This window comes from Bacteroides sp. AF34-31BH, assembly GCF_003602795.1.
Taxonomy (GTDB): Bacteria; Bacteroidota; Bacteroidia; order Bacteroidales; family Bacteroidaceae; genus Bacteroides; species Bacteroides uniformis.
The window spans coordinates 229891-287561 of the sequence record NZ_QTLV01000004.1 but is presented as its reverse complement, the minus strand read 5'-3'; the positions used below and the strand labels follow the sequence as shown (position 1 = coordinate 287561).

The window sequence follows — 57671 nt, the reverse complement described above, 5'->3', positions numbered from 1 at the left end:
CTTACATAGGTTCTCCCGGTAATTCGTTGTGGATTGACAATGTAAAATTGGTATATTAGAATAAAAGCAGTTAAAGTTGGATGTCATACTTTAGCTGCTTTTTTAATGGAGTCACTGAGACTTTGGGTTACTTCTTATTTCTTATTTCAGATGAATTTTGTATGTCAGCCCTCCACTGAAATATTTCATCCTCTGCATTTCCACCTGCACATGCAGATGCTTGAACAACAGATAGGTGGCTCCCAAGGCAAAGTCCTTGGAGTCATATTCCGCTATCACCCTCAGCTGCGGATGGAAGGACGGATTGTAGGTGACACCCAGTGCAAAGCCATTCAGCTTGTACTCCTTGCGGTTGTTGTAAAGGTAGGAAAGATGGACACCAATCTCCTCTTTACCCACAACGGGTATATGCTTGGAGGCGGCAATGTAGAAACGGCTGTAATATCCGTTACCTTCCGTGGTGCCGACTTGCCCCCCTCCGGAAGAAGTGAACGGGTCGGACGTCCCCAGCACGACAGCCGGCATGTATTTCCAGAACTGCCCCTCCTTCAACACACGCAGTCGGGCGGAAAAGTAACGGTCCTGGTTCGTGAATCCGCTGTATCCGTATGGCTTCAATCCCAACGCCTCCGCCTTGAAAAGTGTACACGTGTAGGCCACTTCCAGAAAGGGAAAGACTGTGACATTCAGGAAGTAGTTGTAGGTATGATAGTACCAGGTGGGTGGTGTGAGCTCCTTGTTCAGGAAGTTACCGCCAACCATGAAAGTCTTGTCACGCTGCATCTCCGCAGAGGGCGCATGCAACAGCCCGGTCGTACCATACGTCAACTGGGAAAAGGCCGAAAGGGAAAGGCTGCAAAACAGAACGATAAAGAATAGCTTAAACTTCATCATCACATATAAATTCAGTCGCTGATAAAAAATGGATTGCTTTATGACATGCATCGGACATAGTACCAAAAAAAGGCGTCTGAGTCCCAGACGCCTTCATTTTTAGAGTCTATTTGTCACTTGGAGTTATTATTCCAGGATAACTACACGGTTCAGGAAGTTCTTGCCGAACATGTTTTCAGTACCTCCGAATCCTACGAGCTCAAGTTGGTCTTTACTTACACCTTCTGCAATCAAAGCATCGTAAACAACCTGAGCACGCTTTTCAGACAGTTTCTGGTTCCAAGAAGCGCTACCGGTAGCCTTATCGCAATAACCGGCAACTTTGTACTTCCTATCCGGATTAGCCTTCAGAATCTTAGCAGCCAACTGGATGTTAACCTTGCCATAGTCGTCCAGACGGGCGCTGCCAATCTTGAAGAAGATAGCACGCGGACCGGCAACTTCAACTTCCTTAGTCACTTCCTTAACTTCAGGTTTAGCGTTGGCCAGTGCATTCTTGCAGTTAGCCAGGTCAGCCTGAGCCTGAGCCAGTTCGCTTCTATATCTGTTGATTTCCGCATTGATAGCATCTTCGTCGATATTGGAAGCCTTCACAAATTTCTTGCCACCGAAGATGTAGCTAACACCTGCGGTCAACATGCCAGTGCCTTCAGCCTTGCGATGGCTGCTGATGTTACCGAAAATGGACGGAGCGATAGCACCGCGAGCTTCTACATCAATAGCCCACTTAGTGTTGATATTGAACTTCAAGCCCAAACCGGCGGAAGCACCGATACGTGCACGCATTTCAGCTTCACCGGCAGGAGCCATAGACTGCGAAGTACCGTCAGCACTAATTGTAATATCCACATTTTGAGATTTTGCTACAGAAATTTGAGGTCCCAAGAAACCGTAAACTTCGAAGAAACGGTTAGGATTGGCGCCGGCAAACAATGTAGAAAGATTGATCATTGCATCAATGTTACCACCTACATAAGTCTTGTTGTGTTCCCAATATGCATCATCCAAACACAGATGCTGAGTAATACCGTTTACCTGAGCACGTACACCCCAAGTCGGAGTAATCAGCTTACCAACTGACACGCTGAAATGCGGAGCAATCTTATTGAAACCGTCATTGTTGATGGCGTGGATACCACCACCTACACTGACAAAAATATTATCGCTCCATTTCGGAGTGTAGTAGTTCGTTTTTTCCTGTGCATTCAGATTTGCTGCACAAGCGCCTGCCAATAGTAAGGAGGCTATCATTAATTTACTTTTCATTTTCTCTTGAGTTTAAGATAAATAACAACTAAAACTTCTATTAATCAAGTTCACCAACACCACCACCGGCATTGCCTTCACCATGACCATGACCATGACCGTGGCTATGACCGTGACCAGGAATATCTTGATTTTCAAGAACAAACAGTGTAGAAGTTGTATAATCATCTACTTCAATAGAAGCTAAAGGCTCTGTTTCAGCTTTTGTTACAGCCTTCTTCACTACTTTATATTCAGTTGTTACAACAGTATAAGTAATAGATGCAGTTGTTCTAGAGTTAGCATAAACTTTATACTTATTCTCCGGTGTTGTTACTGTCGTTTCCTCATATGTATTCTCAAGCGTGTTAAAGAAAGATTCAATAGCTGCGCGTTCAATAAGATCAGTTGTATTGATTTTCTTTGCACCTACTTTTGCACCTTCTTTTACTACATAAGGGAATGATGGAATGTCAAACCAATAAAGCTCGTAGTTATCCCAAGTCTTAACTTTAGGATCCGTTACTGGTTCAAGTTTTGTAGATTCTGCTACAATCTTAGTCTCAGCATCTTCTTCCTGAAGAATGATAGTCGGAGTCAGAGTAGCAAATTGCCCAGCTTGCAAAGCAGGAACCTTAACTGTAACAGTTGCACTCAAACCATTATAAGAAGCTGTAACATCAACACTCTTAGCAGCCAGAGTAGGATTACCAGTAAATGTCAACTCTGCAGGTGCGATAGTGGCTTGGCCAGTTACATCTGTAGTAACACCATCCTCTATAGCAAGCACAATCGGACTAATAACAGCTTGTGCATTAGTAGGAGTTACATTAACGTTGAACTCTTCCTTCTCACAAGAAGTTAAAGTTGTAGCTAAAGCTACTACGGCTAACGCAAATACTGCACTTATGCCGTTTAAGAATTTAATCTTTTTCATCTCAATTAATTAATTAAAAATTTAACAATTCTGACTTAATAAAATATGGGTTAAAACTATTTTCTTCCATTATATTGTCACTAACTTCCGCTTTATACTGTCTATAATAGTACCTTTCATTACCTGCATTATAAACAATGCCCATATTAGCAGAGGTATTCACACGAGGTATATATCCTTTCCTTTTATATTTATAAGGAGGTAATGCCACTTGAAATCGGAAGCCTCCATTCATCTTTGCATGTTCTGCTTTCATTGCATAGAAACCAATCGAACAATAGCGAAAATGGCGAATCATTTCAAATTTAACACCTTTCTCCTTCAATAAATACTGTTCTGCTTTCAGATTAAACTGAGTGTTAAATTGCGGCCAATAAAAGCTACCGCCCAAAGACCAAGTAACAAGTGCTGTCGAAGGATCATATACATAGCGAAATCCGCTCCAATATCCCATTCCTGTATACCCAATCCGAGCCATTAAGGAAAAGCGTTCATCCTTAAAAGGGCGATAAAATTCGGCGTCCACTCCATATTGGTCAGCACTAAAACATCCCACAGTCACTTTACCAAACACATTATACGGTAATCTAAAACGCTGTGAAATTGTAATATGTCCTGGATGAACTTTATCTTCAAACCTTCCATACCCATCATTATAAACCGGTATTTTCAACTGTGCCGTTAATTTCATACCTTTCCATAACGAAACTTCTATCGCAGGACTCAAATCAAACAAGACCTGGTAAATCTGTGTAATCACCAGATTCTTGAAAGCTAATTGAGGATATACCAATACATCAATCTTGAACAAAGAACTATTTTTCAACTTTATTTTCCGTGCATTTTTCCAAGTATCACCCAATTCATAGCTTACATTCCAGTCATCACGTTCTGCTTGGAGCACCGAATCCCCCTTTATGGGATGATAATAAAGAGAAATCTGAGGTACATTATTGTCCAGAACTATTATCCGGCATGACTTTTCTTCCGGTAAACCCATCTTTTGAATAACATCCACCGCTTTGCCTATGCCTACGCCTTGCAAACGATATGTAGAGTTCTGCAGAACATACACACGTTCATTGCCATCTTCTGTCCATCCAACATTTTCAAATCCCATTTTCACTAAAGCATCTACAGTACTTTCCCCCGTTTGGCAAATCCCTTTTAAAGGGAGCAAACAGTATAAAAAGAACGTTGCACACTGTGCTATTGTTTTAGTATTTAGGCACTTTCTTATGTTAGAGTTTTTATACCTCATCTTTTTCAACCATTTTGTGTGTTCGTATAACACAAAATATGGTGCAAAAATAGGCACATTTTTAATAATACCAAAGATTTTTATATGAAAAAATGAAATAATGTTGTTTTTTCTTCAAAAGCCCCCAACAAAGACTCAGAATGTTTATATGAAGTATATTAGCTGTCTTAAAATCCTTAATATAGCTGTGCATAATTACTATACAGAACGTTGTTTTTGTGCCAAATAGTCATTTTTTAGCTGTTTTTGCTAATTCACTTTTCTCTGAAAAAGGATAAATAGAAGAAATATCTGCAAGAATTAAAGAGAATGACAAATTGCACTTCGTATTTAACCAACCCCTATGATATATTAGGAATTAAATCAATAGCTTTCTTTTTACTTTCATCTACAAGCTTTGCATAAATTTGTGTTGTCTGTATATTGGTATGTCCCAATAGTTTGGAGACTGTATATAAATCTACTCCCAATGTCAGCATCATTGTTGCATGTGTGTGGCGCGCTGTGTGAAATGTTACATGCTTTGATATCCCAGCTTGTTCAATCCATTTGTGTAAAATTACATTACTTCTTCCCAGTGAGACCAATCCAGCAAACACCTTTTCCGTTTCTGGTGCATTTCCTCTGTCTGGCAGATGTTTTATGGCTTCCGAACAGAGTGGAAGTGATATGGCTTCTTTCGTCTTCTTCTGAATAATACTCAATAGTGCATTGCCATTTTCATCATAGTGTATATCTTCCCATCTCAATGCAATAATATCACAATGCCTCAATCCACAAAAACAGCTGAATAGAAATGCTTTCCTTAATAAGATATTATAAAAAGGAGTATGAACCAATCTGGTCAATTCCTTTATGGTAAGATAATCCCTTTCTGTTCGATTACGTTTTGGTTTGTCCTCATTTTTTATTTTACTCATCGGATTAACAGTTATATAATCTTCAGAGACGGCCCTATTCAAGCAGTAGCGCAGCGTTTTCAAATAATAGAATTGGGTGTTAACATGCAATGTCTTTTCCTTCTTACAATGTTCTTGTTTTGTTTTCTTCAAGTAATCTATAAAACCCAACAAATAAGTCTTGTCCACCTTCCTTAGCAATATTCCATTCGGAGTATATCTTTCCAAATGGCATACAACGGCATGTATGGCACTTTTCCGTACTCTATTGTTCACACTTTGTTCTGCTATTAATTTCATATAGCCAGTCAGCTTCATATTGGACAATCTGTTATGATTAAATCCGTAAGTTTGATTATATATTTCCAAAATCTTCTGAGCCTTTATCGCATTTGCCAAATTTAGCGTCTCGACATTTCTTTTTTTATCAGCTTGATTATGTTCAGGGATAATATACAACTTTAAGAATTCGTATTGCCGCCTTCCATTCATATAAATATCCAGATATATGGATTGGCATCCATTAACCAATTTTTTTGTTCTCACCTTTATTGGCTCTTTTAAATTCAATTGCTTTTTCATATTCTTTAAATAAAAACATACAGTTTATTATTAGTAGTAACAAAGCAGTAACAAAAATCAATCCTACAAATTGCTTTCATGTTCTATCACTCTTGTCTTTTTTTATAATTACCTTATTAACTATCAAATATTTACAGTATAGGGCACAGCGTTACTGAAAGAACAAATATAATAATAAGCCAGTAACAATAAACTATCAAGAGTGTGGCTATTGCTATGGCGGCGGAAACTTTCTCTGGAAATTTATTTTCCATCACTTTGCTTCCACACTTCCACCCACCTTCTGCATTCCCCTATCCATCGGCATTTGCCCTGCGGTGGAAGCAAGCCGAAAAGGTGGAAGCAAATTTTGCTTCCACCTGCCTGAAACGCCGAGGTTTTGCAGTAACCACCTGTTTACTAGCATAATATTACGTAAGAGCTACATAAATCAATCAGTTCGTTTTTCCTGCATTTTCGAGCTTGCTCTTCTACGAAATCGGTGGATATCGAGTTGGGCGGTAGGACGCATCATTCCGCAGGGACTATGAAAGGTACCGGTAGAGTGAGCCATTCAAGCGGATGATTTCTAACTCATGGCTATGAATAATGCCGTCTAATGTCCTTTAAGTTGTTGTACAATACATTTGCGCCCTATCCACAATAGATGCAGGCTACGTACTTCATCCGAAAAGTCTTGGGGTTAGTGACGCCTAACAGTCATGAACAACCCTGCTTACGGCCATAAAGCAATCGCTTGACGACCATTAGCAGAGTTGTTCATGGCCGTTAGGCATCATTAATCCCCTATGCAACAGCAGACAAACAAAGAGAGAGAAGCCAAGGATTGTCTGTGTTTTAGATAGAAAGCCCATTTATTAGCAGGTGTACCGGAAGAAAAGTCATGCCGGATAATAGTTCTGGACAATAATGTACCCCAGATTTCTCTTTGTTATCATCCCATAAAGGGTGATTCGGTGCTCCAAGCAGAACGTGATGACTGGAATGTAAGCTATGAATTGGGTGATACTTGGAAAAATGCACGGAAAATAAAGTTGAAAAATAGTTCTTTGTTCAAGATTGATGTATTGGTGTATCCGGAATTCTCTTTCAAGAACGTGATTATTACGCAGATTTATCAAGTTCTATTTGATTTGAGTCCTGCAATAGAAATTTCGTTATGGAAGGGTATGAAAGCCACAGCACAAGTGAAGATACCAATTTATAATGATGGATATGGAGCTCGGGAAGGAAAGGTTCATCCGGGGTTTCTGACTCTTTCACAACGTTTTCGATTGCCTTATAACGTTTTTGGTAAATTCTCAGTAGGTTATTTTAGTGGCAATCGATATGGTGCTGATGTAGATTTTTTTCGACCCTTTAATGATGAGCGCTTTTCTTTGTTGGCAAGAATAGGATATACGGGAGCTGGACGTTGGGACGGATTTAAGTTCCAATATGATCCTTCATTATGGCGTGTGACGTGGTCTTTGGGTGGAAATTTCTACTGGCCGCGATTTAATACACAGTTCACACTGAAGGCTGAACAGTATTTGTTGAAGGAAAAGGGGATTAAATTCGATATGATTCGTCATTTCCGTTATTGCTCAATCGGCTTTTATGTCATGAAGGCAGAGCATGCTAAAGCGAATGGAGGATTCCGGTTTCAGGTGGCATTGCCTCCTTATAAGTATAAAAGGAAAGGATATGTACCGCGTGTGAATACTTCTACCAATATGGGTATTTCTTATAATGCAGGTAATGAAAGGTATTATTATAAGGAATACAAGGCAGAGGCAAGTGATAATATAATGGAAGAAAATAGTTTTAACCCATATTTTATTAAGTCAGAATTGTTAAATTTTTAATTAATTAATTGAGATGAAAAAGAAAAGTTTTTTTAGTGGCGTAAATGCTAAATTAGCATTGGCTACAGTGGCTTTGACAAGTGTGATGTTCACAAGCTGCGAAAAGGAAGAATTCAATGTTGCACCTGTGGAATTGGATCCTGCAAGTGCTACCATTGCTATTACTGTATATGATTTGGGGGATCGTTCTATCATAACAGAAGGCCTTAATATTACAGGTGACACTGAAGTGAAGGCTGGTGCTGATGGTAAAATTGCACCTGAAACAAGAAAGTTTACTGCTACAAAAAAAGATTATTTACCAGGCGAGGGACAAGCTGTGATTCCTGCTTTGAATAAAGGACAATTCGCTTTTGTTCCGGTAAACATTTTCTTGCAGAAAATAACAGATGCCGCTAAGGATGTATATCCTACTCCTGATCCTGAGACTATAAAACCTGAAATAGGTCAGGTTGTAGATGGTGGAAGTTATACCAATGATAGTCCCGAGCCTGTAGTGCAAGAATTGTCATATACAGCATATGTCGGTCAAACTGTTACTAACATTGATGAGGTAAAAACTTGGATTGATGCAAATATACCTGCTACTAAGGCTTTGTCTAATGAAGAACTGAAAGCTGTATTGAAAGCTGCTGTAGAAGGTCTTAATACCGGTTTTACTGCAGTAGTTAGAACAGAAGAAGTAACAATTGCACCTTATACAACTGTTACTTTGAAAGCTACTACAAACTATCAGACTTCTGTAAATAATGTTTCAGCAACAGTAGATGGTGTGGTATATAATATTCCTGGTGTAAATATTAAGGTTGCACTTAATACAACTGCAACACAAGATATTGTTTCAATTACTCATGATCATGGTCACGGTCATGGCAATGGAAACAATGCTGGTGGTGGTAATGGTGACGGTACAGCTTACTAAAATCGTTTTAGTTAGTATTTAATTTTAAACTAAAGGAATAATGAAAAGTAAATTAGTAATAGCCTCCTTATTATTAGCAGGCGCTTGTGCAGCAAATCTGAATGCACAAGAAAAAACGAACTACTACACTCCGAAATGGAGCGATAATATTTTCGTGAGTGTAGGTGGTGGTGTCCACGCTATCAACAATGATGGTTTCAATAAATTGGCTCCGCATTTTAGCGTATCAGTTGGTAAGTTGATTACTCCGACATGGGGTGTACGCGCTCAGTTCAATGGTGTTACTCAGCACTTGTGTCTGGATAACTCGTATTGGGAACATAATAAGACGTACTTTGGTGGTAACATTGATGCAATGATCAATCTTTCTACATTGTTCGCAGGCGTTAATCCTAACCGTTTCTTCGAAGTTTATGGATTTTTGGGTCCTCAAGTAACTGTTGCAAAGTCAGCTAATGTGCTGATTCAAAACGATGGAACAATGATTCCTGATGGGGATGAAAAGGCTAGAGCACGTGTAGGCGCTTCTGCTGGTTTGGGCTTGAAGTTCAATATCAACACTAAGTGGGCTATTGACGTAGAAGCTCGCGGTGCTATCGCTCCGTCTGTATTCGGCAATATCAGCAGCCATCGCAAGGCTGAAGGTACTGGAACTTTGACTGCAGGTGTTAGCTACATCTTCGGTGGTAAGAAGTTTATTCCGGTTTCTAAGATTGACGAAGACGCAGTCAATGCAGAAATCAACAGATATAGAAGTGAACTGGCTCAGGCTCAGGCTGACCTGGCTAACTGCAAGAATGCACTGGCCAACGCTAAACCTGAAGTTAAGGAAGTGACTAAGGAAGTTGAAGTTGCCGGTCCGCGTGCTATCTTCTTCAAGATTGGCAGCGCCCGTCTGGACGACTATGGCAAGGTTAACATCGAATTGGCTGCTAAGATTCTGAAGGCTAATCCGGACAAGAAGTACAAGGTTGCAGGTTATGCTGACAAGGCTACCGGTAGCGCTTCTTGGAACCAGAAGCTGTCTGAAAAGCGTGCTCAGGTTGTTTACGATGCCTTGATTGCTCAGGGTGTTGACAAAGACCAGCTCGAACTCGTTGGATTCGGTGGTACTGCCAATATGTTCGGCAAGAACTTCTTGAACCGCGTAGTTATCCTGGAATAATATACTCCAAGTGACAAATAGACTCTAAAAATGAAGGCGTCTGGGACTCAGACGCCTTTTTTTGGTACTATGTCCGATGCATGTCATAAAGCAATCCATTTTTTATCAGCGACTGAATTTATATGTGATGATGAAGTTTAAGCTATTCTTTATCGTTCTGTTTTGCAGCCTTTCCCTTTCGGCCTTTTCCCAGTTGACGTATGGTACGACCGGGCTGTTGCATGCGCCCTCTGCGGAGATGCAGCGTGACAAGACTTTCATGGTTGGCGGTAACTTCCTGAACAAGGAGCTCACACCGCCCACCTGGTACTATCATACCTACAACTACTTCCTAAATGTCACAGTCTTCCCCTTTCTGGAAGTGGCCTACACGTGTACGCTCTTCAAGGCGGAGGCGTTAGGATTGAAGCCATACGGGTACAGCGGATTCACGAACCAGGACCGCTACTTTTCCGCCCGTCTGCGTGTGTTGAAGGAGGGGCAGTTCTGGAAATACATGCCGGCTGTCGTGCTGGGGACGTCCGACCCGTTCACTTCCTCCGGCGGCGGCCAGGTCGGCACCACGGAAGGTAACGGCTATTACAGTCGTTTCTATATTGCCGCCTCCAAGCATATACCCGTTGCGGGTAAGGAGGAGATCGGTGTCCATCTTTCCTACCTTTACAACAACCGCAAGGAGTACAAACTGAATGGCTTTGCATTGGGTGTCACCTACAATCCCTCCTTCCATCCGCAGTTGAGGGTGATAGCGGAGTACGACTCCAAGGACTTTGCCTTGGGAGCCACTTATCTGTTGTTCAAGCATCTGCATGTGCAGGTTGAAATGCAGAGGATGAAATATTTCAGTGGAGGGTTGACATACAAAATTCATTTGAAATAATTAGTGAAAAAATCAGAGGAGGGGATGTTTGATACTATCAGACATCCCTTTTTCTGTATTATATATGTAAGATTAACGGCGGAATTCAAATTTTAATCGTAATTTTGTAGCCCATTATGAGTAGAATAATAGCCATAGACTACGGTCGGAAACGCACGGGAATAGCCGTGAGTGATACATTGCAGATGATTGCGAATGGACTGACAACTGTGCCTACACACCAATTGTTGCAGTTTCTTCTTGATTATGTGGCTAAGGAGCCGGTAGAGCGTATCTTGGTAGGCTTTCCTAAGCAGATGAACAATGAGGCTTCGGAAAATATGAAGAATATCGAACCTTTTGTCCGTTCGCTGAAGAAGAAACTGCCTGACATGCCGGTTGAATATGTAGACGAGCGTTTTACTTCTGTTCTGGCTCATCGGACGATGCTTGAGGCCGGATTGAAAAAGAAGGACCGCCAAAACAAAGCGCTGGTGGATGAAATCAGTGCAACTATTATTCTGCAAACTTATTTAGAGAACAAACGTTTCTCTTTTTTATAATGTATAGAAAGTAATTTGTAATTAGTAATTTGTAGTAAAGGAAATGATTTTACCCATTTATGTGTACGGCCAGCCCGTATTGAGAAAGGTAGCAGAGGATATTGCCCCGGACTATCCGAATTTGAAAGAACTTATTGAGAATATGTTTGAAACGATGGACAATGCTGAAGGTGTGGGACTTGCTGCACCGCAAATAGGTTTGCCTATCCGCGTAGTAACCATTAATCTGGATGTCTTGTCTGATGATTTGCCAGAATATAAAGATTTCCGCAAGGCGTATATCAATGCCCATATTCTGGAAGTGTCCGGTGAGGAAGTTTCTATGGACGAGGGTTGCTTGAGCCTTCCAGGAATTCATGAATCAGTGAAGCGTGGCAACAAAATACGCGTGCAATACCTGGACGAGAACTTGGAACCGCACGATGAGATTATCGAAGGTTACCTGGCACGCGTGATGCAGCACGAGTTCGACCATCTGGAAGGAAAGATGTTCATCGACCATTTGTCTCCGTTACGCAAGCAGATGATTAAAGGAAAACTGAATGCCATGTTGAAAGGCAAGGCACACTGCACTTATAAGGTGAAAACCGTAAAGAAATAAGTTTAACCATATAATATGGTATAAAAGGCTCAAAAAATATAAAAAGTGTTCCGCTAATCCCGACAAGTAAACGAAAAACGTTACTTTTGTTTCGTTTACAAGCATTTATAAAACAAGATGATAAAAAAAATACTGACGGCTATTTTGCTGTTACCCACATTGTTGTATGCACAAATCAATACGGAACGGGTGATGACCATTGCTCGGAATGCATTGTATTTTGAGGATTACGTGCTTTCTATCCAATATTTTAATCAAGTAATCAACGCGAAACCTTATTTATATGAGCCTTATTTCTTCCGTGGACTGGCAAAAATCAATTTGGATGACTATCAGGGAGCGGAGAGTGATTGTGATGCTGCGATTCAGCGGAACCCTTTTGTGGTAGGTGCTTACCAAATCAGAGGATTGGCACGTATCCGTCAGAACAAGTTTGACGAGGCGATTGAAGATTATAAAACTGCCATCAAATACGACCCGGAGAATGTGGTGCTTTGGCATAATCTTTCCCTTTGCCATATTCAGAAAGAAGATTATGAGGCGGCTAAGGAAGATTTGGGTACGCTTCTGACAATTGCCCCCAGATATACACGTGCCTATCTGATGCGCGGGGAAGTCTCCCTGAAACAGAATGATACGATACAAGCTTTGCGTGATTTTGACAAAGCCATCGATATGGACCGTTATGACCCGGATGGATGGGGGGCAAGAGCCATTGTACGCCTCCAGCAGGGGAAGTATAAAGAGGCTGAAGCTGATTTGGACCAGTCTATCCATCTGAGTGCAAAGAATGCCGGTAACTATATCAACCGTGCCTTGGCGCGTTTCCATCAGAATAATTTGAGAGGCGCCATGAGTGACTATGATTTGGCTTTGGATATTGATCCGAATAATTTTCTCGGGCACTACAACCGCGGTTTGCTGCGTGCCCAGGTGGGCGATGACAACCGGGCAATAGAGGATTTTGATTTTGTGTTGAAGATGGAACCGGATAACATGATGGCCACCTTCAATCGTGGTTTGTTACGTGCGCAGACGGGGGATTACCGGGGAGCTATCAGTGACTATTCCAAAGTGATTGCAGAATATCCTAACTTTATGGCCGGCTATTATCAGCGTGCCGAAGCCCGTAAAAAGATTGGCGACCATAAGGGAGCCGAGCAGGATGAGTTCAAAATCATGAAGATGCAGATAGACAAGCGTAACGGTGTTTCTTCTGGTGACAAAAAGGAAGGTGACGACAGTAAGGATGTTGCGGATAATTCCTCGGAAAACTCCAATGGAGATGGTGGGAAGACCCGTAAGAAATCCGACAAGAACATGGAAAATTATCGGAAAATTGTAATAGCGGACGATTCGGAAGCTGACCAGCGTTATAAGAGCGATTATCGCGGACGTGTACAAGACCGGAATGTGACCATCAAGCTCGAGCCGATGTATGCTTTGACTTATTATGAGAAACTGAGCGATGTGAAGCGTATCGTACATTATCATAAGTATATTGAGGAACTGAACCATTCGAAACTGTTCCCGAAGCCACTGCGCATCACCAATATGGAAGCTCCGTTGACGGAGGAACAAGTACGCTTCCACTTTGCTTTGATAGACGCTCATACGTCTGATGTGGTGGCTGACGAGAAGAACGCCAAGAAACGTTTCATGAGAGGTCTGGATTTCTATCTGGTTCAGGATTTTGCCAGTTCCATAGATGACTTTACAAAGAGTATCTTGTTGGACGACACTTTCTTCCCGGCATACTTTATGCGTGCTTTGGTGCGTTATAAGCAACTGGAATATAAAAAGGCCGAAGCCACAATGAGTGAAGGTGCCACTTCGGGTACAACGGAAATGAAGAAGCCTGAAGTGACAGCCATCGATTATGAAGTTGTGAAGAATGACCTGGATCACGTTATTCTATTGGCTCCTGATTTTGTCTATGGCTATTATAACCGTGGCAATGTGTCTTCGTTACTGAAGGATTACCGTGCCGCCTTGGCGGATTATGACAAGGCGATTGAGCTGAGTCCCGATTTTGCTGAAGCATACTTTAACCGTGGGTTGACGCACATCTTCCTGGGGAATAACAAACAAGGTATTGCCGATTTGAGTAAAGCTGGAGAGTTGGGCATTGTCTCGGCCTATAATATCATAAAGAGGTTTACAGATACACGGGAATAACATTTTTTTGCTAAAAAATAGAATATCAAAAAGAATTAGCTATTTTTGCGTTCTGAAAAATGAAATATACATATAAACTATGATAAAGATAACATTTCCAGACGGCTCTGTTCGTGAATATAACGAAGGAGTAACGGGACTGCAGATTGCAGAAAGCATCAGTTCGCGATTGGCACAAGACGTGCTGGCTTGTGGCGTGAACGGAGAAATTTATGATTTGGGGCGTCCTATCATGCAAGACGCTGAAGTGGTTCTTTATAAATGGGAGGATGAGCAGGGTAAGCATGCCTTTTGGCATACCAGTGCCCACTTGCTGGCCGAAGCTTTGCAGGAACTCTATCCGGGCATCCAGTTCGGTATAGGTCCTGCTATCGAAAACGGTTTCTACTATGATGTGGACCCGGGTGAAACGACTATCAAGGAAGCTGACCTGCCAGCCATTGAGAAAAAGATGGCTGAACTGGTGGCTAAGAAAGAAGCGGTTGTCAGACAAGACATTGCCAAGGCGGATGCTTTGAAGATGTTCGGTGACCGTGGAGAAACTTATAAATGCGAGCTGATTTCCGAATTGGAAGACGGCCACATCACAACTTATACGCAGGGTGCATTTACCGACTTGTGCCGTGGCCCTCACTTGATGACCACAGCGCCTATCAAAGCTATCAAGCTGACTTCCGTTGCCGGTGCTTATTGGCGTGGACAGGAGGACCGTAAGATGATGACCCGTATCTATGGTATCACCTTCCCGAAGAAGAAGATGCTGGATGAGTATCTTGTTCTGCTGGAAGAAGCCAAGAAGCGTGACCACCGCAAAATCGGTAAGGAGATGGACTTGTTCATGTTTTCTGACACCGTAGGTAAGGGGCTCCCGATGTGGCTACCCAAAGGTACTGCACTGCGTATCCGCTTGCAGGACTTCTTGCGCCGCATTCAGGCCCGTTACGATTATCAGGAAGTAATGTGTCCGCCCATCGGCAACAAATTGCTTTACATCACTTCCGGACACTATGCAAAATATGGTAAGGACTCCTTCCAGCCCATCCACACACCGGAAGAAGGAGAGGAATACTTCTTGAAACCGATGAACTGTCCTCACCACTGTATGATTTACAAGAACTCACCCCGTTCTTACAAAGACCTGCCTTTACGTTTGGCAGAGTTCGGTACGGTTTGCCGTTACGAGCAGAGTGGCGAGTTGCACGGTTTGACACGTGTACGTAGCTTTACGCAGGATGATGCGCATATCTTCTGCCGTCCGGACCAGGTGAAGGATGAGTTCCTCCGTGTAATGGACATTATCTCCATCGTGTTCGAATCTATGGACTTCGAGAACTTCGAGGCACAGATTTCCTTGCGCGACAAGGTGAACCGCGAAAAATATATCGGTAGCGACGAGAACTGGGAAAAAGCAGAACGAGCCATCATCGAAGCTTGTGAAGAAAAGGGTCTGAAGGCAAAAATAGAATATGGAGAAGCCGCTTTCTATGGTCCTAAATTGGACTTCATGGTGAAGGATGCCATCGGTCGCCGTTGGCAGCTGGGTACCATCCAGGTGGACTACAACCTGCCGGAACGTTTCCAGCTGGAATATACCGGTGCCGACAATCAGAAGCACCGTCCCGTAATGGTTCACCGTGCTCCCTTCGGCTCCATGGAACGCTTCGTGGCTGTGCTTATTGAGCATACGGCCGGTAAGTTCCCGTTGTGGCTGACTCCCGACCAGGTTGCCATCCTGCCTATCAGCGAGAAGTTCAACGACTATGCGCATGAAGTGAAACAATACTTGAAGCGATATGACATCCGTGCCATTGTGGATGAGCGCAATGAAAAGATTGGTCGTAAGATTCGTGACAATGAGATGAAGCGTATTCCGTACATGCTGGTTGTAGGTGAAAAGGAGGCTGAAAACAAGGAAGTTGCTGTCCGCAAGCAGGGAGAAGGTGATAAAGGAACCATGAAATTTGAAGAATTTGCCAAAAAAATGAACGAAGAAGTTCAGAATATGATAAATAAATGGTAACTTTGCGCCCAATTGTAGAAGCATAGCATATATTAGATGTTCTAAAGTTCGCTTTTACTTAACAAAAACATTAATTTGGGAATAGTAAATAAGAAACAAACTGGAAGTAAACGTTATTTAATGAAGAATGACAGCTTAAAAGGGCAACATCGGATTAACGAACAAATCCGGGCCAAAGAAGTCCGCATAGTGGGCGATGAAGTAGAACCAAAAGTGTATCCGATAGCGCAGGCTTTAAGACTTGCTGAAGAACATGAAGCGGATCTCGTGGAGATTTCTCCAAATGCACAACCCCCTGTTTGTCGTATTATTGATTATTCTAAATTTCTTTATCAGTTAAAGAAGCGTCAGAAAGAACAAAAGGCAAAGCAGGTGAAGGTGAACGTGAAGGAAATACGTTTTGGACCTCAGACTGATGACCATGATTATAACTTCAAGTTGAAGCATGCCAAAGGCTTTTTGGAAGATGGCGATAAGGTGAAAGCCTACGTATTCTTTAAAGGCCGTTCTATCTTGTTCAAAGAGCAAGGTGAAGTGTTGCTGCTCCGTTTTGCCAATGATTTGGAAGACTATGCGAAGGTAGACCAAATGCCGGTTTTGGAAGGAAAGAGAATGACAATCCAGCTCTCTCCGAAGAAAGTGGCGGCACCTAAGAAGAGCGCGGCTCCCAAGCCTGCAGAAGATGCGCCAAAGGCTGCGTCGGCTGAAACCGAAGAAGAATAAAGAAGTGAGTAACGCCATAGGTATAGTGCGTTGCCATATAATTTAATAATTAAAAAGTTTAAAAAAGATGCCAAAGATGAAGACTAACTCCGGTTCTAAAAAGAGATTTACTCTTACCGGAACAGGTAAAATCAAAAGAAAGCACGCTTTTCATAGTCACATCCTGACTAAGAAAACTAAGAAGCAGAAAAGAAACTTGTGCTACTCTACACTTGTTAGTACAACAGATGTAAGCCAGGTGAAAGAGCTCTTAGCAATGAAGTAATTGAAAAGCGTACAAAAGTATTAAAGTTATTAACCGAATGCATTAGCTTTAAGTCCGCTGCGTGAAGTAACGGCGCTAACATTCAAAAACAAGTAAAACTATGCCAAGATCAGTAAATCATGTTGCTTCTAAAGCAAGAAGAAAGAAAATTTTGAAATTGACCAGAGGTTACTTTGGTGCAAGAAAGAACGTTTGGACCGTTGCCAAGAATACTTGGGAAAAAGGTTTGACCTATGCGTTCCGTGACCGTAAGAACAAGAAGAGAAACTTCCGTGCTTTGTGGATTCAGCGTATCAACGCTGCCGCTCGTCTGGAAGGTATGTCTTACTCTAAGTTGATGGGCGCTTTGCACAAAGCTGGTATCGAAATCAACCGCAAAGTGTTGGCTGATTTAGCGATGAACCATCCGGAAGCTTTCAAGGCTATCGTTGCTAAAGCAAAGGCTGCATAAAAACAGTTAGCAGATAAATTACGAGGTGCTGATTACTCTTTTGGTAGTCAGCACTTTTTGTTTTCTGATACTCCGGGGAGGGGTTAAAACTTGAAAAGGACTTGAAACAATTTACTGCTTTTACTTGTTTCTTTCATAGAAACTCATTACCTTTGTTATAGAAAAAATAGCCGCATTGATTGGATCGGGAAACTCATCAATTTTTATGAAATACCGAGACAAGCTTCGCTTCTCAATGGCGGGCCACGCCCTTCGGGGTAACTCTTGAGTCGGTGGATTACAAAGAGGAGGAGCACTCAAATCATGTCATACGGAGTTTCATCACATCATCGGTGCGGCTTTCTATAAAAGAGGAACGGTAATCTGTTTGGATAACCGTTCCTCTTTCGTTTTATGCGGATGTGGGTGATTGTGAAACGATGATACGTGATGCTGAAACAGATGATGTGTCAAGGGAAGATAGATGATGTGTTTATACAAGACAGACCATCTGTATCGGGTGAACAGATGGTCTATTTTGAAAAGAGTTTTTTTAAGTTTATTTGTTGTCCCGTAAGTCTTTTACCCTGACGGCTTTTCCTTCGCTCTGCGGCAAGGAACCTTTCTTTACCAACCGTAACTTCGGAGTTACCAGAATCTCGTCTTTCAGCTGGCGGGTAATGGCTTTGCTAATCTTTTGCAGCTCGATATAATTGTCAGTAGAGAGGTCGCTAAGTTCAACTTCCACAATCATCTCATCCTGGTTATTGACCGTTTCGAGCGTGATGAGGTAATTGCTGCCCAATTCGGGGAATTGTACCAGCACCTTTTCCACCTGCATGGGGAAGATATTGACTCCCTTGATGATGAACATATCGTCGCTACGGCCTTTGATGCGGTCTATACGGATGTGGGTACGTCCGCAAGGGCACTTGCCGGGCAGGATGCGGGTAAGGTCGCGTGTACGGTAGCGGATGAGGGGCATCATCTCTCTGTCCAGCGTTGTCAGTACCAGTTCGCCGATTTCACCTTCCGGTACGGGTTCGCCGGTTTCCGGGTTAATGATTTCGACCAGGTAGCAATCTTCCCAGAAGTGCATGCCGTCTTGTTCGGTGCACTCGAAGGCTACGCCGGGACCGTTCATTTCAGTCATACCAAAGCTGTTATAGGCTTTGACGCCAAGCATGCGTTCAATCTTTCTGCGTTGCTCGTCTGTGTGGGGTTCGGCACCGATAACAAGCGTTTTCAGACTTGTGCCGGCGGGGTCCATCCCTTCTTCCTGGAATACCTCTGCCAAGCGGATGGCATAGCTGGGAATGGCATGCAGGGCAGTGGTCTTGAAGTCGGTGATGAACTTTATCTGACGCTTGCTGTTTCCGGCAGCGGCAGGAACAGTCAGCGCACCCAGGCGTTCGGCTCCATACTGAAAGCCCAGTCCTCCGGTGAACATGCCGTAACCGGAGCTGTTTTGGAAAACATCCGTCTTACGGATACCTACCATATAGAGGCAGCGTGCCACTAAGTTAGCCCAAGAGTCCAAATCGTGTTGGGAGTGTACGATGACCGTCGGCGTGCCCGTAGTGCCACTGGAAGAATGGATACGTACTCCGTCCTCACGCATATCGCCTGCTACTAATCCAAAAGGATAATTGGCGCGCATATCGGCCTTGGTAGTAAACGGTATCTTACGTATGTCTTCTATAGACCGGATGCTGTCGGCAGTGATGCCATGCTCTTGGAATACCTTTTTATAATAAGGAGAGTTGGCGGCAATGCTGACAGTCTTTTTTAACCGTTGCAGTTGCAGTTCGCGCAACTGCTCACGGGGCATCGTTTCAATCTCTTCTTCCCAGTATTTGTTATTCATGGTATGTTGAAATTTAGAGTCAATTATAGTTTACATCAGTTTTTCAGCAATCTCTTTGCCGGCAGCCAACGCTTTGAGGTTCAGCTCTACAATGGCGTCGCCCTTGCGTTGGAAGATTTCGCGGATGCTGTCTTGCACCTTTGCGTAGTCGATGCCGAGGAAGGGGATGGTGGCGCCCAGCAGTACGATGTTCGCTACGCGGGGAGAGCCGACTTCTTTTGCCACTTCGTTTACGTTCAGCATGATTTTATGCGGCAGCTTGTTGATTTCGGTCTTGATGTCTTCTTCTGCCGGATAGTTGGGAATGTTGATGAAGGGGGCTTCATTGGTCACCAGCCAACCTTCGGGGCTGAGGTAGGGGAGGTAGCGCAGTGCTTCCATCGGTTCCAGGGAGATGATGAGGTCGCATTTTCCTGTGGGAATGAGGTCCGAAGCGATAGGTTGGTCGCTGATGCGCAGGTTGGACTGCACGTCGCCGCCTCGCTGGCTCATGCCGTGTACTTCTGCCTGCTTCATGTAGAGTCCGTCCTTGAGGGCTGCTTTGCCGATTACGGTGGCGATGGAGAGGATACCTTGTCCTCCTACGCCGGAAAGTATGATGTCTTTTTTCATGGCTTTACTTGTTTCTTTTTTTGCGTGCTAATGTTTGGATACATTCTCTGCGGGGGATGATGACGGATACGCCGTGGTGCTCGATTTCTTCCCGGATGATTTGCTTCATCTCTTCGTAGTTTTTCTTCAAGGGCACTACGACGCGGATGTGTTCGGGAGCTACACCGATGCCGGCGCAGATGGCTTCCAGACGTCCGGTGCCGGCAGAATCTTGTCCTCCGGTCATGGCGGTGGTTTCGTTGTCGGAGATGACGATGGTGACGTCGGCGTTTTCGTTGACGCAATCCAGCAGTCCCGTCATGCCCGAGTGGGTGAAGGTGGAGTCGCCGATGACGGCTACGGCAGGATGCAGGCCGGCATCTGAAGCACCCTTCGCCATGGTGATGGAGGCGCCCATATCCACACAAGAGTTAATGGCGTTGAATGGGGCATTGGCTCCCAGCGTGTAGCAACCAATGTCGCTGAACACCTTATAAGTGGGATATTCTTCTTTCAATACTTGGGTCAGCACCGTGTACATGTCGCGATGGCCGCAACCCTCGCACAAAGCGGGCGGGCGCATCTCTACCAGAGAAGGAACGCTGAATTCAGCCTTGTTCTCCTTGCCTACGGCACGTGCCACGCTGTCCGGGTTCAGCTCTCCGTCTTGTGAAAGAGTGCCGTCCAAACGGCCTTTTACTTTGATGCCGATGCCCAGATAGCCTTTCAGTTGTTTTTCTACGAACGGTTGTCCGTCTTCCAGTACCAGAATCTCGTCACATGCTTCTACCAGCTGCATCAGCTGTTTCTTGGGCAACGGGTATTGTCCGATTTTCAGTACCGGATATTCGCAACCTTCGGGATAGTTTTCCATTAGGTAGTTGTAGCCGATGCCGCATGCCACGATACCCAGCTTTTTGTTGGGGCCGTCGGTATATTTGTTGTAAGCGGAGTTTTCAGAAGCTTTGATAAATTCGTCCTGGCGTTGCAGCAATGCTTTGTAGCGTTTGCGTGCATTACCCGGCAGGAGGATGAACTGACGCGGGTCTTCGCTGAAGGAAATCTCATTCTGCGGTTGTTGCTCCTTGCGCTCTACGCCGGAACGGGAGTGTGCCAGGCGCGTAACCATGCGCATCAGGATGGGTTCGCCGGTCTGTTCGGAGAAGTTGAATCCGTTGTACACCATGTCGTATGCTTCCTGCTGGTTGCTTGGTTCGTACATCGGGATGAGGGAGAAGTCGCCATAGAAACGGCTGTCCTGCTCGTTCTGAGAGGAATGCATGCTGGGGTCGTCGGCAGCAATGATTATAAGACCACCTTTTACGCCGGTAATGGCAGAGTTGATGAAACAGTCGGCAGCCACGTTCATACCCACGTGCTTCATGCACACCAGTGAACGCTTGCCTGCAAAGGACATGCCCAGGGCAGCTTCCATTGCAGTTTTCTCGTTGGAGCACCAGCGGTTATGGATGTTCTTTTCGGCAGTAATCGGTGCCATCTGAATATATTCGGTGATTTCCGTAGAAGGAGTGCCGGGATAGGCATATACACCCGAAAGTCCGGCGTCTAATGCAGCTTGTGCAATGGCTTCATCGCCAAGTAAGAGTTGCTTGCTCATATCTGAATATTTAAGTGTTAGTCATGGATTAATATTTGACGCAAATATAGGATTTTGCTTTTATTTTATCAGCAGATTACTTGAAAATCTTTCTTTCGTTTAATGCATTCCAATATTTTCTTGCATTTTTCATGTGCTCGGCATAATTGGATGCAAAGTTATGGGTGCCCGAGAAGTCCTCTTTGGCACACATGTAGAGGTAGTTGTGTTTCGTATGGTTCAGCACAGCATCCAGCCCGATGGGTGAGGGGATGCGTATGGGACCGGGAGGTAGTCCGGTGTTGAGATAGGTATTGTAGGGGGATTCTACTGCCAGATGGGCATTCGTAATTCTCCGCAAGCCGAAGTCCTGCAAGGCAAATTTGATGGTAGGGTCGGCTTGCAGGGGCATGCCGGTGTGCAGGCGGTTGATGTAGAGCCCTGCCACCATTGGTTTTTCGGGATTGTTGTTTGTCTCTTCCTCGACGATGGCGGCGAGGGTGCAGACTTCCGTCGGGGTCATTCCGATGGCGGTGGCTTTGTCTAAGCGTTCCTGGTTCCAGAACTTCTGGTGCTCTTTTTGCATTCTTTCGAAGAACTCTTCTGCACTCATGTCCCAATAGACTTGGTAGGTTTCGGGGATGAAGAGGCAGGGCAGGGTCTCTTTGTTGTATCCCAGTTTTTGTTGGAATGCGGAGTCGTTCATCAATCCGGCTATTTCGGCGGAGTCTATCATGAGCTGTTTGCCTACGCTGCGTGCCAGCCGGTCCAGTGTGCGCACGCTGCCGACGGTGAGGTTCGTAGGTTCTTGATATCCGCGGTACAGACGGCTGAATACGTGATATACGTTTTCCCCCGGCCGGATGGCGTAGCGTCCGGTGTGTATATTTTCGGAATATTTCTTGTATTGGGCCATCCAGCGGAAGCCGGTGAAGCTTCGAGGATGGCCTTGTTGTTCCACCTTATTATATATGGAGTCGGCGGTGTCGTCGCGGTCTATATAGATATAGACTGTCTTTTTCGGATGGAATTGCGGGGCAAACAGATAGTAGTATACTGTTCCTGCACAAGCTGCTCCAATAAGAATCAGTGCGACGAATGTTCCGATAATGATTTTCTTCTTTTCCATTTTGTTTTACTGCATCTTTAGTCGGGCAAAGTTAGTAAAAAATGGAGTGAAAACCATCAAGTCATATCAGTTAATTCGATAGCTGACAAAGGCTATACGTTTGCTGTCCGGTGCCCATGAGTTGACATTGATGGTGCCTTGTCCGCCGAAAAGCTTTAACAATGTCTTGGGTTCTCCACCGTTTGCGGGCATTAGGCGCAGCTCTACGTTCTTGTTTGCCAGGTGCTCTCCCGGTTCCAGGTCACCTTTGTAGTAGGTGATGAATACAACGGATTTTCCGTCAGGGGAGATGTGGGGGAACCAGGAGTTACGGGTTTCGTCAAAGGTCATCTGGGTCTGTTCGGAGCCGTCTGCCTTCATGCGCCAGACTTGCATGAGTCCGGTGCGTACGGAATTGAACCAGATGTATTGTCCGCAGGGGGAATATTCCGGTCCGTCATCCAGACCTTCGGCAGTGGTCAGGCGGGTTTCTTCACCTCCTTCCGCCGGGATGGTATAGACGTCATAGTTGCCGTTTCGTTCGGCGCAATAGGCAAGCTCTTTGCCGTCGGGGCTCCAGCCGTGGAGGTAGCTGGGAGCCATAGGTGTTATTAAACGGGGAGTGCCGCCCGTGATGGGAAGTGTATAAATGCGCGATTTATAGTCTTCTTTCGTCCCGTGGCTGATGGCTATCTGCTGTCCGTCGGCCGAGAGGACGTGGTCGTTGTTGCAGTTTTGGGCAAATCCGGTGTTTATCAGTTCCGGTTCGGCAGGCGAGGTGGGGGAAAGGCGGTAAAGCTTTCCGTCGCTGTTGTATAGCAGCCATTGCCCGTCGGGCGTCCAATTGGGAGCTTCAATCCGATAGGGAAATTCTTTTACGACGGTCCGGTTACCGTTGGTTACATCCAGTATTTCGAGGACGCTGGTAATCTCGTTTTTTTGTTGAGCGGTTGCGGTCAGTGCAACAGTTGCAAAGAAGGGGATTAGATAGGGTTTCATGTTCATATCGTATTTAATAAATCTCCGCAAGATACATTTTTTATTGGAAACTACATGGTCGGAGCATGCTTTTTTCAGAGAGAAGCTGTAGTGATGGTCGAATGCGTAGTGCTTATCATATGAATAGTCTCCGGTATTGCGCTGAATACCTTTGAGGGCTACGATAGATTATGTTTTTCCTTGCAGAGAATTATTCGTCCGACGGTTGTTGCTTATTCGTCCGACATCTGTTGCATTATCGTCCGACAGCTGTCGGACGATAATGCAACAGATGTCGGACGAATAATTCTTAGTAAATGTGGAAATAAAGCGTAGTAAGGCTAACTCAAAATCTCTCAAACATCCATTCATCTACCTTCAGCTCTTTGCCTTTAAACACGAAATAAAGGTCGTGAATGCCGTCTTTGTCTGTGTCTATCTTTGTAGAGACAGTCTGCAAAGAGTCTGAATTGAAGGAGGTGGAAGCAGCGGGTGGGCGTTTCCACTGAAGAATTTGGGTGATTCTATCGGACGCGTGTCTTTCTTTCCTGAATCGGAAAGCGCCCACACATCGTTTCCTGCGGATATAGCCGCCAGCAGCAAAGCCGCTGTAAATAATTTGATTCTTTTCATTTGTTTATAGTATGTTATAGAAACCTATGGTAGCCTTTTGATTTTGGCTTGTGTTCTTCAATCACCTCAATCCTTTATTTAAGATTGAAAAATTGGGTTATTGAAAAGTTGCCGCAAATATTGGGGATTACTATGTATAATATAAGGTGTATTATGCTTTTAATAATGTACCTATATGTTTCAAGTTATCATTGTAATCGGATGGTGCTGTTTTAAACTAGCTTTACTTGCTTTGGGATAATTATGCGGCTATGGATTAAACTGTTTGGAAGGGCATTGTGTTTTATGCAAATATATTCGTAGAAGAGCGTTTTTTATTCTAACGATTCTTGAAAAGAAAAAAGCACTGATTATTCCAGATAATCAGTGCTTGAATATCGAGCCGCTAGCCAGACTTGAACTGGCGACCTACGCGTTACGAATGCGTTGCTCTACCAACTGAGCTATAGCGGCAATAAGCTTTTGTTTACGGGGTGCAAAGGTACATCTTTATTTGAAAAGGCAAAAAGAATCTCTGTTTTTTTTAGAAATATTTTAGTGGGATAATTTTCTATTTGAATGTCCTGAACTTTATTGCCATAAAAATTGGATAATAAAACGAAAAGAAGCATCTTTGTCGTAGGTCCTATAGCAAATAAGTCTGATACTGATTATGAATTTAAGAATCTATTATAAATATCTTTCTTCACGCATAGCGTCCAAATGGACGGTGCTGTTGGTAGATGTAATTATCGTTGTGATTTCCATGCTTTCTGCATGTTTTTTGCAATATAGGCTTTCGTCCGTATCTTATGAAATTTCTTTGTATGTATGGCTGACCATTTGGGCTGTCTTGTGTAATATCTGTTTCTTTCATATTCTCCGTACTTATGTGGGTGTTATCCGTTTTTCCTCTTTTGTAGATATTTATCGTGTGTTTTGGAGTCTTACGATAAGCTATGTTGTACTGTTTTTAGGGAATTGCTGTTGGTCTGTTTCGGGGCTTGGAGAAACTTTGCCGAACAGCATTCTGTTTATGGCATATATGTTCACCTTCTCTCTGATGGCTTGTATGCGCATTGCTGTGAAGATGCTTTATGAAGCTATTGCTTTTGATGCACGTCATTGCGTGAATGTTTTTATTTATGGATTCCATGGGACTGGAGTCAATGTTGCAAAATCCTTGAGAGTTAGTCGTAATAATCATTATCGCCTGCGTGGCTTTATTTCGGACGAACCTGATATGATAGGTAAACATACGATGGGATGCAGGGTATATCCCAATGATGAGCAGCTGTTTGACCGTCTAAAGAAAAAGAAAGTGGATACAATCATTATCTCTCCAAGCAAGGTGTCGGATTTGGAAAATTCCGGAATGCTGGATAAACTGTTCTCTCATGATATTCATGTAATGACCGTTCCTCCCTTAAGCGATTGTATGGACGATGGACTGATAAAGGACATTCAAATAGAAGATTGGCTCCGTAGAGAACCGGTACAAGTTGACGTGCGTAAAATTACGGCCCATATCGAGGGGCGTAGAGTAATGGTTACGGGAGCGGCGGGAGCTGTAGGAAGGGAAATCGTCCGCCAGTTGGCTACACTGAATCCTTATCAGTTGATTCTGGTAGATCAGGCAGAATCCCCATTGTATGATGTACAGTTGGAATTGTCTGATCATTGGAAGAATCTGGAGGTCCGTGTATTGGTTGCAGATGTTGCTAACCGTACGCGTATGGAGGCTATATTTGAAGAAACACGTCCTCAACTTGTTTTTCATTCTGCTGCTTATAAGCATGTACAACTGATGGATGATTTTGTGTCGGAGGCAATTCAAACGAATATATCGGGGACAGTGAATATTGCAGACCTGGCGGTAAAGTATAGAGTGTCCCGTATGGTTATGATATCTGCTGCTAATGCACGTCATCCGGAAAATGCTATGGAATATAGTAAGCGTGTGGCGGAAATATATGTGCAGTCATCTGATTGCAGGTTGAAACGCGACAAAGGGGAAACTGATATGTTCATAGTACGTTTGGGTGAGGTGTATCCGACGAATACTCATTGTTTGATTACCTTGTCTGAAGCTTGTATGCTCACCCTGGAAGTGGGAGTCATGGGGGATGGGGGAGAAGTGTACATTGTGGGAGGGCCTGGGGATGGACTTTTGGATTCTGTAATCAGTGAAAAGATAAAGCGTGAAAAGGCATCTGTTGATGATTATGAACATGTGCGGGAAGAAGTGCTGGCCTTGGTGCAACATAGTTATACTGAAAAAAAGGCTATTTTGATTGGACTAATGAAAAAAATAGTGCCAATTTTCCCGCTTTCTTCTACCCAATGAAAAGACGTGAAAGTGACAGCTTTTTAATGCTTTTTCTGAAACTTAGAGGTGGAATAAATGTATATTATAAAAATAATATATTACCTTTGTGCCCGATTTATATTTATTACAAGAACTCAAAAGATTAATCAGAATATCTTATGCGTAGATTAATAACACTATTCTTTTTGGTATTTACTTTGTCAGGGGTAGCTTTTGCTCAGCAGATGTCAGATGATCAGGTTGTTCAGTATGTAAAAAGCGCTCAGCAGATGGGCAAAAATCAAAAGCAGATTACTACTGAATTAATGCGGCGGGGAGTGACAAAGGAACAAGTTGAAAGAATTCAGAAAAAGTATGAAAACTCTAAATCTGGAAGTCCGCAGAGCAATACCCAAGATGAGAAGCGTTCTCGTCAACGTGGTGAAATGAGTGGCGTAGTCAAAGGGCTGCGTACAACCTCGGAAACTTATTCTGCCAGACAAACGGATGTTGCAGGGGATTCTTTACAAATGATGGATAATCGTTCCTTGTCTCAAGAGAAGGAAACAGAGGATCCGACTTCGCAAATTTATGGTCATAATATTTTTACTAACGATAATTTGACTTTCGAACCCAATGTGAATGTTGCTACTCCCGAGAATTATCGTCTGGGACCTGGTGACGAGGTGATTATTGATGTGTGGGGAGCTTCTGAAACAACGATTCGACAAACAATCTCTCCGGAAGGAAGTATTCTTGTGAATAATTTAGGACCGGTTTATCTGAGTGGCAAAACTGTAAAGGAAGCCAATAATTATTTGAAACAAGAATTTGCCAGAATATATTCTGGAGTAACCGGAAATGTTCCGTCTACCCAAGTTAAACTGACATTAGGAGAAATACGTTCTATTCAAGTAAACGTTATGGGTGAAGTTGTGGTGCCCGGAACTTATACCCTCTCATCATTTGCTTCCGTATTTCATGCTTTATATCGTGCAGGTGGTGTGAATCCGATTGGTAGTTTGCGCAGTATTAAAGTGATTCGCAATGGAAATACAATAGCGGATTTGGATGTTTACGATTTACTTATGAAAGGAAAAATGAAGGATGACATCCGTCTGCAGGATGGTGATGTAATTCTTGTGGATCCTTACCAGTCCCTGGTACAGATATTAGGTAAGGTAAAACGTCCGATGTTTTATGAAATGAAATCCACTGAAACCGTAGGTACATTATTGAAGTATTCAGGTGGTTTTACGGGTGATGCTTATAAGAAAGCATTACGTATAATCCGTAAAAGTGGACGTGAGCATCAAATTTATAATGTGGATGAGATGGATTATTCCGTATTCCGCGTAGATGACGGTGATAAGATAACGGTTGATTCCGTTTTACAGCGTTTTGAGAATCGTGTGGAAGTCCGCGGTGCTGTATATCGTGAAGGTTTGTACCAGTTGGACGGTATGATGAATACAGTGAAGCAGCTGATTAAGAAAGCGGAAGGACTTCGCGGAGATGCATTCTTAAACCGTGCTATAATCGATCGTGAGCTTGAAGACTTGTCGCATGAGATTATACAAGTAGATGTGAAAGGTTTGCTGAACGGGACAGCTGCAGATATTCCTTTGCAGAAGAATGACATTTTATATATTCCAAGTATTCATGACTTGAAGGAAGAAGCTACACTTACCATCCATGGTGAAGTTGCCAATCCGGGTACATATCTCTATTCTGATAAAATGACAGTAGAGGATTTGGTGTTGCAGGCTGGTGGCTTGTTGGAGGCGGCGGCTACAACAAAGGTTGAAGTTGCACGGCGCATGAAAGATCCGAAGAGTACATCTTTCAGTACTACAGTAGGCCAGAATTTCTCTTTTGATTTGAAAGATGGCTTATTGGTGGGAGAAGGAAGCCAGGATTTCCATCTTGAGCCTTTTGATGAAATTTATGTTCGTAAGAGTCCGTCCTATTTTAAACAACAGAATGTTATGGTGGGTGGAGAAGTCCTTTTTAGCGGTAATTATGCACTATCGAAAAAGAATGAACGTTTGAGTGACTTGATAGCTAAGGCTGGTGGAGTAACTCCCGATGCTTATATAAAAGGAGCGCGTCTTATACGTAGGATGACCGAAGAAGAATTCCGCCGTAAGGAAGATGCTCTGCGTATGGCGCAAGCGGGAGGCGGAGATTCCATATCTGTAAAAAGATTGGATTTGTCCGATACCTATTCTGTAGGTATAAATCTGGGAGAGGCCTTGAAAAATCCTGGTTCAGATGCTGATATGGTGCTTCGCGAGGGAGATGTATTATTTGTTCCGGAGTACGTAAGTACAGTGAAAATCAACGGTGCTGTAATGTATCCGAATACAGTTTTATATAAAAAGGGTGAAAGCTTGAAATATTACATCAACCAGGCTGGTGGTTTTGGTAATGACGCCAAGAAACGCAAGGTCTATGTAATATACATGAATGGTACAGTTTCTCGTTTAAGAGCAGGAAACAAGAAAGCCATTGAACCAGGTTGTGAAATAATTGTTCCAAGTAAAGAACAGAAAAGGAAGATGACTACCACTGAAATTCTGGGAATGGGAAGTACGACAGCTTCTATTGCAGCGATGATTGCGACTATGGTTAATCTCTTTAAGTAATTTGAATTATGAGCGAAGAAAAAATACAAAACATAACCTCTCCACAACCTGAGGAACAAGAAATAGATTTGATAGAACTGGCCCAGAAAGTATGGGCTAGTCGCAAATTGGTTTTTAAGGCGTGTGGTATCGCTGCCCTTGTTGGACTGGTTGTTGCATTTAGTATTCCTAAGGAGTATTCTACAAGTGTGACGTTGGCTCCGGAGAGTGGTGGTAAATCTGGTGGCGGAAGTATGGGAGCCCTTGCAGCCATGGCGGGTATCAATTTGGGTACTTCTTCTGGTGAAGATGCTTTGTCACCCGAACTTTATCCTGATATTGTAAGTTCTACTCCTTTTCTGATTGAACTGTTCGATGTTAAAGTCAAGGATCAGAAAGCAAAAGTAGACACAACTCTGTATGCTTATTTGAAAGAGGAACAGCGTTCTCCTTGGTGGAGTGCAATTTTCTCCGCTCCTTTTAAGGTGTTAGGATGGACATTGTCTTTGTTTAAGGATGAACCGGAAGAGGGGGATGCAAAGCTGGATCCTTTTCGTCTCACTAGAGATGAGTCTGCCATTGCAGATGCTTTAAGTAAACGTATCTCTGTTTCCGTAGACAAAAAGACAGGTGTGACAACCTTGTCTGTTACTATGCAGGATCCTTTGATATCTGCTTCGCTGACGGATACCGTGATGCATTGCCTGCAGAACTACATCACAGATTATCGGACTAATAAGGCTCGTCATGATTTGGCATTTACCGAAAAACTTTATGGAGAAGCAAAGGCCAGTTATGAGTCTGCCCAGAAGAAATACGCAAATTTTGTAGATGCAAACCAGAATATAATATTGCTGAGTTATCGCGCAGAGCAAGAGCGTTTACAGAATGAAATGAATTTAGCCTATCAAGTATATACACAAGTGTCTCAACAATTGCAGATGGCAAGAGCTAAGGTGCAGGAGATTACACCGGTATATACGGTTGTCCAGCCGGCTACGGTACCTTTGAAGCCTGCAAAGCCCAATAAATTGATGATTTTGATCGGCTTCATGTTCTTGGCAGGTGTCGGCAGTGTGGGATGGATATTATTTGTAAAAGATTTATTAAAGGGATGGAAAAAGCAAACAATATGATGACGGATAATGATATGATGTGCTGGCATGCATTGTACACAGCACCCAAGTCTGAACATAAGTTGATGCAGCGTTTGAATGCTGCGGGATATACTACATATTGCCCGATGCAGGCTGTGTTTGTAAAATGGAAAGGGCATACCCGGAAGGTGATTACTCCTCTTTTTTCCGGATGTTTGTTTGTTGCCGGTAATGTGTCGGAAGTTACCTCATTGGCTTCCTTGCAGAAGGCTGCTATATTAGTAAATAATGAAGGAAAAAGTTTGTCTATTGAGGCGTGCAAAGCAGAACTTCCTGCCAAGTTTGCCCAATTGCTGAAGTTATGATGAAGCTGATAACAGAAGAGCTGCTGGATACCGTTACTTCACGAGCTAAGGAGAACTCCCGTTTACGTATGAATTATAATTTTCATGCGTCTATGGATGCTCCTATTCATCGGTTGCTGAATGCTTTGGAACCGGGAACTTATCTTCCTCCTCACCGTCATACAGATAAGGAAGAAACTTATCTGGTTTTGCGTGGAAGTCTGCTGGCATTTTTTTATGATGATGCCGGTAATGTAACAGATAAGGTATGCCTCAATCCTTCGGAAGGTAAATATGGTCTGGAGATTCCTTCTAATACATGGCATAGTATTATTGCCTTGGAGTCAGGTACTGTTATTTTTGAAATTAAAAAAGGCCCATATCAGCCTCTACCCTCAGAGGATTTGGCTTCGTGGGCTCCTCAGGCTTCTGATGTGGAGGGAATAAAGGCTTTTATGAAGCGGATGTTGGAGCTTTAACATTTTCCCCGATAAACCCATAAGAAAGCCTCCCGATATATTTTATTGTATACCGGGAGGCTTCTTTATGTACCATGTTATTAGTCAAACAGGCTCTTGAACTTTTTGAATATTTTCTCTTTAATCGAAGTGTTCGGCTTGAAGTTATCCGATTCTTCCATCTCCTCCAATGCTCTCTTCTCATCCTTGCTCAGCGTTTCGGGTACATATACGCTGACATTTACCAGCAAATCTCCCGTGCCGTACCCGTTCACGTTGGGTAAACCTTTGCCGCGCAGGCGGAGTACTTTTCCCGGTTGCGTACCTGAGTCAATTTTTACTTTCACCTTTCCATCAATCGTGGGAATTTCTACCGCACCACCCAAGGCTGCTGTCGGGAAGCTGAGGAGCAGGTTGTAAATCAAGTCATTTTCATCGCGTATCAGGTTCGGGTCTTGCTCTTCCTCTACAAGAATCAGCAGGTCTCCCGGCACGCCGTTGTGCTTGCCTGCGTTTCCTTTTCCTCCCATAGAGAGTTGCATACCTTCTGCAACGCCTTTCGGAATTTTTACGGTTACTACTTCTTCACCGTATACAATGCCTTCACCGGCACACTCCTTACACTTGTTCTTGATGATTTTGCCCTCACCGCCACATGTCGGGCAGGTGGTTCTTGTCTGCATGGTGCCGAGTATGGTTTGCTGGTTACGGATTACCGTGCCGCTGCCGTTACAAGTCGGGCAGGTCTCTGAACCACCGTCACCTTCGGCTCCCGTACCATGACAGTGGGTACAAGGCACGTATTTCTTCAGTTTGAATTTCTTTTCCACGCCGGTAGAGATTTCCTTGAGGTTCAGTTTCACCTTGACACGCAGGTCCGAACCACGGTAACGGCGTTGTTGTTGTGCTCCACCGCCTCCGCCGAAACCTCCAAAACCGCCGAAACCTCCACTGTGTCCGCCAAAGATGTCACCGAACATGGAGAAGATGTCGTCCATGGACATGCCTCCACTGAAGCCGCCGAACGGACCACCATTACCGGCGGCACCACCCAGTCCGGCATGACCAAACTGATCGTAGCGGGCACGCTTGTCCGGATTGCTTAGTACGTCGTATGCCTCTGCCGCTTCCTTGAATTTCTCTTCGGCTGTTTTGTCGCCCGGATTCTTGTCCGGATGATATTGGATGGCTTTCTTGCGATAGGCTTTCTTTATTTCTTCTACCGTTGCTGTCTTTTCGACTTCCAATACTTCGTAGTAATCTCTTTTTTCCATACAGTTTTATGTTATTCTCCGACTACCACTTTGGCATGACGGATCACTTTGTCGTTTAGGATGTAACCGGTTTGTACACAGTCCAGAATTTTGCCTTTCAGTGCTTCATTGGGTGCCGGAATCACGGCGATGGCTTCGTGATAGTCTGTATCGAGCGGTTGTTCCTTTGTCTCTATTACCTTAACGCCGTTTTGTCCCAATACAGACATGAACTTGTTGTAGATAAGTTCAACGCCTTCTTTTACGGCGGCTACGTCGGTGGCTGTCTCCATGTTTTTGAGGGCGCGTTCAAAGTCATCCACAATGGGTAGGATACTGCTGATACTCTTTTCACCACCGTTCAGGATGAGTTCTGCTTTCTCCTTCATGGTACGTTTGCGGTAATTGTCAAACTCGGCAGACAAGCGCAGGTATTTGTCCTTCTGCTCTTCAATCTGTTCATTGGCCTTTTCCAGTTCCTGGGCGAGCTTTTCTTCTTCTGTCAGGGGAGCTTCGTTTTCTTGTGAAGTTTCTTGTCCGACAGTTTCTTCGTCACATTCGTTAGGAGTAGCTTGAGTTTTCAGCTCCTCTTCCTGGTTGTTTTCTTTTTCTTTCGGATTCATATTGTTATGCTTATTATTCTTGTAAAATGATTTAGCTTTCATTGCTGTTAAGGGTTTAAGTTAATACGATATTAGTGCTCCAGCAAAAACTTTGCCAAAACGGATATTTTTGCCGAAAACGCTGCAAAGGTAATACTTTTATGTCAGATTGACAGCGCTTCTCTGTGTCTATTCATGGAAAAATAACTATCTTTGCACTCGCAATTCGCAGACTAATAGGTATTAAATAGTAAATTGTAAATAAATAAATCGTAAATATAAAGATGATTACAGTCTCTAATGTCTCAGTACAGTTTGGTAAAAGAGTGTTGTTCAATGACGTAAACTTGAAGTTTACAAGTGGTAACTGTTATGGTATCATCGGTGCCAACGGCGCCGGAAAATCTACTTTCCTGAAAACGATTTCCGGGGAGCTGGACCCTACGACGGGCTCCATCATGCTGGCTCCGGGAGAGCGTCTTTCCGTTTTGAGCCAGGACCACTTCAAGTGGGATGCTTTTACGGTGATGGACACGGTGATGATGGGACACACGGTGTTGTGGGATATCATGAAGCAGCGTGAAGTGCTGTATGCCAAAGAGGATTTCACAGACGAGGATGGGCTGAAGGTTTCCGAATTGGAAGAGAAATTTGCCGAGTTGGACGGCTGGAATGCCGAAAGCGATGCTGCCGCCTTGTTGAGTGGTTTGGGTATCAAGGAAGACAAGCATTATCTGTTGATGGGTGAGTTGAACAACAAAGAAAAGGTGCGTGTCATGCTGGCGCAAGCTCTCTATGGAAATCCTGATAACTTGCTGCTGGACGAGCCTACCAATGACTTGGATATGGAGACCGTGACTTGGCTGGAAGAGTACCTCTCCAACTTTGAGCATACGGTGCTGGTGGTAAGCCACGACCGTCACTTCCTCGACTCCGTTTGTACGCATACGGTGGACATCGACTACGGAAAGATTAACCTCTTTGCCGGTAACTATAGCTTCTGGTACGAGTCCAGCCAGCTGGCGCTCCGTCAGCAGCAGAACCAGAAGGCAAAGGCCGAGGAGAAGAAGAAAGAGCTGGAAGAGTTTATCCGCCGATTCAGTGCCAATGTGGCAAAGAGCAAGCAGACTACCAGCCGCAAGAAGATGTTGGAGAAACTGAATGTAGAAGAAATCAAGCCGTCATCACGTAAGTATCCGGGCATCATCTTTACGCCCGAACGCGAACCGGGTAATCAGATTCTGGAAGTTTCCGGTTTGACGAAAACGCTGGAAGATGGTACGGTGCTGTTCCGCGACGTCAACTTCAACGTAGAGAAGGGAGACAAGATTGTATTCCTTTCGCACGACCCGCGTGCCATGACCGCCCTGTTCGAGATTATCAACGAGAATATGAAACCGGATGCAGGTACTTTCAACTGGGGTGTGACTATCACCACCGCTTACCTGCCGCTGGACAATACTGCATTCTTTAATACAGACCTGAATCTGGTGGACTGGTTGAGCCAGTTCGGTGAAGGCAATGAAGTCTATATGAAGAGCTTCCTGGGACGTATGCTGTTCTCCGGCGAGGAGGTGCTGAAGAAAGCAAGCGTATTGTCGGGAGGTGAGAAGATGCGTTGCATGATTGCACGTATGCAGCTGCGCAATGCCAATTGCTTGATTCTGGATACACCTACCAATCACCTCGACTTGGAGTCTATCCAGGCATTCAACAATAATCTAAAGACCTATAAAGGCAATATCCTTTTCTCATCCCACGACCACGAGTTCATTCAGACGGTTGCCAACCGTATCATCGAATTGACTCCGAACGGTATTATCGACAAGATGATGGAGTATGACGAATACATCACTTCAGACCACATCAAGGAGTTGCGTGCACGTATGTACGCAACAAAGTGATAACGGAAGCTAAGGACTAAATAAGCATATTTTAAATCGTTCCATCATGATGGAACGATTCTTCTTTCATATCTTTTTGGTTTAATAAAGGCTTGTGCGATATTGAAAAAAAGAAGAAGGTGTGTTAGAATGATTTTTAGCTATCATTCTGACACACCTTCTTTTGCTATTAAAAGAGTCTCTTTGTTCTTATTAAGGCGGGGAATAGTCTGAGTTATTGTTTCTCCTTATATATAATTTTGCCTTGGCTTTCGCCGAAAAGGTTGTCGCCTAGCGTGGTAATCTTATTCCCCGTGGCAAGCACATAGCGCAGGTTGTCGCATCCCATAAATGCTCCGTACTCAATGGCGGTTACACTGGCAGGAAGCACCAGCGTGCCGCACAAACGGCCGCAGCCACTGAATGCACGCTGTCCAATGCTTCTAAGCTCTTGCGGGAGCCGTACGTTCAGCAGATACTTCTTTTGGGTGAAAGTATAGTCGGGAATTGCAGTGGCATTACTGTTGGTCATGTCGATGGAAACCAGATTGGGCATATAGTCGCGTATCAATGTGAAGTCGGCTTCGTCCATTTTTCCTTCAACGGTCAGAAAGTTAACGTCTTTGGGCTGAAATCCGGCTCTTAACAGTTCGCTGGCAAGGCTGCCCATTTTACCAATCTGCACATTTACTGTCAGTGGTTCTCCTTCAATGAATGCAAAGGTTTCCCATTTCTTTTTGGTACGATAGGAGTCACTGCATCCCAATGGAACAAATATGGCTGTAACGCTATCGGCCAATGCTTCGGACAACAGATTGGGAGCCGTTTTCTTCCGTATCTGGCATATCTTGAGATTTTTGCATCCCTTAAAGGCAGCATCTTCGATGTTCTTGGTCTTGTCGGAAAGGATAATCCTGGTCAGCGTCTCCTTACCTACAAATGTACTGTCGTCCATTTGCTTGCAGAAGGCATATGCCGGAATGCAATTGGCAGGATATACATAAAAACGGTTTGGATAAGTCCCGTTCTTGCCTGCATACATGCTGATGGAGGCATTGGAAATGTCCAGCAGTTGCAGGTTTTTGAATTCATCCCGTAGATGCCTGAAATCTACGGCATTCAGCTTGCCCTGCAGGGTCAGTTGGGTGATTTCATTGGCTTCCGCTTCTGTCATCAGTTCCACCAGGGTGCCAGGTTTGGCCACGTAGTATCTTTTGGATTTTTGTGCCGAGGCATTCAGCATTAACGCCAGTCCGGCAACGGCTAAAAGTATTTTTCTTAGTTTCATGTTTGTCGATTCCAGATTGATTTTTCAAATATAAGAAGAAACCGGCAGGAATACATGAAGTTTTTTCTTTTTATTATTATTTTTGTCGGATATTAATCAAAATGAGATACAAATGGAGACGGAAGAAACAGTGAAGGAAGAGTGTGTTGCTATGAGTAAAACAAAACGTATTTGGCTGGCATTCGTTGATATAGTACTGTTTACTGTACTTTTTATGATTTTTCTGTTTTTGTTTGCCATACCTTTTGCGATTGCTTTCCCTGAGTTGAAGACACAAGCTGGTGGGATGAGCGTCTATTTAATGATGTTGAATGAAGTCTTGATGTTGGCCAGTGGGCTTATTGCCGCTTGTATGGTGCTGGGCTTTAGGAAGCTTCCTTTTTCGGGCTTGGGCTTGTCTTTGAAGGGATGGGGTAGAAGCCTGCTGAACGGAGCTTTGTTTGTCGTGTTCTTGTATGCAGTTGGTTTTGGCTTGTCTTTATTGTTGGGGGCTGTGGAAGTGGCAGGGGTCTTGTTTTCTCCCATTTCGTTGTTGTCGAGTCTTTTGCTTTATTTTTTAGTGGCAGTTACGGAAGAAGTTATTGGACGCGGTTTCATTTTAGGGCGTATGCTGGATGGAGGCGTCAATAAGTTTGTGGCATTGCTTATCTCTGCGGTGTTATTTTCGTTGATGCATCTTTTCAATCCCAGCTTTGCCTTCGTCCCGTTTTTGAATATCATGCTGGCGGGTTGTTTCTTGGGAGCTTCCTATATATACACGCGCAACCTCTGTTTCCCCATTGCCTTGCATTGGTTCTGGAACTGGATTCAAGGTTCTGTTTTGGGATATAAAGTCAGTGGAAATGAATTTAGCAATGAGAATCTGCTGATTCTTCACTTTCCGGAAGAAAATCTGATAAATGGAGGAACTTTCGGGTTCGAAGGCTCTATTCTGTGTTCACTACTTTTAGTGCTTGGTACAGTAATTATCTTAAGACACTATTATAAGGGATTAGGGATTAATGATTAGGGATTAATGATTAATGATTAATACGGAAACCATTAACCACTAATCATTAATCCCTAATCATTAATCCCTAATTCTGTTCCACTCCTTTCATTGTCAGCTGTATGCGTTTCCGGTCCATATCTATGCTGAGTACCTTTACGCGTATATGTTGATGAATGGACACTACTTCATTAGGGTCTGATATGAATCTGTCGGCGAGTTGGGAGAGGTGTACCAGTCCGTTTTCCTTGATGCCTATGTCGACAAATGCGCCGAAGTTGGTGATGTTTCCTACGATGCCGGGCAATTCCATGCCTTCGCGCAGGTCGTTGATGGTGCGCACGTTCTTGTCAAATTCAAATATCTTTATCGGTCCGCGTGGGTCACGTCCGGGCTTGTCCAGCTCTTGCAGGATGTCTTTCAGTGTCGGCATGCCCACGGTGGGGGAGAGGTAGCGTTCGGGATTAATCTTCAGACGCAGCTCCCGGCTGGCTATCAGCTCGGCTACGCTGCAACCCAAGTCCTTTGCCATTTGTTCTACGATACAATAGCTTTCCGGGTGTACGGCAGTATTGTCCAGCGGATTCTTTGCCTGCGGAATGCGTAGGAAGCCGGCACATTGCTCAAACGCCTTGGCACCCATACGAGGTACTTTCATCAGTTCCTTGCGCGAGGTGAAGGCACCGTTTTCGGCACGATAGTTCACAATGTTCTGTGCCAGTTGCGGCCCCAATCCCGAGATGTAGGTCAGTAGATGGCTGCTTGCGGTGTTCAGGTTGACACCTACCAAGTTTACACAGTTTTCTACGGTCTGGTCCAGTGATTTTTTCAGCTTGGTTTGGTCCACGTCATGCTGGTATTGCCCCACACCAATAGATTTCGGGTCAATCTTTACCAACTCTGCCAGCGGGTCCATCAGTCGTCTGCCTATGGACACAGCACCGCGTACGGTGACGTCGTAGTCGGGAAACTCGTCCCGTGCAATTTTAGAGGCCGAATAGATGGAAGCTCCCTGCTCGCTGACGATGAATATCTGTATGTCACGGTTGAAGCGCTGATGTTTCAAGAACTCCTCCGTCTCGCGGCTGGCAGTTCCGTTACCTATGGCTACGGCATCTATCTTATAAGACTCTATCATCATTTGCAGCTTGGCAAATGCCTCTTTTTGCTTGCTGACCGGAGGGTGGGGGTAGATGTTCTCATTGTGGAGCAGATTTCCTTGTGCATCGAGGCACACAACTTTACAACCCGTACGAAATCCGGGGTCTATACCCATCACACGCTTTTGCCCCAGTGGTGAAGCCAGCAACAACTGACGGAGATTTTCGGCAAATACCTTGATGGCTTCCTCGTCGGCACGCTCTTTGCTTTGCGTGGCAAATTCCGTCTCTATGGATGGCTTCAATAGGCGTTTGTAGGAATCCTGCACGGCTTCTGCCACTTGCTGTCCGCAGGCGTTGTTGCTTCGCACGAATTGGCGTTCCAGCCGTTCCACGCACTCCTCATCGTCCGGGCTGATGCTGACTTTCAGCAGGCCTTCCGCTTCGGCACGCCGGATGGCGAGCAGGCGGTGGGAGCTGCATCGCTTCAACGATTCGGAGCAGTCGAAGTAGTCACGGTATTTGGTCGCTTCCTCTTCTTTGCCTTTCACCACTTTGGCGGTCAGTATGCCTTGGCGGGCAAATGCGTTTCGCACGCTGTTTCGGGCACGTTCGTCTTCGCTAACATGCTCGGCTATGATGTCACGGGCACCTTTCAGTGCATCTTCCACGTTCTTCACGTCTCCTTTCACATAACCGGCGGCGCGTTCCTCCGGATGGGGCTCACGTTGCAGCATCAGCAGGGTGGCGAGGGGTTCCAGTCCTTTTTGGCGGGCTGCTTCGGCACGTGTTTTCCGTTTGGGCTTGTAGGGGAGGTAGATGTCCTCCAGTAGGGTATTGTCCCAAGTCTCCTCGATACGTTTCTGAAGTTCGGTGGTCAGTTTACCTTGTTCCTGTATGGTGTTCAGGATGGTTTCTTTACGTTTGGCGATTTCGTTCAGCTTCTCGTAGTGGGTCTTTATGGATTCAATCTGCACTTCGTCCAGTCCTCCCGTCACTTCCTTTCGGTAGCGGCTGATGAAGGGGATGGTGGCACCATCGTTCAGCAATCCGAGGGTCTGTACTATTTGTTTCTCTGATATGCCGAGGGCGGCAGATATCATGCGGTGGAAATGTTGTATCATCGGTTCTCTCTTTTTATAATGGATGCCAAAAGTACGAAAAACAATCGTCGTACGAAAATAAACCCCATATTCTTGGAAAAATCATTTATTATTGCGAAGTTTGTCAACTATAACGAACTAATAAACAATAAATATGGAAGAAGCTAAAGGTCAATCGATTTTAGATAAAATGCTCACTACATTTATCAATACGTTAGTGAAAGCAGCCGAAAATGAGGCTCAAACACATTTCGGCAAAAACCTTGAGGAGGTATTGAAGCATTTCATGGCAAAAGTGAATAGCGATTTTGAAAAACAATGCCTGCTTTGGTATTTTACAAAAAAAGGTCAAACTATGACCGTGTCGTCAGAAGTCTTTGAGCGGATTGCGAAAGCGGCTGTTGCCTCGCGTGCGGCAAGCGAGAAGCTGTTTCATGGCCCACAGAAGGTAATCATTAAAGGAAAGGTCTATTATTCCCAAACCATTTCTTTCTATGAGAATGATGAATTTGATTATGCCTTGGGCTGTGCGACAATCTTCTTTGATGAGGAGGGCGTTCCCGTAGGCCTGAAGGATATTTATGACTTTAACGAAGCAAAACATCGTGATACCAATGCCGAGAGTGACACCACATTTATGGCTAAATTTGAAAAAGCAAATTTAGCAAAGTCCTACGCCATACTTTATGGCATTAATGACTACAAACTTAATGACTGATGTGTCTCGTGCCATATCGTCATGTATCATAGCATTATTCTGCTGTCTGTTACCGGTGTTCTCTATCACAGGAGAACATCCGGTACTGATTATCAGTTCCTATAATCCGGATGCCGGCCGTACTTCCGGCAACATCTCAGACTTTATGGAGGAGTTCCAACGCCTGGGCGGGACAAACACCATCGCATTGGAAAACATGAACTGCAAAAGCTTCTCCGAATCTCCCCTTTGGGAACGGAGGATGGTGGAGCTATTGTCCAAATACCAGGGCGATAACAGTCCGGCGCTGACCGTCCTTATTGGGCAGGAGGCTTGGGCTGCCTATCTTTCTCTGCCCGACTCTATACGCGGCAATACTCCGGTCGTAAGTGCATTGTCCAGCCGTAACGCCATATTGTTGCCGGGCGATACGGTCGACTTAAAGACCTGGATGCCCGAATCCGTCGACTTCTTCACGGATTTCCCCAGTTCGCCTATCAAGGCTGGCTTCGTTTATGAGTATGATGTGGAGGCCAACATCAATATGATAAAGCAGATGTATCCCGGCACCAAGAATATCGCTTTTGTCTCAGACAACAGTTATGGCGGCGTTGCCATGCAAGCCTATGTAGTGAAGGAGATGCAGAAGTTTCCGGAACTCAACCTGATTCTGCTGGACGGACGCGTCCATACCATATATACCATTTGTGACAGATTGCATGAGTTACCGGAAAATACAGCTATATTGATGGGGACATGGCGTGTGGACATGAACGATGGTTACTTCATGCGGAATGCAACCTACGCCATGATGGAAGCAGCTCCCACTTTGCCCACTTTCTCGCTCAGTTCCGTAGGCTTGGGATATTGGGCTGTGGCAGGTGTCGTTCCTGCCTACCGTGCTTTGGGCAAGGAGATGGCAAGACAGTCCTACCGCCTGCTGACCACCCCTCAGGATAGTGAGACCCATATGGAAATCATTCCGAATGAGACCATACTGGACGGTAAACTTGTGAAGGAAAAGAAACTGAATATCACCGGCCTTCCGCAGCCGGTAAAGATGCTGAACGTAACCCCTTCTTTCTACGAACAGTACAAGTATCATATCTGGTCTGTCGGTGCTGTTCTGTTGGTGCTGTTGGGCGGTTTGTTCGTTTCCCTTTACTTTTATTATCATACAAAGAAGTTGAAGGATGAACTGGAGGTATCCGAGGGTGCCTTGCGCGAAGCAAAAGACCGTGCCGAAGAATCCAGCCGTCTGAAGAGTGCTTTCCTTGCCAATATGAGCCACGAAATCCGTACTCCATTGAATGCGATTGTGGGCTTCTCGGACGTGCTGTCTGCCGGAGGAGCCTCGGAAGAAGAACAGCGTGGCTATTTCGAGATTATTAGGACCAACTCTGATTTGCTGCTTCGGTTGATTAATGACATATTGGATGTGTCCCGTTTGGAGGCCGACCGCGTCATCCTTTCTTTGGAGAGTTGCAATGTAGTGCAGATATGCCAGCAGGTAGTAGCTTCCGTGGCCCAGGCACGCAGGTCGACCAATCAATTCTTATTTGAGTGTGAACGTGAGGTAGTGGAGATGCGGACGGATGTGCAGCGTTTACAGCAGGTTGTGATAAATCTGCTTTCCAATGCGGACAAGTTTACAAAAGAAGGTACGATAACCTTGAAGCTGGAGCTGGATACGGCGGGGAATGTTGCAGTATTCTCGGTGACTGACACCGGTTGCGGCATTCCATTGGACAAACAGAAACGGGTGTTCGAACGTTTCGAGAAGCTGAACGAATATGTGCAGGGAACCGGCTTGGGCTTGTCCATCTGTAAGCTGACCGTTGAGAAGTGGGGCGGCGAGATTTGGATAGATCCTGCCTATACGGATGGAGCACGGTTTATGTTTACCCATCCTATGAACTTATAAGAACCGACAAGAAATAAGGAAATATGAAAAGATTTAGTTGTTTTTTTATCTGGATTTTTGTCCTGACAAGCATACTGCTTGCGCAGGAAAGAGAGGTGAAACTGAAAGTCGTACAGACCAGTGATATACACGGAAACTACTATCCCTACGACTTTATACGCCGCCGGGAGGCAACCGGCAGTCTGGCACGTGTGCATGCTTTGGTGCAAAAAGAACGTGAGGCTTATGGCAAAAATCTGATTCTCTTGGACAATGGTGACATTCTGCAGGGACAGCCCACAGCCTATTATTATAATTACATAGATACCGTTGCCCCTCATCTGGCAGCGGAGATGATGAATTTCATGGGGTATAATGCCGGCAATATGGGTAACCATGACGTAGAGACCGGCCGTACCGTTTTCGACCGTTGGGCAGGTGACTGCCGTTTTCCGATATTGGGTGCCAATATTGTGGATACTGCTACCGGAGAAACCCATTTCAAACCCTATGAGGTGCTGGAACGTGACGGAGTGAAAATTGTGGTTCTCGGTATGATAACTCCTGCCATCCCCGTGTGGCTTTCAGAGAATCTGTGGAAAGGGCTGCGTTTCGACGATATGGAGGAGACTGCCCGCAAATGGATGAAGATTATCCGTGAGCAGGAAAAGCCTGATTTGGTTATCGGTATGTTCCATGCCGGCCAGGATGCCCAGCTGATGGGAGGCAAGTATCGCGAAAACGCTTCCGTAGAAGTGGCGTGCAACGTGCCGGGATTCGATATTGTCCTAATGGGGCACGACCATGCGCGCGAATGCAAGAGGGTGTGCAACATAGCCGGTGACTCGGTACTGGTGATGGACCCTGCCAGCAACGGTGCCGTTGTGAGTAATGTGGATATAACCTTGAAATTGCGTGACGGCAAGGTTGTTGGCAAGAAGATAGACGGCATACTGTCCGATACGAAAGACTACGGCATCAGCGAAGAGTTCATGCAACGCTTTGCCCCCGAAAATGAAGCTGTGCAGAATTTTGTTTCCAAGAAAATTGGTTCTTTTACCGAGACTATCTCCACACGTCCTGCTTATTTCGGTTCTTCCGCTTTTATAGACCTTATCCACGAATTGCAGTTGGCAATCAGCGGAGCGGATATTTCTTTTGCGGCTCCTTTGTCCTATGATACGGAAATCCGTAAAGGAGACATTTTTGTGAACGATATGTTCAATCTGTATAAGTACGAAAATATGCTTTACACCATGCGTCTGACGGGGAAGGAGATACGCGATGCCTTGGAGATGTCGTATGATTTGTGGACCAATCGGATGAAGTCTCCGGACGACCATATCCTTCTCTTCCGTGAGAAGCGCCGCGAAGGTGCTACGGATAGGGCCTCATTCAAGAATTTCAGCTTCAACTTCGATTCTGCGGCGGGTATTATCTACACGGTGGATGTGACCAAGCCGGATGGGGAGAAGGTAACCATTCTCAGCATGGCAGACGGTACCCCGTTCGATATGGATAAAATGTATAAGGTAGCGGTGAATTCTTATCGCGGAAACGGTGGCGGCGAATTGCTGACAAAGGGTTCCGGCATCTCGCAGGATGAATTGAAGGAGCGCATCATCCACTCTACGGATAAGGACTTACGCTATTATCTGATGCAGTACATCGAGCGAAAGAAGGTGATTGAACCGCGTGCGCTGAATCAGTGGAAGTTCATTCCCGAAGAATGGGCGGCTCCGGCTTCCAAGCGTGATTATGAGTTCTTGTTTGGCAAAGTTAAAGAATAATTCACTATCTTTGCGGCTCAGAATCTATAGTATAAGTTTTTGGACGTGAAGCAGAAGAAAAAAATTATAGGCGCATTGAGCTTGCTGGTACTGTTTATCATGTACCAGGCAAGCATCACCGCGTTCACTCACGTCCATTATGTGAATGGGGTGATGATAACGCACTCGCACCCTTTTCATGGCACACACTCTCACTCCCAGACTTCCCTTCTGGTCATCGGGCATTTGTCGGCATTCTGCTCTTCCGGGGCGGATGTGTATGAGGTTCAGCACCCGATGCGTCCTTTGCTGGCCATGCTCAGAGCCAAACCGGCAACGCCTACTGTTAAGGGGGAAGTTATACGTACCCTTTCCCTTCGCGCTCCTCCCGCTCTTTTTTCATAGTCATTAGGTTTAAAAACGCCTGGATTTTTTGTATGTAGATACCAGGCTTTTTAGTCTCGAATGTCTGGCATTTCAGTGAACGAAGTGCGGCATCTCGGATGATTATCTTTTTTCAGACTTGAATTATTTTTTTTATTTAGAGCGCTAATTTGATGAAACAATACATTTTGGCGTTGGTACTTGCAGTGGTAAGTGCCAGCGTAGCTTTTGCCGTAAATCCTATAAAAGAAGGCAATATGATTTCCGGCCATGTGATAGTGAAAGGTACGGAGGAAAATATACCGTATGCCACGGTTTTGATTATCGGCAGTGGTCAGGGAACGGTTTCCAATGAAGAAGGACAATTTGAGTTCCGCAAGCTTCCGGCGGGAAAATACAAGCTCCGTGTGTCGGCAGTGGGCTACAAGACCCAAGAGAAGGAAGTGACGGTGAGCAAGGACTTTACTGCCGTCATACATTTCCCGATGGAAGAGGAGAGTTTCATGACCGATGAAGTGGTGGTATCCGCCAACCGCAACGAGGTAAGCCGCAAGGCAGCTCCGGTAGTTGTAAATGTGATGAGTACCAAATTGTTCGAGATGGTCAACTCCACCGACCTTGCCAAGACACTGAACTACCAGTCGGGCCTGCGCGTGGAGAACAACTGCCAGAACTGCGGCTTCCCCCAGGTGCGCATCAATGGCTTGGAAGGTCCGTATTCGCAGATATTGATAAACAGCCGTCCCATCATCAGTGCATTGAGCGGTGTGTACGGATTGGAGCAAATCCCCGTGAACATGATTGAACGGGTAGAAGTGGTGCGTGGCGGAGGCTCTGCCCTGTTTGGCGCCAATGCTGTGGGAGGAACTATCAATATTATAACCAAAGACCCCATCAACAATTCCTTCCAGGTATCGAGCATGTTCTCCAATATGGACGGCAAGTCCTGGGAGCAATATATGGGTGGCAATGTGTCGCTGGTTGCCAAAGATAACTCTTACGGCATTGCCTTTTATGAGAGTTACCGCAACCGTAACCCCTACGACCGCGATGGCGATGGCTTTTCCGAGCTGGGCAAGCTGAACATGAATACCTTCGGTTTCCGCGCCTATTACCGTCCTACGCATTTCAGCCGCATCAATCTGGAATACCATACCACTAACGAACTTCGTCGTGGAGGTAATAAATTTGATTTGCAGCCGCATGAGACGGACATCACCGAGCAGACCAAGCATATCATCAATAGCGGAGGCGTGAGCTATGATTTGTTCTGGAAAGAGTACAAACATAAGATTTCAGCTTACACCTCCATCCAGCACACCGACCGCAACAGTTACTATGGTGCCCAAAAGGACATGAATGCTTACGGCAAGACGAAAGACCTGACTTGGGTTGCCGGTAGCATGTATGTGGGCAATATGGACAACTGCTTCTTTGCTCCCGCCACCTTCACCGGCGGACTGGAATATCAGAACAACTCCCTGCACGACGTCATGACCGGCTATCATCGTGACATGGAGCAGGATGTCCGCATTGCCAGCGCTTTCGTACAGAATGAGTGGAAAATGAATGTACTGACCATGTTGGTTGGCGCCCGCCTGGACAAGCACAACCTGATAGACAAGCTTATTTTCAGCCCCCGCGTCAACCTGCTCTACAAGCCGACAGATGATTTTCAGGCACGCTTGACTTATTCTACCGGTTTCCGTGCTCCGCAGGCATACGATGAGGACTTGCACGTGACGGCAGTAGGCGGCAAGGGAGTCCAAATCAAACTCGCCGATAACCTGAGTGAAGAACGCTCCAACAGTTACAGCGGTTCGGTGGACTGGACTGCCCATCTGGGTCACTGGCAGGCAAACATCCTGGTGGAAGGTTTCTATACAGACCTGCGCCACGTCTTTGTGCTCGAAGATATCGGCAAGAACGAAGTAGGGGATGTCATCAAGGAGCGCCGCAACGGAAACGGTGCACGCGTATATGGTGCCAATCTGGATGTAAAGATTGCCCATGGCAAGGAGGCGCAGTTCCAGCTCGGATTTACGGCACAGCGCAGCCGCTATACCCATGAGGAAGCCTGGACGAAGGTGGACGGAGAAGACCTTACCACCAAGCGCATGCCCCGTACACCTGATTATTACGGGTACTTCACTTTCTCCTCCGCACCGGTAAAGAATTTTGATTTCTCTCTTTCCGGTACCTATACGGGAAAGATGATTGTTCCGCACTACGCACCGGAAGATGCTCCCGAGGGTGCCTTCTGTAATATCACTTCAGACCGCATGGAGCATACTCCCCAATTCCTGGACCTGAATGTGAAGCTGAACTACACCTTTGTGCTTCACGACCATATCAAACTCCAGTTGAACACGGGTGTACAGAACATCTTCAACAGTTTCCAGAAAGACCTGGATAAAGGGGAATTCCGCGATGCGGGTTATTTCTACGGACCGACGCAGCCGAGAACCTTCTTTATCGGTTTCAAGATAATGAACTAAAAGTTTCCATTTAAGAATTTTTAGAGCTAAATTCCGCAAAATAGTCCTACATTTGTCGCCAAAGCACAAAAACCATGGATACTAAGAGAATACGGAATGTAGACATTTCCCAGATACATCATTTGCCGATGATTGATTTCATCGGCAATGATTTTGCTATTTTTAATGATATCAAGGACATGCCTTTGAGCTCTTATCCCACCCGTTTGAATGCTGCTTGCCTGACTGTCTGCTTGAAAGGGTGGTGCAAACTGGAACTCAACCTGCAGCAATGTGAAATGCGGGAAGGTATGTTGGGTATTATTCTTCCCGACCAGATTGTTCTGCAACGCGAGCGTTCCGATGATTTTTCCGGTCTTTTCATTGCCGTCTCAAGGGATTTTATGGATATGGTGATACCTACTATGCAACAGCTTTTCCCTATGTTTTTCATGATTAAGGAGCGGCCCTTCGTTCACATCACTCCGGAGGAATCCCAATCGTTTCAGGAGTATCACTCTTTTCTTTGGAGCAAGGTGAAGCTGAAAGACAATCCTTTCCGTAAGGAAATCACTCAGGGGTTGCTGTTGGCCCTTTTTTATGAGATATATAATATCTATCAAGGACATGTCATCCAGGAACGCATTCCCAAAAGCAGGAAGGAAGACTTGTTCGAGCGCTTTATCCGTGCTATTTCCGAGTCCTATAAGGAAGAGCGCAGTGTGTCCTACTATGCTGATAAGATGTTCCTCACTGCCAAGCACCTTTCCACCGTAGTGAAGGAAATCAGCGGAAAGACGGCGGGCGAATGGATTGACAGTCTCGTCGTTTTGGAAGCCAAAGCCTTGTTGAAGTCTTCCGAGCTGAGCATTCAGGAAATTGCAGACGAGCTGCACTTTGCCAACCAGTCGTTCTTTGGCAAGTATTTCAAGCATCACACCGGTATGTCACCTAAAGAATATCGCCGGCAATAGGTTCAATGTGACGGAATAATGTTTATTTTTGCGGTAAAGATTTACCCCCAAAATAAACTATCATGGAAAAAAGAGAAATTGACCTTACTGTTTCCTGCTATGGAAAGGTGAAAGGAGTGAAGTATGACGTTGTCATCCTACCTTGGGGAGCTACGGAGCCCCATAATCTGCATCTGCCTTATCTCACTGATTGTATTCTGCCGCATGATATTGCCGTAGATGCGGCTGCACTGGCTTTGCAGAATTCCGGTGTACGCTGTATGGTGATGCCTCCCGTACCTTTCGGTGCACACAATCCGGGGCAGCGCGAACTTCCGTTCTGCATCCATACCCGCTATTCCACCCAGCAGGCCATTCTGGAAGACATAGTTGCTTCCCTCTATGCACAAGGCATGCGTAAGCTGATTATTCTCAGCGGTCATGGCGGCAACAACTTCAAGGGAATGATTCGTGACCTGGCGTTTGTGTATCCCGATTTTCTGATTATCGCTGCCGACTGGTTCAGCATCGTCCCTCCCAAAGACTACTTTGAGGCTGTTGTCGACGACCATGCCGGCGAGTCTGAGACTTCCGTCATGATGCATTACCATCCCGAGCTGGTGAATCTGGCTGAGGCCGGTGACGGAGAGTCCCAACCGTTTGCCATTCCTTCCTTGAATGAAAAGGTTGGCTGGGCTCCCCGCCATTGGGATAAGGCTACAGTCGACAGCGGGGTAGGGAACCCCAAAAAAGCTTCTGCCGAGAAAGGAGAACGTTATATGAAACCGGTGGTGGAGAAGTTGTCGAAGCTCTTTACGGAAGTCGGTCAAGGAAGTCTGTATTGATGTACTTGGCTTCCGGCTATATATAAAAATAGGCAATAACCGTTGTGGATATTGCCTATTTTTTTAGTGCACCCTAAAAACTAATCTCTTTACTCTTATAAAAACTAATCTTTCTCTATTTCGAGTACAAAATTAGAAGGTTTTTGCGGGTTATGAATTGACATAAGTCAAAAATCTCATTCGGATATTATTTTTTCAAACGTGCCCAAAAGCCCTTCTTTTTCTGCCGGACCGGTTCACTGTTTTCGCGAAACAGTTCTTCGTAGGTCAGCCCGTCATGCACCATGCGGTAGATGCTTCCCCAGTCGGGCAGTCCGCCCAGGTTGCGGTCATCGATAAAGAGATCGGCTTTTACTTTGCGTGAAAAACCGGTGTGTGCGATGTCTTCTTCCGGATAGTCCCGGTTGACGGCATAGAATTCCACACCCCGTTTCCTACACCATTCCACAGCTTCCTCCAGGAGCTTCCCTTCACGTACCGACCATAAAATCAGCCGGTGACGCTCGTTTATCAGCATCTTCAGCGTAGCGGTGGCAAAGGGAATTTCTTCTCCTATCTGGGGATAGCGGTGTTCTACAATGGTACCGTCAAAATCAACGGCTATGGTCATAAATGAATAGCTTTTATTGGTTTCAGACTGTGGAGAAAATTATCCTTGACCGCCTGTGGTGCCGCCGGAGTGCTGGCTGACCGGATTGTTTGAATACTCTTCCTGATGTCCCGTGTAGCTTTTCAGCTCTACTTTTACGTCTTTGCTCTGGTTGCCTACTATTACTTTAAAGGTATATGTTTTCACGCGTACCATGCGCTTGCTGCCATACAGCAGTACATGGTTGCCACTGACACTTGCAGTCAGCTTTTGTTCAATTTCATAAGAACCGTTCGTACCTCCCTCTTCAGTTTCAATGTAGTTGTTGATGTATGTGGCCAGTGCATCGGATGCTCCTGCAGCTTTCAGCGCTTCAGCCGGAGAAACGGTATAGTCCCATCCGTTCTTGATTTTAAGGGTCAGGGTGATGTTTTCCAGCGCATCGTAATCTCTGTTCTCAATCTTGATTACCTCGGCTTTTCCATTCACTTCGTTGTAGCCGTCTGCTACACTGGCGGCAGCTTGTTTGGTAAATTTCACTCTAGGTGAATATTTGCCGGCTATCTTCTCGCCTTGCGGAATGGTAATGATGTAATTGTTATTGTTGAATCCTACGGTTTTAGCAGCGGCTCTGGTTGCAGGTGCCTCGCTGGATTCCACTTCCATGTTTTCCGGATCAAAATAGCCCAGGTTGGCATCAGTCGACGGATTGGGAATGGCAATGATGATATCTTCCTTGGCAACAGCGTCAGCCGGCTCTGTCTTGATGGCTACGTTATTTACAGAAGCCTTTGATGCTTCCGGTTGTGTGGAAGTTGCCGGATTGGCCTCACGTGCCTCTTCAAACACGACGGCTGCAATCTTGGTGTTTTCTTCCGTACCTCCGGTGGGTATGTTGATGGTGGCGGCATTCTCCTTTTCCGGATTTTCTATTTTCGGAGCCTCAATGGTGCTTCCGTCAGCCTCCTGCATCTCGCCGAATTCTATGGTTGTTGACATTTTTACATTTACCACCATCAAGCTGTGGTTGGCTGTTCCATCTGTAAATTCTGCTGTGGCCTCGTAGTCATCATGTCCTTCAGCTGTTACAGTGAGCGTGTAGATGCCGGTTTTGTTCACAGTCAGTGAGTATACGCCTTTTGCATCGGTTGTGGCAGAGTATTCGCCGCTTTTTACGGTGGCTCCTGCCAATGGACCGTTGGCATCGGTAATGGTACCTGCAATGTAGTAGGCAGTTTGACTTCTCAGCGGGTCTTCCACTTCTTCATACTTCTTGTCGTCATCGTGGCAAGATGTAAGGACTGTTGTGCTGAAGGTCATTGCAAACATCAATGCACCTCCTAAAAATAAACTTTTCTTTTTCATAATTTTCGTCATTTGATAAAACTAATCTGTTTAAATTATACTTATTCCGATTTTTCTTTTTGCAGTTCCTTTATAAGGAAATAGCGTATATAGTCCGGCTGGTAGAAGTTGCTGCTCCGGTTTTCGTTAGGGCGTGTTCTGTAACTTTTTCCCAGTTGTTTTTCTATGTACTCTCCATCTGCCACCATGCCGTATGCCCATGCAAAGTAGTCAGCCGGTTTTACTCTGAAGAATCCTTTTTTACTCCATTTTTTCCCCGGCAGGGGGATGGCAAAATGAAATCCTCCGTTTATCTCTCTGTCTGTACAAAGGGCATACAAGCCGATGGCATACTCTCCGAAGTGCCGCGTACAGTCTCCTCTCACTCCATAATCACCGTAAATATATCTTCCTGCTTTTAAGTCGAACTGCAAGTTGAGGCGTGGTTCGTAGTACGAAGCATTCAGCGAGGCATTGATACGCTGTTTTCTGCCTATATACCAGCCGTCTTCCCGGGTGATGGCAGAGAAACCGGTGGAACCTGCCGTTCCGCCCAGTTCCCAGCGTCCGTTGTTTGTACGGTATTTTATTTCCAGTTGTGCACCATATCTGTTGTTGGTAAAGTTACCCACCGTCATTTTCCCGAAGATGTTGTGCCTGAAGCGTACATCCTGCGATAGAGCTATGATTCCCGGTCTTATCCGTTTCATCTCTCCACTCAGATTGGTGGCTACGGGCAGTATCACTTGTGCGGTCATTTTCCCACCTTTCCATAGAGCCATTTCCACTGCCGGATTCAGGTTGATGGCATACGTATACAGTTCGTCAAACGTATTGTTCTCTAAAAACAAATCGGGGTATATCACCAAATCCATCTTCCAGGCAGACGGTGCTTCTTCCTGACCGGCATTTTTCAATGCTTTCATGGCCGCATCCGTATCTACCGTAATTCCCATTTGCTGATATACTTGTGTCAAGTTGATTTCCCCGTTTCTGTATGCTTCCGTCAATGTATCCGGCAGATTGATGCAAAGCCTGGGAATCCGGTTTTCCAGTACCACCAATTGCAAATCGCCCTTCGTCTCGCTTCCCAAGCAGGCATCTATGGTTTTGCCCACTCCGGTGTAGGTACTTCTATATACGTTGTTCTCAAAACTTACAGTGGTCATTCCCGGTGTCTGTGCACATCGGATGTTTTCCATTCCGATAGCTTTCAGGCTCTCTGTCACTTGGGCATCTGCCATTGCAGAAATACCACAGAACCATACTGCCAGTATCCACTTCAAACCGCTTTTTCTCTTGTTTTTCATCCTACTCTTCAATCCCTAATCCTTAATCCTTCATCCCTCTCTTAGTGCAACAACCTGCATTCATACCGTATTCCTCCCGATATGCTGTTGAATTCTCTGGTAAACACATGGATGGAGAGATGCCTCCATAATCTGGCGGCAGCTCCCACATTGAAACCTTCCGAATCATATTCGGCCATGACAGTCATTTCCCGGCAGAAAGCAGGGGAGTAGCTGATACCTCCGAAAGGACCGTCTTGTATACTGTGTTTGTTCAGTGGCAGGTAATATCCGGCAGTCAGTGCTAGTCGGTCTCCTTTTGTGATGGAGAAGCCTTTGGTCAGTACGCCATATATGGTTGCAAAGTAGTTGGTTCCAGTGTCTTTGAAAGGGTCATTGGTACCTATGACTATTGCCGGATGATATTTTCCTTCCTTTATCGGACGTATACGTGCAGATAAAGAACGGTCTTGCTGGAAATATCCTTTCTTACCGTCATACCGGGTGGTTTTCAATAGCGTACACCGATAACTCAACTCCAGAAAAGATAAGAATGTGATGTTAACGAAATAATTTCCAGTGTTGAAGTTAAACGGTGTCATGCCGTTCGGAAGATAATTGCCGCCCCCCATAAAAGTACCGGTCTCCTGCATATCTGCTGTCGGGATGTTCAGCAGTCCGGTGTTACCCATGGAATATTGGGCCTGCACTCCCATGCTGCAACCAAGCAGCAGTAGGAGCAGGCACCATTTTCTCATTTTCGTTTTCAGCATGTCTGGGAAGTGTTTTCACCATCCATTTGTGCCCTCATATAGAGCTTCTTCACAAATGCCATGTCATGTGTCACCATGATTTTCACCAGTTCTTCAAAAGAAGTCTTGCGTGGATTCCAACCCAGCAGTGTCTTGGCTTTGGTCGGGTCACCCAGCAGTTGTTCCACTTCGGCAGGACGGAAGTATTTGGGATCCACTTCCACCAGCACTTTACCGGTTTTGGTATCAATGCCCTTTTCATTCACGCCTTCTCCTTCCCAACGTAGTTCCACACCGGTTTCATTGAAGGCAAGTGTAGTGAAATCACGTACGGTATGATATTCTCCGGTAGCTATGACAAAATCCTCCGGAGTGTCGTGCTGCAGAATCAGCCACATGCACTCCACGTAATCTTTGGCATATCCCCAGTCGCGCAGCGAATTCAAGTTACCCAGATATAACTTGTCCTGATACCCTTGGGCTATACGTGCAGCTGCCAGTGTAATTTTGCGTGTCACGAAGGTTTCTCCGCGCCGTTCGCTTTCGTGGTTGAAGAGAATGCCGTTTACGGCGAACATGCCGTAGCTTTCCCGGTAATTCTTCGTAATCCAGAAGCCATATTGCTTGGCCACACCATATGGACTGCGTGGGTAGAACGGGGTTGTCTCTTTCTGTGGTACCTCCTGCACCAGACCGAACAGTTCGGAAGTCGAAGCCTGATAGATTTTCGTTTTTTTCTCCAGTCCCAGGATACGTACTGCTTCCAGCATACGCAGGGTGCCTACGGCATCTGCTTCCGCAGTATACTCCGGCACATCGAATGATACTTTCACATGGCTTTGTGCCGCCAGGTTATAGATTTCGTCCGGCTGCACCTGCTGTATGATGCGGATAAGCGAGCTGCTGTCCGTCATGTCCCCGTAGTGGAGGTTTACGAGACGGTTCTTCTTCATGTCACGCACCCATTCATCCAGATAAAGATGCTCTATGCGTCCGGTGTTGAACGATGACGAACGGCGCAGAATGCCGTGTACTTCATATCCTTTTTCAATTAGGAACTCGGCCAGGAATGAACCGTCCTGACCGGTGATGCCTGAAATCAATGCAATTTTCTTATCCATGATTCGGGTTTTAAAATCAGTTTTTATTTATGTTATGATGTAAATTTCTCTTTTGTGATATTCCATAAGAATAAGCAGTTCCCGATGATATATCTTCTCCACATTCTTCTGGGTTCCTTTACCAGCCGGTACAGCCATTCCAACCCGTGTTCCTGCCACCATACGGGAGCACGTTGCACGTTTTCAGCAAAGAAGTCGAACACAGCGCCAATAGTACCGATGGGACCGTTTACCTCCAGTTCTTTCAGGTGTGCATAAGTCCATTTCTCTTGTTTGGGAGCGGTCATGCCCACCCAGAGCAAATCCGGCTGTGCCTGGTTTACGGCGGCTATCATGGCTTGATTGTCTTCTTGGGTGAATTCCGGCTTGTAGGGTGGGGAATAAGTCTCTATCCGGATATTGGGATATAACCGGACGGCTTTTACCTTTATTTTCCTCAGGGTGTCTTCGCTACTTCCCAGAAAGAAGCAGGTTCCTCCTTTCCGGTTCAGCTTATCCATTTCGTACAGAAACAAGTCCCATCCCGCTGTGCGCTCTATCTTCTCATGTCTCAGGAGTTTGAATGCCAGTACAATGCTTGCTCCGTCTGGAATCAATGCGTCTCCCCTCAGCAAAGCTTCTGCAAAGGCAGGATCTTTCAATGCTGTGTTATACGAGTGCGCATTGATGGTGTTAATCAGCAGTTTGCCTTCGGGCAATGCGTCAAGCTCACTTCTGTGTTCCAGAAGCGAAATCGTCTTTAACTTCAACATGTAAAAAGGAGTATAATTTTCCGCAGAGTACGCTACGCTGTCGCCCGTCACATGGAAAGGTATTTTTGAACGGAACGATGCAATATGTCCGAGAACTGCGGCAAATGTAAAGATTATGTGTGTAATATACAAGAGGAATGTGAAAAATGTAATTTAGTTGGTCTGATGATTGATGCAGATACCTTTCAGATACCATTCGTACAAACGGTGTATTCCTTCGTCTATTTCTATTTTATGATGCCATCCCAGGTTATGCAGTTTGGTCACATCCGTCAGTTTGCGCAGTGTGCCGTCCGGTTTCGAGGCATCCCATTGCAGCTCACCTTTGAATCCTATTTCGGCTATAATCTTTTCAGCCACTTCCTTTATGCTGAGTTCCTTTCCGGTGCCCACATTGATGTGGCAGTTGCGTATTTCTTTACTGTCCGGAGCATATGTGTCTTTAAAGTCCACATTCAGCAGTACATGTACACTGGCATCTGCCATTTCTTCGCTCCATAGGAATTCACGCAACGGTTTGCCGGTTCCCCACAAGGTGACCGCTTCCGGGGTTATTCCGAAGTTGGCAAGCTCTGCCAGAATCTCCTCGTTGCCATAGCTGCCGTTTACCCCTTTCACCGGACGCAGGTCGATATCTTTGCGTACAGCATCCCAATCCCCTTCGTTGAGGCATTTGGCAAGGTAAATCTTGCGGATCATGGCAGGCAGTACATGGCTGTTTTCCAGGTGGAAGTTGTCGTTCGGTCCATATAGGTTGGTAGGCATCACGGCTATGTAATTGGTTCCGTATTGCAGGTTGAAGCTTTCACACATCTTCAGCCCAGCTATTTTGGCTATGGCATACGGCTCGTTGGTGTATTCCAGCGGAGAGGTCAGCAGCACTTCTTCCTTCATGGGCTGCGGAGCTTCACGCGGGTAGATGCAGGTGCTTCCCAAGAAGAGCAGCTTCTTTACTCCGTGACGGAAACTCTCACCGATTACGTTCTGCTGGATTTGCAGATTCTGATAGATAAAGTCCGCCCGGTATTGCAGGTTTGCCATAATGCCACCCACATGGGCAGCAGCCAGTACCACCGCTTCCGGTCGTTCTTCATCGAAAAATTTCTTTACGGCGGTTCCGTCCAGCAAATCCAGTTCTTTGTGTGAGCGTCCTACTAAGTTTGTATAACCTCTTTGTTGCAGGTTGTTCCAGATGGCAGAACCTACTAAACCACGATGCCCCGCTACAAAAATCTTTGCATTTTTTTCTAACATGACTAATACCCTAGTTATAAAATTAATTTTTTCTATTTACTTCTTGTATGAAGCTATACATTCTTTTAAAATATCTTTCATCCGGTTTTCAAACTTTTCCAAAGTGAATTCCCTTTGAAATTTTTCTTTACCGGCTTTACCCATTTCAGCACATATCATGGGATGGTCTATTAAATATTCTATCTTTTCTGCCAGCTGTTGCGGACTATGTTTTTCCACGATAAATCCGGTTTTGCCTTCCTCTATGATACCGGGGATTCCTCCCTCATTTGTGCTGATGCAGGGTAGTCCCTGTTCCATAGCCTCAAGAAGTACTAATGGGAAACATTCATTATGATAATAAGTGGGAAATATAAATAAGTCTGCTTGCTTAAGAAAAAATTCTTTTTCTTCTCCATATTTGGCTCCGTGTGCCTGTATATACTTGTCTAGATTTTTGTGTTTTACCTTTTGGTTGAATTCACTTTCCGCAATGTCACTCCACTTTCCAATGTAATCACAATGAAATGAATAACCATCGTTCTTTACGATATTTAGTGCATCTATCAAATCCCATACCCCCTTTTCCCTTAACATGTTGCTGAGGAATAATAATTTGAAAGGGGTGTTTCTTTTCTTGGAAAAATCATAGGTTACGTTTTGTGGAATGCCATTGGGACAGTATACCACCTGTTCTGGTTTTACAAATTTTTGGATGTCATTGTAGAGTGGGGGAGCCAGCAGTATTATCTGTATATTCTTGAAAAAGGCTTTGTATAACCATTTGTCCGGCCATTGCCCTTCTCTTGATTTCACACCTTTGTTATGAAAATGTATTATGATTTTCTGTCCCAAACATTTTAGCAGGAATAGGGTACAAAAATCTTTGTAGAAAGCCCCACCTTTGGTATTGGGAGTCAAATAGCATAATTGCGACTTTATTCTCTTTACGGTTTTTGCTATTTGTATCTGTTTTTTTAAGTAAACAATAAGTTTCCTTATTCCTCCTTTTCCTATGTCATTGATATCTTTGGCAAGAGTTAAGTTAAGATAGTGGCAGTCAAAAGCTTCGTTTATTACTTTGCTGTCATGAATATATGCCCCCATCATGGATGCACCGTGTACGGGTGGGGGCATGTGCATTATAAAAAGAACTCTTGGTTTCATGTTTCGGTCAATCAAATTTAAAGTATAGACTTCAACCAGTGTGCTATGGCGAGGTTACCATTATCAGTTTGATGTCTTTCTCTTGGCATATATTGATGATGTACCTATTGTTTATGTGAACTTTACTACTTCCGGTGATACTCCCTGTATTGCAGCAACTTCGCCAACATCCACCAAGTAATAGGAGTATGTTTCGTCATATTCATGAGTTTACCAATGGGGTCCTTCACAAAATATCTGCCATATTTCAAAGCCTCTTGACGGCTCAATGTCAAACGACCGGAGAGAAGTTGGCAATAAGTGAGGTTGCGTGAAATACGGCCACGGGCTTTTAAATAACCAGCAGGTAGTTCATTGGGCAGGCGTGTAACAATGCGCTTTTCCCAATCAGCAATACTGGGCGCGTTGCTCCAGCGTATCATCATTTTGTTTAACCAGCCTTGACTACGGGTCACGTCTCCACCATCGCTTACAAAAAGAATTTCCGGGATAAATCCCCATTGTCCATAGGTAGATACCATAGCCCAAAACTCCAAATCTTCAGTGATGCGAAGGTCTTTACGCTGTCCTCCAATTGTATTAATCACTTCTTTGCGGATTAAGACACTTCCTGTACAGACATGCATGTGCTTTGCCCAGAAAGTGAAAAAATCTTCTAAGATGAAAGCTTCTTTATACTCTTGGTAGCAACTGGGGATTTCAAATGAACCGGAGACAGTGAGGTGACGTTGCGCAACATTTACTGCCACACAATCAGGATGGTTGTCCAAAAATGAAACAGTTTTTTCGATAAAACCTTGTTCCCAATAATCGTCTGCATCCAAATAAGCGCAATAGCGACCTTGTGCTGTCTTAATCCCATTGTTACGGGCAGCAGAAGGTCCTTCGTTTTTTTGTCGTAACAATGTGATGTTGGCTTCTTTTCGGGTTTTGATAATCTCTATGGAATTATCTTTGCTCCCATCATCAATGAGAATAACCTCTATAGCGTAAGATGTTTGTTGGTTGAAAATAGAATCTAATGTGCGGTTAATGGATGGGGCGGCATTATAAACCGGTATGATTACAGATAAATCTATCATAGCATTTTATGGATGTGTACATATATTTAACAAATTATCCAAGTAGGCTTTCGACTTAATCAATTCACGTTGCTTGGTGTGATTGATCTGTTCGTAATCGAAAGGATAATCATAAGCTT

The 57671-nt window shown here is 44.9% G+C and carries 51 protein-coding genes, 1 tRNA gene and 1 pseudogene (2 of these 53 only partly in view); 27 read left to right on the top strand and 26 right to left on the bottom strand.

Going from position 1 to position 57671, the window contains the following annotated elements:
* Nucleotides 1-59, top strand: the 3' portion of a protein-coding gene (locus tag DWZ67_RS09275; protein WP_057088318.1) for a PCMD domain-containing protein. Its footprint begins 907 nt before the window's first position; only the last 59 of its 966 coding nucleotides appear in the window; the start codon falls outside the window, past its left edge; it ends in the stop codon at nt 57-59.
* Nucleotides 60-141: 82 nt separating this feature from the next.
* Here the strand turns inward: DWZ67_RS09275 and DWZ67_RS09270 are convergent, their stop codons facing one another.
* The 5 genes from DWZ67_RS09270 to DWZ67_RS09250 all read right to left on the bottom strand — a co-directional run bounded on the left by DWZ67_RS09270 (nt 142) and on the right by DWZ67_RS09250 (nt 5818).
* A complete protein-coding gene (locus DWZ67_RS09270; RefSeq protein ID WP_118930937.1) occupies nt 142-894 on the bottom strand; it encodes a YjbH domain-containing protein in 753 nt (250 codons plus the stop codon).
* A gap of 126 nt (nt 895-1020) precedes the next feature.
* Nucleotides 1021-2160 (bottom strand): OmpA family protein, encoded by a 1140-nt coding sequence (locus tag DWZ67_RS09265; RefSeq protein WP_117866199.1) that lies wholly within the window; start codon nt 2158-2160, stop codon nt 1021-1023.
* Between the two features lie 40 nt (nt 2161-2200).
* Nucleotides 2201-3076 carry a DUF3869 domain-containing protein gene (locus DWZ67_RS09260; protein WP_005827864.1) on the bottom strand — a complete coding sequence of 292 codons (876 nt, stop codon included), beginning with the start codon at nt 3074-3076 and terminating at the stop codon, nt 2201-2203.
* Nucleotides 3077-3089: 13 nt separating this feature from the next.
* Nucleotides 3090-4337, bottom strand: coding sequence for a hypothetical protein (locus DWZ67_RS09255; protein ID WP_120138672.1), 1248 nt, complete (start codon nt 4335-4337; stop codon nt 3090-3092).
* A 341-nt stretch (nt 4338-4678) separates the two neighbouring features.
* Nucleotides 4679-5818, bottom strand: a complete 1140-nt coding sequence (locus DWZ67_RS09250; protein ID WP_120138670.1) for a site-specific integrase — start codon at nt 5816-5818, stop codon at nt 4679-4681.
* 204 nt (nt 5819-6022) lie between these two features.
* Here DWZ67_RS09250 and DWZ67_RS09245 point away from each other — a divergent pair, with 204 nt between their 5' ends.
* From DWZ67_RS09245 to rplT, 12 genes and pseudogenes are all read left to right on the top strand, one after another.
* On the top strand, nt 6023-6226 hold the full coding sequence (locus DWZ67_RS09245) for a hypothetical protein (protein ID WP_225982718.1): 204 nt from the start codon (nt 6023-6025) through the stop codon (nt 6224-6226).
* Nucleotides 6227-6681: 455 nt separating this feature from the next.
* A pseudogene (locus DWZ67_RS09240) lies at nt 6682-7665 on the top strand (hypothetical protein); the annotation flags it as partial.
* Between the two features lie 13 nt (nt 7666-7678).
* Nucleotides 7679-8587 (top strand): DUF3869 domain-containing protein, encoded by a 909-nt coding sequence (locus tag DWZ67_RS09235; protein WP_117866196.1) that lies wholly within the window; start codon nt 7679-7681, stop codon nt 8585-8587.
* Nucleotides 8588-8627: 40 nt separating this feature from the next.
* Nucleotides 8628-9752 (top strand): OmpA family protein, encoded by a 1125-nt coding sequence (locus DWZ67_RS09230; protein ID WP_120138668.1) that lies wholly within the window; start codon nt 8628-8630, stop codon nt 9750-9752.
* Nucleotides 9753-9879: 127 nt separating this feature from the next.
* A complete protein-coding gene (locus DWZ67_RS09225; protein WP_120138666.1) occupies nt 9880-10632 on the top strand; it encodes a YjbH domain-containing protein in 753 nt (250 codons plus the stop codon).
* Between the two features lie 116 nt (nt 10633-10748).
* Nucleotides 10749-11174: a Holliday junction resolvase RuvX gene (gene ruvX / locus DWZ67_RS09220; RefSeq protein ID WP_005836066.1), complete on the top strand. Its 426-nt coding sequence runs from the start codon at nt 10749-10751 to the stop codon at nt 11172-11174.
* A gap of 43 nt (nt 11175-11217) precedes the next feature.
* Nucleotides 11218-11775 carry a peptide deformylase gene (def, locus tag DWZ67_RS09215; protein ID WP_005827872.1) on the top strand — a complete coding sequence of 186 codons (558 nt, stop codon included), beginning with the start codon at nt 11218-11220 and terminating at the stop codon, nt 11773-11775.
* A gap of 117 nt (nt 11776-11892) precedes the next feature.
* Nucleotides 11893-13953, top strand: coding sequence for a tetratricopeptide repeat protein (locus tag DWZ67_RS09210; RefSeq protein ID WP_005827873.1), 2061 nt, complete (start codon nt 11893-11895; stop codon nt 13951-13953).
* A 79-nt stretch (nt 13954-14032) separates the two neighbouring features.
* Nucleotides 14033-15973: a threonine--tRNA ligase gene (thrS, locus tag DWZ67_RS09205; RefSeq protein WP_005836068.1), complete on the top strand. Its 1941-nt coding sequence runs from the start codon at nt 14033-14035 to the stop codon at nt 15971-15973.
* Between the two features lie 120 nt (nt 15974-16093).
* Nucleotides 16094-16696, top strand: a complete 603-nt coding sequence (gene infC, locus DWZ67_RS09200) for a translation initiation factor IF-3 (protein WP_005827878.1) — start codon at nt 16094-16096, stop codon at nt 16694-16696.
* A 67-nt stretch (nt 16697-16763) separates the two neighbouring features.
* Complete coding sequence (rpmI, locus tag DWZ67_RS09195) at nt 16764-16961, top strand: 50S ribosomal protein L35 (protein ID WP_005827880.1); 198 nt, start codon at nt 16764-16766, stop codon at nt 16959-16961.
* 100 nt (nt 16962-17061) lie between these two features.
* Entirely contained in the window at nt 17062-17412 is a 351-nt protein-coding gene (rplT, locus tag DWZ67_RS09190) for a 50S ribosomal protein L20 (RefSeq protein WP_004289896.1), read from the top strand.
* A gap of 538 nt (nt 17413-17950) precedes the next feature.
* On the opposite strand, the gene DWZ67_RS09185 is transcribed toward rplT, so the two are convergent.
* From DWZ67_RS09185 to DWZ67_RS09155, 7 genes are all read right to left on the bottom strand, one after another.
* On the bottom strand, nt 17951-19258 hold the full coding sequence (locus DWZ67_RS09185) for a phenylacetate--CoA ligase (protein WP_005827882.1): 1308 nt from the start codon (nt 19256-19258) through the stop codon (nt 17951-17953).
* Between the two features lie 30 nt (nt 19259-19288).
* Nucleotides 19289-19870 carry an indolepyruvate oxidoreductase subunit beta gene (locus tag DWZ67_RS09180; RefSeq protein WP_117703612.1) on the bottom strand — a complete coding sequence of 194 codons (582 nt, stop codon included), beginning with the start codon at nt 19868-19870 and terminating at the stop codon, nt 19289-19291.
* Between the two features lie 4 nt (nt 19871-19874).
* Entirely contained in the window at nt 19875-21467 is a 1593-nt protein-coding gene (locus DWZ67_RS09175) for a thiamine pyrophosphate-dependent enzyme (RefSeq protein ID WP_016273438.1), read from the bottom strand.
* Nucleotides 21468-21543: 76 nt separating this feature from the next.
* On the bottom strand, nt 21544-22575 hold the full coding sequence (gene mltG / locus DWZ67_RS09170; protein WP_016273439.1) for an endolytic transglycosylase MltG: 1032 nt from the start codon (nt 22573-22575) through the stop codon (nt 21544-21546).
* A gap of 66 nt (nt 22576-22641) precedes the next feature.
* Complete coding sequence (locus DWZ67_RS09165; RefSeq protein ID WP_005836075.1) at nt 22642-23553, bottom strand: TolB family protein; 912 nt, start codon at nt 23551-23553, stop codon at nt 22642-22644.
* 414 nt (nt 23554-23967) lie between these two features.
* Nucleotides 23968-24165 (bottom strand): hypothetical protein, encoded by a 198-nt coding sequence (locus DWZ67_RS09160; protein ID WP_081106209.1) that lies wholly within the window; start codon nt 24163-24165, stop codon nt 23968-23970.
* A gap of 380 nt (nt 24166-24545) precedes the next feature.
* A tRNA-Thr gene (locus DWZ67_RS09155) sits at nt 24546-24618 on the bottom strand.
* 199 nt (nt 24619-24817) lie between these two features.
* On the opposite strand from DWZ67_RS09155, the gene DWZ67_RS09150 reads away from it, so the two are divergent.
* From DWZ67_RS09150 to DWZ67_RS09130, 5 genes are all read left to right on the top strand, one after another.
* Nucleotides 24818-26491, top strand: a complete 1674-nt coding sequence (locus DWZ67_RS09150; RefSeq protein ID WP_117703614.1) for an SDR family NAD(P)-dependent oxidoreductase — start codon at nt 24818-24820, stop codon at nt 26489-26491.
* Between the two features lie 140 nt (nt 26492-26631).
* Nucleotides 26632-29100, top strand: coding sequence for an SLBB domain-containing protein (locus tag DWZ67_RS09145; protein ID WP_117703615.1), 2469 nt, complete (start codon nt 26632-26634; stop codon nt 29098-29100).
* 8 nt (nt 29101-29108) lie between these two features.
* Nucleotides 29109-30215: a Wzz/FepE/Etk N-terminal domain-containing protein gene (locus DWZ67_RS09140; RefSeq protein ID WP_044468719.1), complete on the top strand. Its 1107-nt coding sequence runs from the start codon at nt 29109-29111 to the stop codon at nt 30213-30215.
* On the top strand, nt 30194-30541 hold the full coding sequence (locus tag DWZ67_RS09135; protein ID WP_044468720.1) for a UpxY family transcription antiterminator: 348 nt from the start codon (nt 30194-30196) through the stop codon (nt 30539-30541). Before DWZ67_RS09140 ends, DWZ67_RS09135 begins: the two co-directional genes overlap by 22 nt.
* Nucleotides 30541-30999 carry a WbuC family cupin fold metalloprotein gene (locus DWZ67_RS09130; protein ID WP_044468723.1) on the top strand — a complete coding sequence of 153 codons (459 nt, stop codon included), beginning with the start codon at nt 30541-30543 and terminating at the stop codon, nt 30997-30999. The genes DWZ67_RS09135 and DWZ67_RS09130 overlap by 1 nt, the downstream gene beginning before the upstream one ends.
* An 80-nt stretch (nt 31000-31079) precedes the next feature.
* Here DWZ67_RS09130 and dnaJ read toward each other — a convergent pair whose 3' ends face one another.
* Nucleotides 31080-32252 (bottom strand): molecular chaperone DnaJ, encoded by a 1173-nt coding sequence (dnaJ, locus tag DWZ67_RS09125; protein ID WP_120138664.1) that lies wholly within the window; start codon nt 32250-32252, stop codon nt 31080-31082.
* An 11-nt stretch (nt 32253-32263) separates the two neighbouring features.
* Nucleotides 32264-32896 carry a nucleotide exchange factor GrpE gene (locus tag DWZ67_RS09120; protein WP_005827933.1) on the bottom strand — a complete coding sequence of 211 codons (633 nt, stop codon included), beginning with the start codon at nt 32894-32896 and terminating at the stop codon, nt 32264-32266.
* Between the two features lie 221 nt (nt 32897-33117).
* On the opposite strand from DWZ67_RS09120, the gene DWZ67_RS09115 reads away from it, so the two are divergent.
* A complete protein-coding gene (locus DWZ67_RS09115; protein ID WP_005827934.1) occupies nt 33118-34737 on the top strand; it encodes an ABC-F family ATP-binding cassette domain-containing protein in 1620 nt (539 codons plus the stop codon).
* Between the two features lie 214 nt (nt 34738-34951).
* Here DWZ67_RS09115 and DWZ67_RS09110 read toward each other — a convergent pair whose 3' ends face one another.
* Entirely contained in the window at nt 34952-36004 is a 1053-nt protein-coding gene (locus DWZ67_RS09110; RefSeq protein WP_005827936.1) for a leucine-rich repeat domain-containing protein, read from the bottom strand.
* Nucleotides 36005-36116: 112 nt separating this feature from the next.
* On the opposite strand from DWZ67_RS09110, the gene DWZ67_RS09105 reads away from it, so the two are divergent.
* Nucleotides 36117-37013 carry a CPBP family intramembrane glutamic endopeptidase gene (locus DWZ67_RS09105; RefSeq protein ID WP_120138662.1) on the top strand — a complete coding sequence of 299 codons (897 nt, stop codon included), beginning with the start codon at nt 36117-36119 and terminating at the stop codon, nt 37011-37013.
* Nucleotides 37014-37080: 67 nt separating this feature from the next.
* Here DWZ67_RS09105 and DWZ67_RS09100 read toward each other — a convergent pair whose 3' ends face one another.
* Nucleotides 37081-39216, bottom strand: coding sequence for a Tex family protein (locus tag DWZ67_RS09100; RefSeq protein WP_120138660.1), 2136 nt, complete (start codon nt 39214-39216; stop codon nt 37081-37083).
* Between the two features lie 133 nt (nt 39217-39349).
* On the opposite strand from DWZ67_RS09100, the gene DWZ67_RS09095 reads away from it, so the two are divergent.
* The 7 genes from DWZ67_RS09095 to DWZ67_RS09065 all read left to right on the top strand — a co-directional run bounded on the left by DWZ67_RS09095 (nt 39350) and on the right by DWZ67_RS09065 (nt 48223).
* On the top strand, nt 39350-39913 hold the full coding sequence (locus tag DWZ67_RS09095; protein ID WP_098032103.1) for a hypothetical protein: 564 nt from the start codon (nt 39350-39352) through the stop codon (nt 39911-39913).
* A complete protein-coding gene (locus DWZ67_RS09090) occupies nt 39906-41816 on the top strand; it encodes a sensor histidine kinase (protein WP_120138658.1) in 1911 nt (636 codons plus the stop codon). Before DWZ67_RS09095 ends, DWZ67_RS09090 begins: the two co-directional genes overlap by 8 nt.
* 23 nt (nt 41817-41839) lie before the next feature.
* Nucleotides 41840-43585, top strand: coding sequence for a bifunctional metallophosphatase/5'-nucleotidase (locus DWZ67_RS09085; protein WP_120138656.1), 1746 nt, complete (start codon nt 41840-41842; stop codon nt 43583-43585).
* A gap of 45 nt (nt 43586-43630) precedes the next feature.
* The gene (locus DWZ67_RS09080) at nt 43631-43969 is read left to right on the top strand and encodes a hypothetical protein (protein WP_081027288.1); all 339 of its coding nucleotides are present in this window, start codon (nt 43631-43633) and stop codon (nt 43967-43969) included.
* A 152-nt stretch (nt 43970-44121) separates the two neighbouring features.
* The gene (locus tag DWZ67_RS09075) at nt 44122-46446 is read left to right on the top strand and encodes a TonB-dependent receptor (protein ID WP_120138654.1); all 2325 of its coding nucleotides are present in this window, start codon (nt 44122-44124) and stop codon (nt 46444-46446) included.
* 74 nt (nt 46447-46520) lie between these two features.
* Nucleotides 46521-47399, top strand: a complete 879-nt coding sequence (locus DWZ67_RS09070; protein ID WP_005836102.1) for a helix-turn-helix domain-containing protein — start codon at nt 46521-46523, stop codon at nt 47397-47399.
* A gap of 62 nt (nt 47400-47461) precedes the next feature.
* Nucleotides 47462-48223 (top strand): creatininase family protein, encoded by a 762-nt coding sequence (locus DWZ67_RS09065; protein WP_120138652.1) that lies wholly within the window; start codon nt 47462-47464, stop codon nt 48221-48223.
* Between the two features lie 187 nt (nt 48224-48410).
* On the opposite strand, the gene DWZ67_RS09060 is transcribed toward DWZ67_RS09065, so the two are convergent.
* The 10 genes from DWZ67_RS09060 to DWZ67_RS09015 form a co-directional block, all read right to left on the bottom strand.
* Nucleotides 48411-48833, bottom strand: a complete 423-nt coding sequence (locus DWZ67_RS09060; RefSeq protein ID WP_005827961.1) for a BT0820 family HAD-type phosphatase — start codon at nt 48831-48833, stop codon at nt 48411-48413.
* Nucleotides 48834-48872: 39 nt separating this feature from the next.
* A complete protein-coding gene (locus DWZ67_RS09055) occupies nt 48873-50177 on the bottom strand; it encodes a carboxypeptidase-like regulatory domain-containing protein (RefSeq protein WP_195299691.1) in 1305 nt (434 codons plus the stop codon).
* A 41-nt stretch (nt 50178-50218) separates the two neighbouring features.
* Nucleotides 50219-51466: a YjbH domain-containing protein gene (locus DWZ67_RS09050; RefSeq protein ID WP_120138647.1), complete on the bottom strand. Its 1248-nt coding sequence runs from the start codon at nt 51464-51466 to the stop codon at nt 50219-50221.
* Nucleotides 51467-51507: 41 nt separating this feature from the next.
* Nucleotides 51508-52218 carry a YjbH domain-containing protein gene (locus DWZ67_RS09045; protein WP_120138645.1) on the bottom strand — a complete coding sequence of 237 codons (711 nt, stop codon included), beginning with the start codon at nt 52216-52218 and terminating at the stop codon, nt 51508-51510.
* Nucleotides 52212-53318: a GDP-mannose 4,6-dehydratase gene (gene gmd, locus DWZ67_RS09040; protein ID WP_057088219.1), complete on the bottom strand. Its 1107-nt coding sequence runs from the start codon at nt 53316-53318 to the stop codon at nt 52212-52214. Before gmd ends, DWZ67_RS09045 begins: the two co-directional genes overlap by 7 nt.
* 32 nt (nt 53319-53350) lie before the next feature.
* The gene (locus tag DWZ67_RS09035; RefSeq protein WP_044468735.1) at nt 53351-54070 is read right to left on the bottom strand and encodes a WecB/TagA/CpsF family glycosyltransferase; all 720 of its coding nucleotides are present in this window, start codon (nt 54068-54070) and stop codon (nt 53351-53353) included.
* Between the two features lie 153 nt (nt 54071-54223).
* The gene (locus DWZ67_RS09030; RefSeq protein WP_120138643.1) at nt 54224-55324 is read right to left on the bottom strand and encodes a GDP-L-fucose synthase family protein; all 1101 of its coding nucleotides are present in this window, start codon (nt 55322-55324) and stop codon (nt 54224-54226) included.
* A 36-nt stretch (nt 55325-55360) separates the two neighbouring features.
* The gene (locus DWZ67_RS09025) at nt 55361-56470 is read right to left on the bottom strand and encodes a glycosyltransferase family 4 protein (protein ID WP_243635143.1); all 1110 of its coding nucleotides are present in this window, start codon (nt 56468-56470) and stop codon (nt 55361-55363) included.
* A gap of 125 nt (nt 56471-56595) precedes the next feature.
* Nucleotides 56596-57552 carry a glycosyltransferase family 2 protein gene (locus DWZ67_RS09020; RefSeq protein ID WP_120138639.1) on the bottom strand — a complete coding sequence of 319 codons (957 nt, stop codon included), beginning with the start codon at nt 57550-57552 and terminating at the stop codon, nt 56596-56598.
* 6 nt (nt 57553-57558) lie between these two features.
* On the bottom strand, nt 57559-57671 hold the end of the coding sequence (locus DWZ67_RS09015; RefSeq protein ID WP_120138637.1) for a polysaccharide pyruvyl transferase family protein. Its footprint extends 1015 nt past the window's final position; the window shows 113 of its 1128 coding nt (coding positions 1016-1128); its start codon lies off the right edge, out of view; it ends in the stop codon at nt 57559-57561.

Bases quoted from the DNA above. Each gene is read 5' to 3' on its own strand.
- DWZ67_RS09270 (WP_118930937.1), bottom strand. From the start codon at position 894: ATGATGAAGTTTAAGCTATTCTTTATCGTTCTGTTTTGCAGCCTTTCC.
- DWZ67_RS09265 (WP_117866199.1), bottom strand. From the start codon at position 2,160: ATGAAAAGTAAATTAATGATAGCCTCCTTACTATTGGCAGGCGCTTGT.
- DWZ67_RS09260 (WP_005827864.1), bottom strand. From the start codon at position 3,076: ATGAAAAAGATTAAATTCTTAAACGGCATAAGTGCAGTATTTGCGTTA.
- DWZ67_RS09255 (WP_120138672.1), bottom strand. From the start codon at position 4,337: ATGAGGTATAAAAACTCTAACATAAGAAAGTGCCTAAATACTAAAACA.
- DWZ67_RS09250 (WP_120138670.1), bottom strand. From the start codon at position 5,818: ATGAAAAAGCAATTGAATTTAAAAGAGCCAATAAAGGTGAGAACAAAA.
- DWZ67_RS09235 (WP_117866196.1), top strand. From the start codon at position 7,679: ATGAAAAAGAAAAGTTTTTTTAGTGGCGTAAATGCTAAATTAGCATTG.
- DWZ67_RS09230 (WP_120138668.1), top strand. From the start codon at position 8,628: ATGAAAAGTAAATTAGTAATAGCCTCCTTATTATTAGCAGGCGCTTGT.
- DWZ67_RS09225 (WP_120138666.1), top strand. From the start codon at position 9,880: ATGATGAAGTTTAAGCTATTCTTTATCGTTCTGTTTTGCAGCCTTTCC.
- ruvX (WP_005836066.1), top strand. From the start codon at position 10,749: ATGAGTAGAATAATAGCCATAGACTACGGTCGGAAACGCACGGGAATA.
- def (WP_005827872.1), top strand. From the start codon at position 11,218: ATGATTTTACCCATTTATGTGTACGGCCAGCCCGTATTGAGAAAGGTA.
- DWZ67_RS09210 (WP_005827873.1), top strand. From the start codon at position 11,893: ATGATAAAAAAAATACTGACGGCTATTTTGCTGTTACCCACATTGTTG.
- thrS (WP_005836068.1), top strand. From the start codon at position 14,033: ATGATAAAGATAACATTTCCAGACGGCTCTGTTCGTGAATATAACGAA.
- infC (WP_005827878.1), top strand. From the start codon at position 16,094: ATGAAGAATGACAGCTTAAAAGGGCAACATCGGATTAACGAACAAATC.
- rpmI (WP_005827880.1), top strand. From the start codon at position 16,764: ATGCCAAAGATGAAGACTAACTCCGGTTCTAAAAAGAGATTTACTCTT.
- rplT (WP_004289896.1), top strand. From the start codon at position 17,062: ATGCCAAGATCAGTAAATCATGTTGCTTCTAAAGCAAGAAGAAAGAAA.
- DWZ67_RS09185 (WP_005827882.1), bottom strand. From the start codon at position 19,258: ATGAATAACAAATACTGGGAAGAAGAGATTGAAACGATGCCCCGTGAG.
- DWZ67_RS09180 (WP_117703612.1), bottom strand. From the start codon at position 19,870: ATGAAAAAAGACATCATACTTTCCGGCGTAGGAGGACAAGGTATCCTC.
- DWZ67_RS09175 (WP_016273438.1), bottom strand. From the start codon at position 21,467: ATGAGCAAGCAACTCTTACTTGGCGATGAAGCCATTGCACAAGCTGCA.
- mltG (WP_016273439.1), bottom strand. From the start codon at position 22,575: ATGGAAAAGAAGAAAATCATTATCGGAACATTCGTCGCACTGATTCTT.
- DWZ67_RS09165 (WP_005836075.1), bottom strand. From the start codon at position 23,553: ATGAAACCCTATCTAATCCCCTTCTTTGCAACTGTTGCACTGACCGCA.
- DWZ67_RS09160 (WP_081106209.1), bottom strand. From the start codon at position 24,165: ATGAAAAGAATCAAATTATTTACAGCGGCTTTGCTGCTGGCGGCTATA.
- DWZ67_RS09150 (WP_117703614.1), top strand. From the start codon at position 24,818: ATGAATTTAAGAATCTATTATAAATATCTTTCTTCACGCATAGCGTCC.
- DWZ67_RS09145 (WP_117703615.1), top strand. From the start codon at position 26,632: ATGCGTAGATTAATAACACTATTCTTTTTGGTATTTACTTTGTCAGGG.
- DWZ67_RS09140 (WP_044468719.1), top strand. From the start codon at position 29,109: ATGAGCGAAGAAAAAATACAAAACATAACCTCTCCACAACCTGAGGAA.
- DWZ67_RS09135 (WP_044468720.1), top strand. From the start codon at position 30,194: ATGGAAAAAGCAAACAATATGATGACGGATAATGATATGATGTGCTGG.
- DWZ67_RS09130 (WP_044468723.1), top strand. From the start codon at position 30,541: ATGAAGCTGATAACAGAAGAGCTGCTGGATACCGTTACTTCACGAGCT.
- dnaJ (WP_120138664.1), bottom strand. From the start codon at position 32,252: ATGGAAAAAAGAGATTACTACGAAGTATTGGAAGTCGAAAAGACAGCA.
- DWZ67_RS09120 (WP_005827933.1), bottom strand. From the start codon at position 32,896: ATGAAAGCTAAATCATTTTACAAGAATAATAAGCATAACAATATGAAT.
- DWZ67_RS09115 (WP_005827934.1), top strand. From the start codon at position 33,118: ATGATTACAGTCTCTAATGTCTCAGTACAGTTTGGTAAAAGAGTGTTG.
- DWZ67_RS09110 (WP_005827936.1), bottom strand. From the start codon at position 36,004: ATGAAACTAAGAAAAATACTTTTAGCCGTTGCCGGACTGGCGTTAATG.
- DWZ67_RS09105 (WP_120138662.1), top strand. From the start codon at position 36,117: ATGGAGACGGAAGAAACAGTGAAGGAAGAGTGTGTTGCTATGAGTAAA.
- DWZ67_RS09100 (WP_120138660.1), bottom strand. From the start codon at position 39,216: ATGATACAACATTTCCACCGCATGATATCTGCCGCCCTCGGCATATCA.
- DWZ67_RS09095 (WP_098032103.1), top strand. From the start codon at position 39,350: ATGGAAGAAGCTAAAGGTCAATCGATTTTAGATAAAATGCTCACTACA.
- DWZ67_RS09090 (WP_120138658.1), top strand. From the start codon at position 39,906: ATGACTGATGTGTCTCGTGCCATATCGTCATGTATCATAGCATTATTC.
- DWZ67_RS09085 (WP_120138656.1), top strand. From the start codon at position 41,840: ATGAAAAGATTTAGTTGTTTTTTTATCTGGATTTTTGTCCTGACAAGC.
- DWZ67_RS09075 (WP_120138654.1), top strand. From the start codon at position 44,122: ATGAAACAATACATTTTGGCGTTGGTACTTGCAGTGGTAAGTGCCAGC.
- DWZ67_RS09070 (WP_005836102.1), top strand. From the start codon at position 46,521: ATGGATACTAAGAGAATACGGAATGTAGACATTTCCCAGATACATCAT.
- DWZ67_RS09065 (WP_120138652.1), top strand. From the start codon at position 47,462: ATGGAAAAAAGAGAAATTGACCTTACTGTTTCCTGCTATGGAAAGGTG.
- DWZ67_RS09060 (WP_005827961.1), bottom strand. From the start codon at position 48,833: ATGACCATAGCCGTTGATTTTGACGGTACCATTGTAGAACACCGCTAT.
- DWZ67_RS09055 (WP_195299691.1), bottom strand. From the start codon at position 50,177: ATGAAAAAGAAAAGTTTATTTTTAGGAGGTGCATTGATGTTTGCAATG.
- DWZ67_RS09050 (WP_120138647.1), bottom strand. From the start codon at position 51,466: ATGAAAAACAAGAGAAAAAGCGGTTTGAAGTGGATACTGGCAGTATGG.
- DWZ67_RS09045 (WP_120138645.1), bottom strand. From the start codon at position 52,218: ATGCTGAAAACGAAAATGAGAAAATGGTGCCTGCTCCTACTGCTGCTT.
- gmd (WP_057088219.1), bottom strand. From the start codon at position 53,318: ATGGATAAGAAAATTGCATTGATTTCAGGCATCACCGGTCAGGACGGT.
- DWZ67_RS09035 (WP_044468735.1), bottom strand. From the start codon at position 54,070: ATGTTGAAGTTAAAGACGATTTCGCTTCTGGAACACAGAAGTGAGCTT.
- DWZ67_RS09030 (WP_120138643.1), bottom strand. From the start codon at position 55,324: ATGTTAGAAAAAAATGCAAAGATTTTTGTAGCGGGGCATCGTGGTTTA.
- DWZ67_RS09025 (WP_243635143.1), bottom strand. From the start codon at position 56,470: ATGAAACCAAGAGTTCTTTTTATAATGCACATGCCCCCACCCGTACAC.
- DWZ67_RS09020 (WP_120138639.1), bottom strand. From the start codon at position 57,552: ATGATAGATTTATCTGTAATCATACCGGTTTATAATGCCGCCCCATCC.